The 57671-nt window shown below is 60.4% G+C and carries 53 protein-coding genes, 1 tRNA gene and 1 pseudogene (2 of these 55 cut by a window edge); 33 read left to right on the forward strand and 22 right to left on the reverse strand.

The annotated features are described in order from the left end of the window. The 3 genes and pseudogenes from rpoD to AC07RO_RS19590 all read left to right on the forward strand — a co-directional run. Positions 1 to 360 carry the 3' end of an RNA polymerase sigma factor RpoD gene (gene rpoD, locus AC07RO_RS19580; protein WP_192173115.1) on the forward strand. 1485 nt of this gene lie to the left of the window's left edge, so only the last 360 of its 1845 coding nucleotides appear in the window; the start codon falls outside the window, past its left edge; the stop codon is at positions 358 to 360. A gap of 440 nt (positions 361 to 800) precedes the next feature. Then, positions 801 to 3743 (forward strand): annotated as a pseudogene (locus AC07RO_RS19585) (sensor domain-containing protein); the annotation flags it as partial. A 15-nt stretch (positions 3744 to 3758) separates the two neighbouring features. Next, positions 3759 to 3835: transfer RNA gene (locus tag AC07RO_RS19590), tRNA-Ile, on the forward strand. 70 nt (positions 3836 to 3905) lie between these two features. On the opposite strand, the gene AC07RO_RS19595 is transcribed toward AC07RO_RS19590, so the two are convergent. The 7 genes from AC07RO_RS19595 to AC07RO_RS19625 all read right to left on the reverse strand — a co-directional run bounded on the left by AC07RO_RS19595 (position 3906) and on the right by AC07RO_RS19625 (position 8964). Beyond that, positions 3906 to 5063, reverse strand: a complete 1158-nt coding sequence (locus AC07RO_RS19595; RefSeq protein ID WP_495086848.1) for a glutathionylspermidine synthase family protein — start codon at positions 5061 to 5063, stop codon at positions 3906 to 3908. 14 nt (positions 5064 to 5077) lie between these two features. Then, positions 5078 to 5803 carry a DUF1190 domain-containing protein gene (locus AC07RO_RS19600; protein ID WP_133775475.1) on the reverse strand — a complete coding sequence of 242 codons (726 nt, stop codon included), beginning with the start codon at positions 5801 to 5803 and terminating at the stop codon, positions 5078 to 5080. 28 nt (positions 5804 to 5831) lie between these two features. After that, the gene (locus tag AC07RO_RS19605; RefSeq protein WP_074886933.1) at positions 5832 to 6257 is read right to left on the reverse strand and encodes a DUF350 domain-containing protein; all 426 of its coding nucleotides are present in this window, start codon (positions 6255 to 6257) and stop codon (positions 5832 to 5834) included. Positions 6258 to 6270: 13 nt separating this feature from the next. After that, on the reverse strand, positions 6271 to 6930 hold the full coding sequence (locus tag AC07RO_RS19610; protein WP_192173117.1) for a DUF2491 family protein: 660 nt from the start codon (positions 6928 to 6930) through the stop codon (positions 6271 to 6273). Positions 6931 to 6979: 49 nt separating this feature from the next. Then, positions 6980 to 7543 (reverse strand): rhomboid family intramembrane serine protease, encoded by a 564-nt coding sequence (locus AC07RO_RS19615; RefSeq protein WP_495086849.1) that lies wholly within the window; start codon positions 7541 to 7543, stop codon positions 6980 to 6982. A gap of 77 nt (positions 7544 to 7620) precedes the next feature. Then, positions 7621 to 8328, reverse strand: coding sequence for a PspA/IM30 family protein (locus tag AC07RO_RS19620; protein WP_495086850.1), 708 nt, complete (start codon positions 8326 to 8328; stop codon positions 7621 to 7623). 15 nt (positions 8329 to 8343) lie between these two features. Beyond that, on the reverse strand, positions 8344 to 8964 hold the full coding sequence (locus AC07RO_RS19625; RefSeq protein ID WP_192173120.1) for a YjfI family protein: 621 nt from the start codon (positions 8962 to 8964) through the stop codon (positions 8344 to 8346). A 168-nt stretch (positions 8965 to 9132) separates the two neighbouring features. Here AC07RO_RS19625 and AC07RO_RS19630 point away from each other — a divergent pair, with 168 nt between their 5' ends. Next, complete coding sequence (locus tag AC07RO_RS19630) at positions 9133 to 10179, forward strand: FUSC family protein (RefSeq protein ID WP_495086851.1); 1047 nt, start codon at positions 9133 to 9135, stop codon at positions 10177 to 10179. A 36-nt stretch (positions 10180 to 10215) separates the two neighbouring features. On the opposite strand, the gene ppk2 is transcribed toward AC07RO_RS19630, so the two are convergent. Beyond that, entirely contained in the window at positions 10216 to 11127 is a 912-nt protein-coding gene (ppk2, locus tag AC07RO_RS19635) for a polyphosphate kinase 2 (protein ID WP_192173122.1), read from the reverse strand. A 248-nt stretch (positions 11128 to 11375) separates the two neighbouring features. On the opposite strand from ppk2, the gene AC07RO_RS19640 reads away from it, so the two are divergent. The 10 genes from AC07RO_RS19640 (at position 11376) to AC07RO_RS19685 (ending at position 22326) form a co-directional block, all read left to right on the forward strand. Then, positions 11376 to 11837 carry an Lrp/AsnC family transcriptional regulator gene (locus AC07RO_RS19640; RefSeq protein ID WP_237251543.1) on the forward strand — a complete coding sequence of 154 codons (462 nt, stop codon included), beginning with the start codon at positions 11376 to 11378 and terminating at the stop codon, positions 11835 to 11837. 142 nt (positions 11838 to 11979) lie between these two features. Next, positions 11980 to 13674 carry a flavin monoamine oxidase family protein gene (locus AC07RO_RS19645; protein ID WP_495086852.1) on the forward strand — a complete coding sequence of 565 codons (1695 nt, stop codon included), beginning with the start codon at positions 11980 to 11982 and terminating at the stop codon, positions 13672 to 13674. A 10-nt stretch (positions 13675 to 13684) separates the two neighbouring features. Next, positions 13685 to 14485: a carbon-nitrogen hydrolase family protein gene (locus AC07RO_RS19650; protein WP_495086853.1), complete on the forward strand. Its 801-nt coding sequence runs from the start codon at positions 13685 to 13687 to the stop codon at positions 14483 to 14485. A gap of 94 nt (positions 14486 to 14579) precedes the next feature. Beyond that, positions 14580 to 16943, forward strand: a complete 2364-nt coding sequence (gene pqqF / locus AC07RO_RS19655) for a pyrroloquinoline quinone biosynthesis protein PqqF (RefSeq protein ID WP_495086854.1) — start codon at positions 14580 to 14582, stop codon at positions 16941 to 16943. Positions 16944 to 17131: 188 nt separating this feature from the next. After that, on the forward strand, positions 17132 to 17203 hold the full coding sequence (gene pqqA, locus AC07RO_RS19660; RefSeq protein ID WP_008365141.1) for a pyrroloquinoline quinone precursor peptide PqqA: 72 nt from the start codon (positions 17132 to 17134) through the stop codon (positions 17201 to 17203). Between the two features lie 93 nt (positions 17204 to 17296). Further along, positions 17297 to 18208 carry a pyrroloquinoline quinone biosynthesis protein PqqB gene (gene pqqB, locus AC07RO_RS19665; RefSeq protein ID WP_495086855.1) on the forward strand — a complete coding sequence of 304 codons (912 nt, stop codon included), beginning with the start codon at positions 17297 to 17299 and terminating at the stop codon, positions 18206 to 18208. A gap of 139 nt (positions 18209 to 18347) precedes the next feature. Next, entirely contained in the window at positions 18348 to 19103 is a 756-nt protein-coding gene (pqqC, locus tag AC07RO_RS19670; protein WP_495086856.1) for a pyrroloquinoline-quinone synthase PqqC, read from the forward strand. Beyond that, the gene (gene pqqD / locus AC07RO_RS19675) at positions 19100 to 19375 is read left to right on the forward strand and encodes a pyrroloquinoline quinone biosynthesis peptide chaperone PqqD (protein ID WP_463584490.1); all 276 of its coding nucleotides are present in this window, start codon (positions 19100 to 19102) and stop codon (positions 19373 to 19375) included. Before pqqC ends, pqqD begins: the two co-directional genes overlap by 4 nt. Further along, positions 19347 to 20534: a pyrroloquinoline quinone biosynthesis protein PqqE gene (pqqE, locus tag AC07RO_RS19680; RefSeq protein ID WP_495086857.1), complete on the forward strand. Its 1188-nt coding sequence runs from the start codon at positions 19347 to 19349 to the stop codon at positions 20532 to 20534. The genes pqqD and pqqE overlap by 29 nt, the downstream gene beginning before the upstream one ends. Further along, positions 20500 to 22326 carry a S9 family peptidase gene (locus AC07RO_RS19685; RefSeq protein WP_495086858.1) on the forward strand — a complete coding sequence of 609 codons (1827 nt, stop codon included), beginning with the start codon at positions 20500 to 20502 and terminating at the stop codon, positions 22324 to 22326. The genes pqqE and AC07RO_RS19685 overlap by 35 nt, the downstream gene beginning before the upstream one ends. Positions 22327 to 22533: 207 nt before the next feature. Here the strand turns inward: AC07RO_RS19685 and AC07RO_RS19690 are convergent, their stop codons facing one another. The 11 genes from AC07RO_RS19690 to bioB all read right to left on the reverse strand — a co-directional run bounded on the left by AC07RO_RS19690 (position 22534) and on the right by bioB (position 34692). After that, complete coding sequence (locus AC07RO_RS19690; RefSeq protein ID WP_495086859.1) at positions 22534 to 23400, reverse strand: DMT family transporter; 867 nt, start codon at positions 23398 to 23400, stop codon at positions 22534 to 22536. An 85-nt stretch (positions 23401 to 23485) separates the two neighbouring features. Further along, a complete protein-coding gene (locus AC07RO_RS19695; protein WP_037019089.1) occupies positions 23486 to 23647 on the reverse strand; it encodes a YqaE/Pmp3 family membrane protein in 162 nt (53 codons plus the stop codon). 373 nt (positions 23648 to 24020) lie between these two features. Further along, complete coding sequence (locus tag AC07RO_RS19700) at positions 24021 to 25799, reverse strand: acyl-CoA dehydrogenase C-terminal domain-containing protein (RefSeq protein WP_495086860.1); 1779 nt, start codon at positions 25797 to 25799, stop codon at positions 24021 to 24023. A 222-nt stretch (positions 25800 to 26021) separates the two neighbouring features. Further along, complete coding sequence (locus AC07RO_RS19705) at positions 26022 to 27317, reverse strand: GGDEF domain-containing protein (RefSeq protein WP_282368271.1); 1296 nt, start codon at positions 27315 to 27317, stop codon at positions 26022 to 26024. A gap of 177 nt (positions 27318 to 27494) precedes the next feature. After that, entirely contained in the window at positions 27495 to 29300 is a 1806-nt protein-coding gene (locus tag AC07RO_RS19710; protein ID WP_495086861.1) for a phenylacyl-CoA dehydrogenase, read from the reverse strand. Between the two features lie 348 nt (positions 29301 to 29648). Then, positions 29649 to 29945, reverse strand: a complete 297-nt coding sequence (locus AC07RO_RS19715; protein WP_192173135.1) for a pyrroloquinoline quinone biosynthesis protein PqqE — start codon at positions 29943 to 29945, stop codon at positions 29649 to 29651. A gap of 124 nt (positions 29946 to 30069) precedes the next feature. Continuing rightward, positions 30070 to 30750, reverse strand: coding sequence for a dethiobiotin synthase (bioD, locus tag AC07RO_RS19720; protein WP_346630982.1), 681 nt, complete (start codon positions 30748 to 30750; stop codon positions 30070 to 30072). 87 nt (positions 30751 to 30837) lie between these two features. Next, a complete protein-coding gene (gene bioC / locus AC07RO_RS19725; RefSeq protein WP_495086862.1) occupies positions 30838 to 31698 on the reverse strand; it encodes a malonyl-ACP O-methyltransferase BioC in 861 nt (286 codons plus the stop codon). Further along, entirely contained in the window at positions 31691 to 32422 is a 732-nt protein-coding gene (locus AC07RO_RS19730) for an alpha/beta fold hydrolase (protein ID WP_282368280.1), read from the reverse strand. Before AC07RO_RS19730 ends, bioC begins: the two co-directional genes overlap by 8 nt. Then, positions 32415 to 33605 carry an 8-amino-7-oxononanoate synthase gene (gene bioF, locus AC07RO_RS19735; RefSeq protein ID WP_282368282.1) on the reverse strand — a complete coding sequence of 397 codons (1191 nt, stop codon included), beginning with the start codon at positions 33603 to 33605 and terminating at the stop codon, positions 32415 to 32417. Before bioF ends, AC07RO_RS19730 begins: the two co-directional genes overlap by 8 nt. A gap of 31 nt (positions 33606 to 33636) precedes the next feature. Next, positions 33637 to 34692, reverse strand: a complete 1056-nt coding sequence (bioB, locus tag AC07RO_RS19740) for a biotin synthase BioB (protein WP_192173140.1) — start codon at positions 34690 to 34692, stop codon at positions 33637 to 33639. 109 nt (positions 34693 to 34801) lie between these two features. Here bioB and AC07RO_RS19745 point away from each other — a divergent pair, with 109 nt between their 5' ends. The 5 genes from AC07RO_RS19745 to rarD all read left to right on the forward strand — a co-directional run bounded on the left by AC07RO_RS19745 (position 34802) and on the right by rarD (position 40679). Next, positions 34802 to 35536, forward strand: a complete 735-nt coding sequence (locus AC07RO_RS19745) for a ComF family protein (protein ID WP_282368284.1) — start codon at positions 34802 to 34804, stop codon at positions 35534 to 35536. Positions 35537 to 35627: 91 nt separating this feature from the next. Beyond that, positions 35628 to 36392 carry a TOBE domain-containing protein gene (locus AC07RO_RS19750; RefSeq protein ID WP_495086863.1) on the forward strand — a complete coding sequence of 255 codons (765 nt, stop codon included), beginning with the start codon at positions 35628 to 35630 and terminating at the stop codon, positions 36390 to 36392. A 103-nt stretch (positions 36393 to 36495) separates the two neighbouring features. Then, positions 36496 to 38409: a PhoX family protein gene (locus AC07RO_RS19755; protein ID WP_495086864.1), complete on the forward strand. Its 1914-nt coding sequence runs from the start codon at positions 36496 to 36498 to the stop codon at positions 38407 to 38409. A 346-nt stretch (positions 38410 to 38755) separates the two neighbouring features. Further along, a complete protein-coding gene (locus tag AC07RO_RS19760) occupies positions 38756 to 39730 on the forward strand; it encodes a serine/threonine protein kinase (RefSeq protein WP_192173144.1) in 975 nt (324 codons plus the stop codon). A gap of 55 nt (positions 39731 to 39785) precedes the next feature. Continuing rightward, on the forward strand, positions 39786 to 40679 hold the full coding sequence (rarD, locus tag AC07RO_RS19765) for an EamA family transporter RarD (RefSeq protein ID WP_495086865.1): 894 nt from the start codon (positions 39786 to 39788) through the stop codon (positions 40677 to 40679). A gap of 59 nt (positions 40680 to 40738) precedes the next feature. On the opposite strand, the gene AC07RO_RS19770 is transcribed toward rarD, so the two are convergent. After that, positions 40739 to 41257, reverse strand: a complete 519-nt coding sequence (locus AC07RO_RS19770; protein WP_495086866.1) for a glycine cleavage system transcriptional repressor — start codon at positions 41255 to 41257, stop codon at positions 40739 to 40741. Between the two features lie 190 nt (positions 41258 to 41447). Here AC07RO_RS19770 and AC07RO_RS19775 point away from each other — a divergent pair, with 190 nt between their 5' ends. Both AC07RO_RS19775 and AC07RO_RS19780 read left to right on the forward strand, forming a co-directional pair. Then, positions 41448 to 41735, forward strand: a complete 288-nt coding sequence (locus tag AC07RO_RS19775) for a hypothetical protein (protein ID WP_282368292.1) — start codon at positions 41448 to 41450, stop codon at positions 41733 to 41735. Then, positions 41728 to 43905 (forward strand): malate synthase G, encoded by a 2178-nt coding sequence (locus AC07RO_RS19780; RefSeq protein ID WP_192173148.1) that lies wholly within the window; start codon positions 41728 to 41730, stop codon positions 43903 to 43905. Before AC07RO_RS19775 ends, AC07RO_RS19780 begins: the two co-directional genes overlap by 8 nt. A gap of 97 nt (positions 43906 to 44002) precedes the next feature. Here AC07RO_RS19780 and AC07RO_RS19785 read toward each other — a convergent pair whose 3' ends face one another. After that, entirely contained in the window at positions 44003 to 44449 is a 447-nt protein-coding gene (locus AC07RO_RS19785) for a response regulator (protein WP_163022123.1), read from the reverse strand. A gap of 233 nt (positions 44450 to 44682) precedes the next feature. Between AC07RO_RS19785 and AC07RO_RS19790 the strand changes: the two genes are divergently transcribed. From AC07RO_RS19790 to AC07RO_RS19845, 12 genes are all read left to right on the forward strand, one after another. Then, positions 44683 to 46617 (forward strand): putative nucleotidyltransferase substrate binding domain-containing protein, encoded by a 1935-nt coding sequence (locus AC07RO_RS19790; protein ID WP_346630973.1) that lies wholly within the window; start codon positions 44683 to 44685, stop codon positions 46615 to 46617. 10 nt (positions 46618 to 46627) lie between these two features. Continuing rightward, complete coding sequence (locus AC07RO_RS19795; RefSeq protein WP_346627187.1) at positions 46628 to 47347, forward strand: 3'-5' exonuclease; 720 nt, start codon at positions 46628 to 46630, stop codon at positions 47345 to 47347. Positions 47348 to 47506: 159 nt separating this feature from the next. Then, positions 47507 to 48025, forward strand: a complete 519-nt coding sequence (locus AC07RO_RS19800) for an RNA polymerase sigma factor (RefSeq protein ID WP_346630972.1) — start codon at positions 47507 to 47509, stop codon at positions 48023 to 48025. Further along, on the forward strand, positions 48022 to 49014 hold the full coding sequence (locus tag AC07RO_RS19805) for a FecR family protein (protein WP_346627189.1): 993 nt from the start codon (positions 48022 to 48024) through the stop codon (positions 49012 to 49014). The genes AC07RO_RS19800 and AC07RO_RS19805 overlap by 4 nt, the downstream gene beginning before the upstream one ends. A 311-nt stretch (positions 49015 to 49325) precedes the next feature. Then, a complete protein-coding gene (locus AC07RO_RS19810; protein WP_346630971.1) occupies positions 49326 to 51761 on the forward strand; it encodes a TonB-dependent siderophore receptor in 2436 nt (811 codons plus the stop codon). A gap of 81 nt (positions 51762 to 51842) precedes the next feature. Further along, on the forward strand, positions 51843 to 52982 hold the full coding sequence (locus AC07RO_RS19815; protein WP_192173154.1) for a PepSY-associated TM helix domain-containing protein: 1140 nt from the start codon (positions 51843 to 51845) through the stop codon (positions 52980 to 52982). After that, positions 52979 to 53170, forward strand: a complete 192-nt coding sequence (locus AC07RO_RS19820; RefSeq protein ID WP_074886829.1) for a hypothetical protein — start codon at positions 52979 to 52981, stop codon at positions 53168 to 53170. The genes AC07RO_RS19815 and AC07RO_RS19820 overlap by 4 nt, the downstream gene beginning before the upstream one ends. 281 nt (positions 53171 to 53451) lie before the next feature. Continuing rightward, a complete protein-coding gene (locus AC07RO_RS19825) occupies positions 53452 to 53940 on the forward strand; it encodes an Hcp family type VI secretion system effector (RefSeq protein ID WP_192173155.1) in 489 nt (162 codons plus the stop codon). A 14-nt stretch (positions 53941 to 53954) separates the two neighbouring features. Beyond that, positions 53955 to 54443: a hypothetical protein gene (locus AC07RO_RS19830; protein WP_192173156.1), complete on the forward strand. Its 489-nt coding sequence runs from the start codon at positions 53955 to 53957 to the stop codon at positions 54441 to 54443. Next, positions 54444 to 54704 carry a hypothetical protein gene (locus AC07RO_RS19835; RefSeq protein ID WP_192173157.1) on the forward strand — a complete coding sequence of 87 codons (261 nt, stop codon included), beginning with the start codon at positions 54444 to 54446 and terminating at the stop codon, positions 54702 to 54704. 327 nt (positions 54705 to 55031) lie between these two features. Further along, entirely contained in the window at positions 55032 to 56345 is a 1314-nt protein-coding gene (locus tag AC07RO_RS19840) for an MFS transporter (RefSeq protein WP_282368314.1), read from the forward strand. Positions 56346 to 56451: 106 nt separating this feature from the next. Next, a complete protein-coding gene (locus AC07RO_RS19845) occupies positions 56452 to 57081 on the forward strand; it encodes a glutathione S-transferase family protein (RefSeq protein WP_192173159.1) in 630 nt (209 codons plus the stop codon). Between the two features lie 182 nt (positions 57082 to 57263). Here AC07RO_RS19845 and creD read toward each other — a convergent pair whose 3' ends face one another. After that, positions 57264 to 57671: the final stretch of a cell envelope integrity protein CreD gene (gene creD, locus AC07RO_RS19850; RefSeq protein ID WP_495086867.1), read on the reverse strand. 969 nt of this gene lie beyond the right edge of the window; only the last 408 of its 1377 coding nucleotides appear in the window; the start codon falls outside the window, past its right edge; the stop codon is at positions 57264 to 57266.

Genomic DNA, 57671 nt, shown 5'->3' on the forward strand with positions numbered 1-57671 from the left:
CGCAAGGTGTTGAAGATCGCGAAAGAGCCGATCTCCATGGAAACGCCGATCGGTGACGACGAAGATTCCCACCTGGGTGACTTCATTGAAGATTCGACCATGCAGTCGCCAATCGATGTCGCCACGGTAGAGAGCTTGAAAGAAGCGACGCGCGAAGTGCTGTCGGGCCTCACCGCCCGTGAAGCCAAGGTCCTGCGTATGCGTTTCGGTATCGACATGAATACTGACCACACCCTTGAGGAAGTCGGTAAGCAGTTCGATGTAACCCGTGAGCGTATCCGTCAGATCGAAGCCAAGGCGTTGCGCAAGCTGCGTCACCCGACGCGAAGCGAACACCTGCGTTCGTTCCTCGACGAGTAAGCGACGCGTCATACCAAAACCCCCGGCATTGCTGGGGGTTTTGCGTTTTAAGGAATAAATTTTCGGCACAGTGCCACTGTTGTCCAGCCCGGCTACACTCGTTTGATTCTTACCAATGAATCACCGAGGCTGCCATGATTTGGATGCCGGCCATTGCTCTCTTATGCTTGCTTACCTCCTCTGCAGTCTCCGCCCAGGCATTGCTTCACAACGAAGATGAAGGGCAAGCGATGCGGCAAGGGTTACAGTCCACCGAAGACGCCCAATCTAGAAATCCAGTCGATATAAACCAAAACTTATCCACTCCCCTGCTCAGCGACCGATTTTTCGGTGTCAATCAGGCGCGCCCATCAGAACGACACAACGACCTGACGGATTCGTCAGCCGCATTGCCGGCAGGTTTCCATGCCAGCGAACGCAGCAAGCTCTGGCACGAGTTCTTGCTGATCGGACTGCCCGGGCTGCTGGTGCTGACAACGGTGCTAGCCATTGTGGTGCGGGTCAACCGTCGCCTCAGCTCGGAAATTTCCCGCCGGATCGCGCTGGAACAAGAGCTGCGCAGCAGCGAGTACCACTATCGCGGGATGATCGAGAGCCTTTCGGCCATCGCGTGGGAAGCCAACACTCACGACTACTCCTACAACTACGTCTCGCCCCATGCGCAGGAATTGCTGGGGTATCCGCTGCACCAGTGGCGACGGCCCGGATTCTGGCGCAGCATCGTTCATCCCGAGGACATCGACTACGCCCAAGCCTACTGCGACCGTGAGGTTGCGGAAGGCAACGATCACAGCGTCGATTACCGAGTCCTGAGCGCCGACGGCAGGGTGGTCTGGATTCGCGATATCGTGAGCATGATCGGCTGTGGCCGAGAGCCCGTGATGCGCGGGCTGATGATCGACATCAGCGAAGCCAAGCAGACCGAAGAAGCGCTGCGCCTGTCGGAAGGGAAGTTCGCCTCGGTGTTCGCGCAATGCCCTGACATGCTGGTGATCGCGCGCCTTTCCGATGGCTGTTTTCTGGAGGCCAATCCGGCATTTGCCGAGCAAATTGGCGTCAGCCCGGCCGACGTTGTAGGACGCCTGCCCTCCGAGTTGAATATCTGGGGCATTCCCGACATCGGCCACAGTCTGCTGCAACGCCTTCAAAGGGGCAGCATACGCAATCTGGAAATGCCGTTTCGGCGCAGTGATGGCCGCTTGTTCACCGGGCTTCTGTCAGCCGAGCCCTTTGATCTGGACTCCACGGCCGCAGTGGTTCTGGTGGTGAGGGACATCACGCCGCTCAAGGAAGCCCAGCAACAGCTGCAAATGTCCGAAGAGAAATTTGCCAAGGCCTTCCATTCTTCGCCAGACGGACTGCTGATTACACGGCAAAACGACGGGTTGCTGGTGGAGGTCAACGACGGCTTCAGCCGGATCACCGGTTATCACAGCTCGCTGTCCGTAGACCGTACCACCCTCGACCTGGGCATCTGGGTAGACCTGAACGAGCGACAGCAACTGCTTGAGCAATTGAACCGCGACGGCTTCGTGAAGGACTTCACCAGCCACATTCGTCGAAGGGATGGTCAGATCCGCCTGTGCGAGATTTCCGCACGACCGCTGCCGATTGCCGGTGAGGATTACATGCTTACCATCGCGCGCGACATCACCGACCGCCACCAGATGCAGGAGAAACTGCAACTGGCCGCGACGGTATTTGAGAGCACGGCGGAGGGTGTGTTGATCACCGACACCCGACAGCGGATCAATGCCGTCAACCGCGCCTTCAGCGAGATCACCGGCTACAGCGAGCAGGAAGCCCTCGGCGAGACACCGCGTCTCCTGGCGTCCGGATTCCATGACAGCGCGTTCTACGCCGCCATGTGGTACCAACTGACGGCCGAAGGTCACTGGCAGGGCGAGATCAGCAACCGGCGCAAAAATGGCGAGATCTACCCGAGCTGGCTGACCATCAGTGCCGTGCGCAATCGCGATAAATTCATCACCCATTTTGTCGCGGTGTTCGCTGATATTTCCAGCCTGAAGCAGGCTCAGGCACGGCTGGATTATCAGGCGCACCACGACCCGCTGACCGGCCTGCCCAATCGGACGCTGTTCGAAAGCCGACTGCACGCCGCGCTGATTCACTCAAGAGCGGCTTACAGCCTCGGCGCGGTGTTGTTCCTCGACCTGGATCGCTTCAAGCACATCAATGACAGTCTCGGTCACCCGGTCGGCGATCTGCTGCTGAAGAGCATTGCGGTGCGCCTGAAGGAGAACCTGCGTGACATCGACACCGTCGCGCGACTCGGAGGCGACGAGTTCATTATCCTGTTGCCGGGCCTGCAAAATCCGACTGACGCCGAAGTGGTCGCCACCAAGCTGCTCAACAGCTTTTCAGCGCCGTTTCAGGCGGGCGAACACGAGTTCTTCATGAGCACCAGCATTGGCAGCGCGCTGTTTCCCACAGACGGCGCAGACGTCGCCACGTTGATCAAGAACGCCGACGCGGCGATGTATCGTTCGAAGGCCAAAGGTCGTAACCGCGTCGAGCACTACACACGCGATCTGACCGCTCAGGCCAGCGAGCGAGTCGCCCTGGAGCACGAACTGCGGCGCGCCATCGAGCGTAACGAGTTCACCCTGTCCTACCAGCCCAAGATCAGCCTGCTGACACACCGACTGGTCGGCGCCGAAGCGCTGATACGCTGGTTTCACCCCACATTCGGCGATGTCCCACCTGAGCGGTTCATCCCGCTGGCAGAAGAAAACGGCATGATCCTGCAGATCGGGGAATGGGTGCTCGATACGGCCTGCCAGCAATTGCATGCGTGGAACCAGCGCTACGACATGTCCGGCCCATTGTCAGTGAACCTTGCCGGCGCCCAGTTACGTCAGACCGATCTCGTCAACAAGATCGAACGACTGCTGCTCCAGCACCAGCTTCAGCCAGGGTGTCTGCAACTGGAGATCACCGAGAACTTCATCATGTCGCAGACCGAGGAAGCGCTTTCAGTCCTGCATCGCCTGAAGACACTCGGCGTACAGCTGGCGATCGACGACTTCGGTACCGGCTACTCTTCGCTCAGTTACCTCAAGCGCCTGCCGCTGGACATCCTCAAGATCGACCAATCCTTTGTGCGCGGTTTGCCTGATGACCCCCACGATGCGGCGATTGTCCGCGCCATCATTGCGCTGGGCCGCAGCATGCAGCTGACAGTCATCGCAGAAGGCGTCGAAACCCTCGAACAGCAGCAATTCCTGGCGGACGAGGGCTGCGAACAAATCCAGGGCTACCTCGTCAGCCTCCCCCTGCGCGCGGAGGAATTCTGCACGACATTTCTTCGTACAACCGTTTCAGACGTTTCGGATAGCACAGCGCGTAAACCGTCGTTATAATCCGCGGCCTACTGAGGGCCTATAGCTCAGTTGGTTAGAGCAGGGGACTCATAATCCCTTGGTCCACGGTTCGAGTCCGTGTGGGCCCACCAAATAAAAAGCCGCGCATTGCGCGGCTTTTTTCGTTCTTTCGCGATACCCACCGCCGGCCTCATCACAACCTCAATCAATCACCACATGCGGCAAAAACCGGCTGCTGTCCTTGGTGATCAAACTGTCATCTTCACGAATCCCGATCCCTGAAGCCGTATCACCCACCACCCAAGACCCGATCAGCGTGTAGCTGTCGCCAAAACGAGGCAGTGGCGCGAACTCTTGAAGGATGTAGGGAGCATCGTTATAAGGGCCGTCTTCGAAAATGACCTGGTCAGTTGGGGTGCGGATTTCGATGTTGGCGCCTTCGCGGGAAAAGTACGGCTTGCGGACCCAACCCTTTGGCACCGCAGATTGTGGGTGCTTATCAACGAAGGACGGCAACAGATTGGGATGCCCTTCGTTGAATTCCCAAAGCAGCGGCAGGATGCCTTTGTTCGAAATAATCGCCTTCCAGGCAGGTTCGATGAACTGCGTATCGCACTGGGGGATGGCCTGGCCGTGGGGCTCATGAAAGACATGCTCCCAAGCGTGCAGCTTGAAGATGCGTTCGATCCAGCGACCTTCAAGGTCGACGAATCTACCTTGGGTATTAAGGCCGATGTCTTCGATGTCGATGTGGCGGGTTTCGATGCCGACATGTTCAGCCATTTTGCGCAGGAATTCCGTCGTACCCCGGTCTTCGATGGAGCCTGACATACACGAAAAGTAGAACGGCCCGCCTTCCTTGATCGCCGCAAAAGCCCGGACCAGATCCTCCGCTATCGAGTTGAATTGCGAAGCGTGGGCCGGCAATACGCCGCGCTGGATCTGCTCTTCAAGCCAGATGAGCTGAAACGCGCCCGCTTCATACGCTGACGTAGGCGTGTCCATGTTGGCTTCCAGCAGCTTGGCCGGGTTTATGCCGTCATAGCTGAAGTCAAAGCGGCCATACAGATGCGGGTGGCCTTCCTTCCACGAGGTGCGAACCAGATCGAAGAACGCCTGCGGAATGGCCAGCCGGGTCAGCAGCTCTTCGCTCTCGACGACCCTTTCCACAACGTCCAGGCACATGGCATGAAGCTCCTGGGTCGGCGCTTCAATGTCGCGTGTGATCTGCGCTTCGGTGAACTGGTAGTAGGCCCGCTCATCCCAGTAGCGCTCGCCGTCGATGGTGTGAAAGTTGAAGCCTTCACGCTCGGCCGTCTGTCGCCAGTCAGGACGTTCCTGGATGCTGATCCTTTTCATGGGTAACGTCCCTGTTATCCGCCGAAGCTTGAGCCGCTGCTTTTGCCACCCCAACCGCTGCGAGCGGTGGCCTGGCTGCCGAAACCGCCACGGGAAACAGAAGACGAGACGGAGGAGTTACGACCGAGGGTGCTTTTGCTGTAAGTGCCGGTCGAGCTGCTTCGCGCCTGGGTGGAGTTGCCGAAGGTTTTGCCCTGCTCGATCTGGCGCGACAGTGTGGAGTAGCCATACCCACCCCGCGAGTCCCGCTCTTGGTAAATGGGCTGAGCGTAGTAACGACCGCCACCGCCTGTGAATCCGTTGACCATGTTGCTGACGAGCATGCCCATCAGGAACCCGTTCACCCCGGAACCGAAGCCACCGCCACCGCCACCCGACTGGTTAGCCTGAGCCTTCGCTGCGTCGACCTGTGACTTGGGAAGCTCACCGGAAACTTCCAGCTGAAAACCGCCGAGCTTGGGCGTGAACTTGCCATCGGCATTCTGCTGGCAGTAATCGGGGACGAAATCTGCTTCGCAAGCCGTCTTGTCGTCGTAGGTCGGGGCAATGCGGCGGTGCTCCGCCAGCGCGCTCATGTAAGCGTCCGAGCAGATGTCGACCGGTACTTTCTGGTCAACGCAGGACTGGACCGACGGATAGGTCTGCTGCGCGGAAACCTCGACGGTATCGGACTTGCTGCATGCGCTGATCGCCAACGGCAGGGTGCTGGCCAGGACCAGCTTGAGGGAACTACGTCTCATCGATAACTCCTTTTTCGATAACGGGCGATCAGGTCGACGGCGTCATGCAGGCCGAGTTGAGAAAACCGACACTGATCGAGACGCTGGCGGCGTAGATGGCCGCGGCAAGCTCGCCTCGGGTGATGCGTGCGGACAGATCCTTGAGCACCATGCTGGTCGCGGTGAAGGCCAGCAGCTGTACGACTGCTGCGATTACTGCCCAGATCACCACATCCAGAACGCTGATGCTGTAGGTGATCACGTTGCTGGCAGGAAGAGCGAAACCGATCAGCGCACCGCCGAGGGCGACGGCGGCGGCAACATTGCCCTCACGAATCTGGGCAAATTCCTTGTGCGGCGTCAGACGCGTGTAGGCCATCTGAAACAACGAGAACAATCCGCCGGCCACAATGATGTAGACCACAAAACTCAGCAACGACTGGAAGCTGACAGACATACGAAGCGCTTCAAGCATTTTTTACTTCCTTTTAAATGACGGTGAAATCAGTGGACTGCAGGGTCACGCCGACCGACGTGGTGAAGGAGACAACGCCCTCCTCGTCCTCTTCAACGGACAGCAACAGAAACTCGCGACGATCCACCAGTCCGGTGTCCCGCGCGTACAACATGCTCAGGTGCTTGATGCGGTAGGCACCGTCAGGACTGACGACGTGCTCGTCCATGGGCGTGAGCTCGGTCTGGCCTTGTTCCGTGCCCCACTGACGACCGTACTCCCAGCCGTCATGCTCGAATACCGGCAGACCGACTTTGGACGCAGGCCCCACAAGACGCTTGAGCTCCGCCTCGCTGTTGATCGTGACGGCGCTGCTGTAACCGAACAGGATGATGTCCTGAACATCTTCAGCGGCAGGCCCGTTCATCATGACCTGCAGCCAGTAATCTTCGTCCTCGAAGTAGAAGCGCACCAGACGGACCGATTGCCCGAGGTCAACCTGACCCACCGCCCAGACCACTTCTTCGTCGGGGACCACCAGCTCCGAATGGCCGTCGAGCATCAGCTTGAGCGAGTCGTCGAGGTCGAGCATACGACCGGTCGCCAGCCCGAACGGATTAGCCAGGCTTGGATTGCCGAGACCGCCCGGTGGAGTGGGGGACTCCAGGCCTAACGCGCGTTTGATCCAGCTCATGTTTCATCTCCTTTGAATTCGCGCCGAGGCGATGTAAAAAATTTTAAATTCACTGCGCCGGATCTCGCTCGAGAAGCCGCCGCGAGTGCATCAGCCAGGCCGTCACAATACCGGCAAGCGCGCCACACAGGTGTGACTCAATCGATACGCCCGGCACCGGAATGAACCCAAAAATCAATCCGCTGTAGCCCAGCAGGGTCACCAGTGCAATCGCGAAACTCGCCAGGCTGCGCTGGTACCACGCCCGGGCCAGCAGATACGCCCACAAGCCAAAGATCAGACCGCTGGCGCCCACATGGATGACCGGCCGGCCGACTACCCAGACCATCAGCCCGCCGAGGACAACGATGAGCAGCACCACGCGGACGTAACGTTGAAGCCCCTCGGTCGCAACCAGCCAGCTCAGCACCACAAAAGGCAGCAGATTGCTCAGCAGGTGACGGACAGAGCCATGGAGAAACGGGGAGAAAACGACGCCTTGGAGTCCGGATACCGTTCTGGGCACCAGGCCGTGGGACAGCAGGCTGTTGGCGGTCACGGAGTTAACCATCTGCACAGCAATCATCACAGCGGCAAGGCAGAGTATCGTTCGTAGTCCATTTCCGATATTCATCTGTACACCGCTGGAGCCCAAAAAACTGAAACCGAAAAAAGGCAGACGGAAATCCGGCTGCCTATTTTTAACGGTGCTTATTGCCCAGCGTTACCGCTCTGGTTTTGCGCTTTCAAGCGGGCCAGCACGTCAGCCGCGCCGCCTGTTTTTGCGCCGATCCCGGCATCCTGAAGACGCCGCTCCAGATCGCTGCCATTGGCAGCCTCGGTCAGCTCGTCGGCCGCTTCAAGCCTCGCGTCCTGCTCATCCTGACGCTGCTTGATACGGGCCAGCGAACCCACTGCGGTTTCGAGTCGGCCGTTGGCACCACCGGTTGCGGCAGCGGCGTTGATCTGCGCCTTTTGCACGCTGTCGCGGGCCTTGGCCATATCGGTTTGCTGACGCAAGCCTTTGATCTGGCTTTCAGCCTTGATGACCTGTGCGGTCAACTTGGCCACATGGACGCCAAACTGATCGGCGGCAAGCTTCTCCTGATCACGCAGGGCCGTCAGCTCGGCCACTTTCTCGGCACACTCGAGGGCGAGGGCTTCTTCGCCTTTATTCATCGCTGCGAGGGCTTTCTGCTCCCAGTTGGCGATGTTCTTGTCGTGCTCTTCGACGCGTTGCAGCGAGAGCTTGTGCTTGGCTTTGATCTGAATCAGCTGGTTGCGCGCCGCAAGCATAGAGGCGTCGGCGTCACGGATTTCCTGGTCGAGGATTCGCAGTGCCTGAGCATCGACGATGGCTTCACCCACCTCGGAAGCCCCACCACGCAACGCTGTGACCATTTTTTTCCAAAGGCTCATTGATGTGTCTCCCGATTACTGTGAATCAACTGTTAGAAGGTCTTCGTAGGCATCAGCCGCACGAATCACGTTGTCTGCCAGCGTGAGGACTTCGTGGACGATGACCGTCAGCGAAGAGGCGGCACTCAGGGCGCCGAACATGCTGTAGACGGTTTCGCCGTTTGGCATGGTCTCGATGCCGATCGAAGACAGCGGGAAGAGGTCCCGACTGCGCAACACTGTCTCGTTGAAAGACGTTGGGTCTTTGACCTGAGAGGCGTAGACCAGGACGGAATCAACCAGGATCTGGTCGCCCGCAATGGCAATGATGATGGGCAAGCCGCCGAACTGGTTCATCACCAGGCTCAGACTCGGCTCGGCACCGTGAATAAGGGTTAGTTTGATGTCTTCGTTCTTCACCACGTCCAGTTCGGCGAAGGCCGAGTGAAGCGTGTCGATGGTCCAATTGGTGTTCTCAGTCATGAATCCCTCCAGTTTGATCCGGTTACCCAAGTAGGGCTGGCGCAGCACTTTTTCGATGTCTCTCAGCACTTCCGCGTTTTCTGGAAGTACGTACAGCTCTCGTTTCACGTACCCGGCAGCCGTCAGCCGAGCGCGCATTTCGCGCATGTAGTCGGTTGAAGTTTTCCGAGCCATTGAGGTTTTTCCTGAACATCACATGTGATAGCAACGCACCCTACGCGCAAGCATCCCGATACGCAACATCTCACATGTGATGATTTGGTGAATGAGGCAATGCCGGTGGTGACGCGCCGCGTTTGCCGGGCTTCGGATATATTCATCATCCCCATGGTCTGTAACCCCATGAACTCAGCCTCTCTCCCCTCCTGGCTTCGCCGCGCCCTGCGTCCACTGCTGGACCCATACCGCCGCTATCGCCATGCCCGCTACATTCACGCCGGTCGCATCGTGGTCGGACTACTGGTGTCGATTCTTCTGACGACCGGCATTAATTTGCCCCACGGTGAGTGGGCGTCGGTGACGATGCTGATCGTGATTGGCGGGTTGCAGCACCACGGCAACATCGGCAAGAAGTCGGTAGAGCGGGCTTACGGGACGTTGATAGGGGCGGCCCTGGGCCTGGCGATTGTGGCGCAGGAAAGCTATCTGGGCATGCCGTTGCTGACGTACGTGATCATGTCGCTGATCTGCGGCTTCTTCGCGTATCACGCCATCGGCAAGGGCGGCTACACGGCGCTGCTATCGGCGATCACCCTGTTTATCGTGGCGGGCCACGGTGATAACCCGATCACGGACGGGTTGTGGCGGACGGTGGATATCCTGATCGGCATCGCCCTCGCCCTGGCGTTCTCATTCGCGCTGCCGCTGTACGCCGTGTATTCGTGGCGCTACAACCTGGCAAGTGGCCTGCGGGACTGTGCGCTGGCTTACGATCGCATCGCCAGCGGGCAGTCGATCACTGCAGATGAGCACGTGAAGCTGACGGCACGGATGGGCGCGACATTGTTGCAGCTGCGTTCGCTGATGCCTTCGGTGTCCAAGGAAGTGAAGATTTCGATCGTTGAGCTGGACGCTATTCAGAGCCACTACCGCATGTGCCTGAGCATTCTCGAAATTCTGTCGAACCTGCGTCCGGGAGACGCTGGCAGCACGGGCGTGACGGCGGAGCAACGGCGCATTCGTCGCATGCTGATCGGCATGGCCCGCGCGCTGCAGACCGGTGCGACCGAGCGTTTGCAGCGGCCAACCGAGAGTTTGACCGTCGGGCCCGACGTTCCAACCGCCTCGACCGAGGTGCTCGGTTATCAACTGATGACCCGCCAGTTCACGCAGAATCTCGAAAGCCTGCAACAGCGACTGGCGAAAACAGCGCCGGCATGGAAGATCTGAACCCTGCCAGCGCTGTGATCACATATCGGCGGAGGATCAATAAACCGGCGGAACAACCATCTCACGCGGTACCGGTGCCCGTAGGTAATTGGCGTTGTACTCGCGCTCCGGCAGCACCACTTGCGGCGTTTCGGTATCGCCGCGCGGGATTTGCTCCAGCAGGTGGTGAATGCAATTCAAGCGCGCGCGTTTCTTGTCGTCGGCCTCGACAATCCACCACGGCGCGACGTCAGTGTGGGAACGCGTGAGCATTTCTTCCTTCGCGTTGGTGTAGGCCTCCCAGCGACGACGGGATTCGAGGTCCATCGGCGAGAGCTTCCACTGTTTCAGCGGGTCATGGATGCGCATCAGAAAGCGCCGGTATTGCTCGTCATCGGTGATGGAGAACCAGTACTTGATCAGGATGATGCCCGAGCGCACCAGCATTTTTTCGAACTCGGGCACGGTGCGGAAAAACTCTTCGTACTCCTCGTCATTGCAGAAGCCCATGACCCGCTCGACCCCGGCCCGGTTGTACCAACTGCGGTCGAACAGCACCATTTCGCCAGCCGCAGGAAGGTGCGCGACGTAGCGCTGGAAGTACCACTGCGTGCGCTCGCGTTCACTCGGCGCGGTCAGTGCAGCCACACGGCAGACCCGCGGGTTGAGCCGCTGAGTGATGCGCTTGATCGCACCGCCCTTGCCTGCCGCATCCCGGCCTTCGAACAGCACGACCACCTTGAGCTTCTGGCTCACCACCCAGTCCTGCAGTTTCACCAGCTCGCCCTGCAGGCGCAGCAGCTCACGGAAATACAGGCGGCGATCAATCCCTTTGGGCACCTCCTCACCTAAGTCAGCCAACAGGCCATCCAGGCGCGCGTCGTCGTACTCCATTTCCAGTTCTTCGTCGAAGCTGTCGAGGATATCGGCCTGGATGTAGCGGGCGGTTTCGGAGAAATCCAGAGTCATGACGAGGCTCCCGGCGTGGATTCAAAGGGGGTGGGGGAGAATTTAGGCACGCCAGGGGTGACAGAAGAATGACAAAAGCCTTACAGCGTGTAAAAGTCCTACATGACCGACGCAGGTTCTCTGACGCCCATCTCTGGTGGACGATCAACGCAGAATGCTTGGGCTTTCGCGTCGCCTTGCCATTCGAATATCACCCAAACCCCTACGGAATCTCCTAACATGCCCCGCTTGCCGAAGGAGATCCGCCCTTGCCTGACACCCGCCCACCAGCGCTCGACGACATCGACCGCAAACTGATCGCCGCGCTGCAAATCAATGCCCGGGAACCGGTCGCCAATCTGGCTCGGCAATTAGGCATCGCGCGCACCACCGTGACCTCGCGACTGGCACGCCTGGAAAAAGCCAAAGTCATCACCGGCTACGGCGTGCGACTGGGTCAGCGGCTGGTGGATGGAGGTCTGCAGGCTTACGTCGGCATCACCGTGCAGCCTCGCTCCGGCAAGGAAGTGCTGCGGCGGCTGAGTGCGCTCGCCCAGGTGCAACAGTTGTGCGCAGTGAGTGGCGAATTCGATTACGTGGCGTGGCTGCGCACGGACTCGCCGGAGCAGCTGGATCAGATGCTTGATCTGATCGGCAGCGTCGACGGGGTGGAGAAGACCACCACGTCGATCATCCTCAGCAGCAAGATTGATCGCGGCCAGCCGTCCTGACGCGCCATTTCCGACAATATGACGAAAAGCTCCGTCACTTTGCTGAGGTTCTCGACACAACGACGGCACTCTGCGTCTTATTAACGTCCCAACTGTTATCTAGACTTGTTCACTTTCGCGCCCCAGTCGAACAAGGTCAGTCATGAAGAACAATCGCCACCCCGCCAACGGAAAGAAACCGATCACGATTTTCGGCCCGGACTTCCCGTTTGCCTTCGACGACTGGATTGAACACCCAGCTGGCCTTGGTAGCATTCCTACGGAAAACCTCGGCAAAGAGGTGGCGATTGTCGGCGCAGGCATCGCCGGGCTGGTCGCGGCTTATGAGCTGATGAAGCTGGGTCTCAAACCCGTCGTTTATGAAGCCTCCAAAATGGGCGGCCGCCTGCGTTCGCAACAATTCGAAGGCGCTGAAGGCATCATCGCCGAGCTGGGCGGCATGCGCTTCCCGGTGTCCTCCACCGCTTTTTATCACTACGTCGACAAGCTCGGCCTGGAGTCCAAGCCCTTCCCCAACCCGCTGACGGCCGCGTCGGGCAGCACAGTGATTGATCTGGAAGGCAGCACTCACTACGCACAGAAACTGTCGGACTTGCCTGCGCTGTTTCAGGAAGTGGCTGACGCCTGGGCGGACGCGCTGGAGGACGGCTCGCAGTTCGCCGACATCCAGCAAGCCATCCGCGACCGCGATGTGCCTCGGCTCAAGGATCTATGGAACAAATTGGTGCCGTTGTGGGACGACCGCACGTTCTATGATTTCGTTGCCACGTCCAAGGCCTTCGCCAAGCTGTCGTTCTATCACCGCGAAGTGTTTGGGCAGGTCGGTTTCGGCACCGGTGGCTGGGACTCGGACTTCCCGAACTCGATGCTGGAGATCTTCCGCGTGGTCATGACCAACTGCGACGATCACCAGCACCTGATCGTCGGCGGCGTCGCGCAAGTCCCTATCGGCATCTGGCGCCACGCCCCTGAACGTTGCGCCCATTGGCCAGAAGGCACCAGCCTGTCGACGCTGCACCGAGGCGCCCCGCGCACGGGCCTCAAAGGCATCAGCCGCGCCGCCAACGGCCAGTTCGCGGTCACGGACAATCTGGGTGACGTTCGCCATTACGATGCGGTTTTGGCGACGTGCCAGACTTGGTTGCTGACCACCCAGATCGAGTGCGAAGAGTCGCTGTTTTCCCAGAAGATGTGGATGGCACTGGACCGCACGCGTTACATGCAGGCGTCGAAAACCTTCGTCATGGTGGACCGGCCGTTCTGGAAGGACAAAGACCCGGAGACCGGCCGCGACTTGATGAGCATGACCCTGACCGACCGCCTGACCCGTGGCACCTATCTATTCGACAACGGCACCTATTCCAACGGCGTCGAGAAGCCGGGGGTGATTTGCCTGTCTTACTCGTGGATGAGTGACGCGCTGAAAATGCTGCCCCACCCCGTTGAAAAACGCGTCAGCCTGGCGCTCGGCGCGCTGAAAAAGATCTACCCGAAGGTCGATATCGCCGCACGCGTCATCGGAGACCCGATCACCGTGTCGTGGGAATCCGACCCACACTTCCTCGGTGCTTTCAAAGGCGCGCTGCCGGGCCACTACCGCTACAACCAACGGATGTACGCGCACTTCATGCAGAAGGACATGCCTGACGAGCAACGCGGCATTTTCATCGCCGGCGACGACGTGTCCTGGACGCCCGCCTGGGTCGAGGGCGCCGTGCAGACGTCGCTGAACGCGGTGTGGGGCATCATGACCCACTTCGGCGGCAAGACTCACGCCGAGAACCCGGGCCCGGGTGACGTGTTCCACGAGATCGGCCCGATCGTTTTGCCGGAATAAGGAAGCCACTATGCGCGTCGCCTTCTACCAATGCCCGCCGCTGCCGCTGGATGTCAGCGCCAACCTCATGCGCCTGGAAGCTCAGGCGATCGAAGCATCGGCGCAGGGGGCGAAGCTGCTGGTCTTCCCGGAGATGTTTCTCAGCGGGTACAACATTGGCGCCCAGGCCGCGCGGGAGCTGGCGCAAGCAAGCAACGGCCCGGCTGCGCTGAAGATTGCCGAGATCGCTCAGGCCACGGGCGTCGCGATTCTGTACGGCTACCCGGAGTTGAGCACCGACGGCCAGGTTTACAACGCGGTGCAGCTGATCGACGCGCAAGGTGTGCAGCTCTGCAATTACCGTAAGACCCATCTGTACGGCGACTTGGACAACGCGATGTTCAGTGCGGGCGATGAGCACTTTCCGGTGGTGGAATTCGGAGGCTGGAAACTCGGCTTTTTGATCTGCTACGACGTCGAGTTTCCCGAGAACACGCGGCGTCTGGCCCTGGCCGGCGCCGACCTGATTCTGGTACCGACCGCGAACATGGCGCCGTACGATTTCGTCGCGGAAGTCACCGTGCGGGCCCGCGCCTTCGAGAACCAGTGCTACCTGATTTACGCCAATTACTGCGGCAGTGAGGGCGAGATCCATTACTGCGGTTTGAGCAGCATCTGCGCGCCGGACGGCCGGCAAATCGGTCTTGCTGGACAGGATGAGGCGCTGGTGATTGCGGATCTGGACCGTGAATCGATGAGCGAATCTCAGGCGATCAATACGTATTTCAAGGATCGCCGACCGGGGTTTTATTCCGGCCTGAGTAAACCGTAAGGTAATTCTCCTGCGCCGCCCCTGCGCACGTCCCACACCTGCACGCCCGTAATCCGCTAGCATGGCCGCTCAGTCATCTAACCTCACAAGCGCCATGCCCAACCCCATCAGCCAGCGATCCCTGACCCTGCCCAACGGCCTGAACGTGGTGCTTGTTTCGGCCCCACGCTTGAAGCGTTGCGCGGCGGCATTGCGGGTGGCGGCAGGCAATCATGATGTCTCGGCCCGCTGGCCGGGGCTGGCGCATTTTCTTGAGCACTTGTTTTTTCTCGGTACCGAGCGCTTTAAGGATGACGAAAAGCTGATGGCGTTCGTGCAGCGTCATGGCGGGCAAGTGAACGCCAGCACACGCGAGCGCACCACCGACTTTTTCTTCGAACTGCCGCGCGCCGTGTTCCCCGGCGGTCTCGAGCGGCTGTGCGAAATGCTCGCACATCCCCGTATGACGATTGCCGATCAGCTGCGAGAACGGGAGGTGCTGCACGCGGAATTCATCGCCTGGTCGCGGGACGATGCCTCTTGTGAGCTGCTGAAGCGCCTGCAGCCCTTGTCGGCCTTGCATCCGATTCGATGGTTTCATGCCGGCAATCGCTTCAGTCTTCCGGTTCCCCGTCAGGCATTCCAGCATGCGCTGCAGGATTTCTACCGACGGTTCTATCAGGCCGGACAGATGACGTTGAGCCTCGCGGGGCCTCAGTCGCTGGATGAACTGGAACAATTGGCCACGCAGTCTGGCGGGTGTTTCGCTCAAGGTCTTCGGGTTGAGCAACAGCAAGCGCCTGCGCTGCTCACTGATGCACCGAAGCCAATCGGCGAGGCTGATCAGCGTCGGATGCATCTGACGTTCGCATGCGAAGGCTTACCGGCAGGGCAAGAACAGGCCGCGGCGTTTCTCTGCACCTGGATGAATGAAGCGCAAGGGGGCGGGCTGGTGGCGGAGCTGCGTGACCGAGGCTTGATTGAGTCGCTGAAGGCCGAGGTCATGTATGAGTTTGGCGGCCAGGCAGTCATCGACATTGAGGTCGCATTGGCCGCGAAGACACCCGACGCGTCATCGCACGTATCAGCAACGGTGTTCGGCTGGCTCGCCTTTTTCAAATCCCATTACCGCCCGTTGCTCGGAGAATACGCGCGACTGGAACAGCGGCTTCTGGCCGTCAGCGGCGCACTTTCGCTGGCGCGGTATTTCAGCGCGGAAGCTAATGCGGCGGGCCTGTCGGTAGATGCGGTCGACGCACTGCTCAGCCAGCTCACACCAGACGCGCTGTTGCAGGCGCAAGCCGAATCTCCGGCGTACGACGCCTCAACCGTCCATTGGCGGCTGCCCGACCCCAATCCATTTTTGAACCAGACAACGCCGGCCACGGCGCCGACCGTGCCGCTGCCCGCGCTGACATTCAGCGACGCGCTGCCAGAAAACGGCGAAGCCGCACTGTACCTGCGATGGGCGTTTGCCACGGCGCAACCAACGCTTGCACGGATGTTGGGTGAAAGCCTGAAACCGCTAACGGCCCAAGCCTGTCAAGCGGGGGTCACGCTGGCATTCAGTGCCTACGGCAGATTCTGGCAGTTGAAAGTCTCAGGCCTGGCGCAACCGCTGCCCGCCGTGCTGGAGCAGGCTCTGCTTTTGCTCGGCAAGCCGGATGCTCAGACCTTGGCGCGCTACGGTGCGCCAGCTAATGAACCGGCCGTTATCCCGATCCGTCAGCTGTTAAAGACGTTGCCTGATCATTATTTGAACAACCCAATCACACATCAGACCGACAATCTGCAGCGCGCGTGGGCTGAGGCTGGTTGGACAGGGTTTGCCACGGGTTTCACACCCTCAGCGCAACAGTTGTTGAGTCACGCCGCTCGGCTCATCCCCGGTCTCCCGGAGCATTCAGCACTCACAGCACCTCGGGCCACAGGCACACGGTGGGCAATCGAACCGTCAGAATCTTCCGAAACTGCGCTGCTGATCTTCTACCCAACGCCCTCCCACTCCCTTGACGACGAAGCCACGTGGCGACTCTTCGCACAGCTGATGCAGGCTCCGTTCTACCAGCGCCTAAGGGTCGAGTTGCAGTTGGGTTACGCCGTTTTCAGTGGTTTCCGACAGATCGCTGGCCAGGGCGGTCTGCTGTTCGGCGTGCAATCGCCCGGCGCGAGCGCGGAGCAACTCGTTGCGCACATTGAGACGTTCATCAAGAGTCTGCCGACAATGATTAACGCCGCAGACTTACCCGGGCAGGTAAAAATCCTGCGGGATCAACTCGAAACGGCTGACATGGAGCATCTGCAAGCCGCCGATCTGCTCTGGCAAGCGCATCTGGCAGGGCACGGCAGCGACTACAACGCCTGCCTGCAACATTCCCTTGCACATCTTCAGCAAGCCGCTCTGCTCGAAACCGCTCATCGGCTGGCCCAGCCCGACAGCCCCAGACTCTGCCTATCGAACCGCCCTAACGCCCTCTAGCCCGCCCCGACCGCAGGCCACAACCAGCTGATCATTGCCCATTGTGCAAGGATCTTTATCGGATATTTCATCATTGGCTGTTCGATAATTTTAGTAACATAGCCCCCTAAGCATTTGAACGTCTCCGCTCGCAGGAGCACTAACGAATGTACTCACCCACCGCTGCACTAACCCAGAAGGAGTCAATTATGTGGACTAAACCTGCTTACACTGATCTGCGTATCGGCTTTGAAGTCACCATGTACTTCGCAAGCCGTTGATTGTTGCGCGGTGAGAAGCCTCGGTTCGCCGGGGCTTTTTTATTAACGCGATTCTGATTCAGGGCCGGCCTGGCCCGTCGCTACGGGGTTTACATGCACATCCAGATTCTCGGTTCCGCCGCCGGCGGCGGTTTCCCTCAGTGGAACTGCAACTGCGTCAATTGCGCAGGCTTTCGCGACGGCAGCTTGCGGGCGCACGCGCGCACCCAGTCGTCCATCGCGCTGTCGGACGACGGTGTGAACTGGATCTTGTGCAACGCCTCTCCCGACATCCGCGCCCAGCTCCAGGGTTTTGCCCCGATGCAACCCAATCGTGGCCTGCGCGATACCGGGATCAGCGCGATCATTCTGATGGACAGCCAGATCGACCACACCACAGGTTTGCTGAGCCTGCGTGAGGGCTGCCCGCATCAAGTCTGGTGCACGGACATGGTTCATGAGGATCTGAGCACGGGTTTCCCGCTGTTCAACATGCTCACCCACTGGAATGGCGGCTTGACTTGGAATCGCATCGAGCTGGAAGGCAGCTTTGTCATTCCGGCCTGCCCGAACCTGCGCTTCACGCCATTTCCACTGCGTAGCGCGGCACCGCCCTACTCGCCACACCGATTCGACCCGCACCCGGGCGACAACATCGGCTTGATGGTCGAGGACCTGAGCACGGGCGGCAAACTGTTCTACGCGCCGGGCCTGGGCAAAGTCGATGACGCCCTCATGGAGAAGATGAGGGCCGCCGACTGCCTGTTGGTCGACGGCACGATGTGGGATGACGATGAAATGCAGCGCCGTGGCGTCGGCACCCGCACCGGGACAGAGATGGGTCATCTTGCGCAAAACGGCCCCGGCGGCATGCTCGAAGTGCTGGAAAAGCTGCCGCAACAGCGCAAGGTGCTTATCCACATCAACAACACCAACCCTATCCTCGACGAAGACTCGCCCGAGCGCGCCGAACTGGCGCGGCGGAACGTCGAAGTGGCATTCGACGGGATGAGCATCGAGCTTTAAGAATGCTGAATAACCGACTGTAGGGTGAGTTTGCTCATGAAGGTGTCAGGTCAGCCAGCCGATGAGGCACAGGTAGATCGCCTTCGTGAGCAGCTCACGCCCACGGGATCTGCGGAAATTCTTGACGAGAACTGCCGACATGAACGATGCAACGCCGCTGTCCCCCGCTGAATTCGAACAGGCCCTGCGCGCCAAGGGCGCGTATTACCACATCTATCACCCTTTCCATGTGGGGATGTACGAAGGGCGCGCGACCCGCGGGCAGATTCAGGGCTGGGTCGCCAACCGGTTCTACTATCAGGTGAATATCCCGCTGAAGGACGCTGCGATCCTGGCCAACTGCCCGGACCGGGAAATCCGCCGCGAGTGGATACAGCGCTTGCTGGATCATGACGGCGCCCCCGGTGAAGACGGTGGCATTGAAGCCTGGCTGCGTCTGGGTCAGGCCGTGGGACTGGACCCTGACCAGTTGCGCTCGCAGGAACTCGTCCTGCCCGGCGTACGATTTGCCGTCGACGCCTACGTGAACTTCGCCCGCCGCGCCAACTGGCAGGAAGCAGCGAGCAGTTCGCTGACCGAGCTGTTTGCGCCGCAGATCCATCAGTCGCGCCTGGACAGCTGGCCGCAGCACTACCCGTGGATCGACCCGACCGGCTACGAATACTTCCGCACCCGCCTGGGTCAGGCCCGCCGCGACGTCGAGCATGGTCTGGCGATCACGCTGCAGCACTACACCACGCGGGAAGGCCAGCAGCGCATGCTGGAAATTCTGCAGTTCAAACTCGACATTTTGTGGAGCATGCTCGATGCCATGAGCATGGCGTATGAGCTGAACCGCCCGCCCTATCACAGCGTGACCGACCAACGCGTCTGGCACAAAGGAATCGCCCTATGAGCTTCAATCGCGAACAGGTGCCCAGCTGGCGCCGCGGTTATCGTTTCCAGTTCGAGCCGGCGCAAAACGGTTACGTGCTGCTCTACCCCGAGGGCATGATCAAGCTCAATGAAAGCGCGAGCGCGATCGGTGGCCTGATTGACGGTCAGCGCAGCGTCGACGCCATCATTGCGTTGCTCGACGAAAAATTCCCCGGCGTCCCCGAACTCGGCACCGACGTCGAGCAATTCATGGAGGTCGCCCGTGCAGAGCTCTGGATCGAATTTGCCTGACTCAGTGAATACTCAGTCCGATGTCTACATTCCGCCCACGCCCCCGGTCGGGCTGCCATTGTGGCTGCTCGCCGAGCTGACCTATCGCTGCCCGTTGCAATGCCCGTATTGCTCCAACCCGCTGGATTTTGCCAAGCAGGGCGAAGAGTTGAGCACCGAGCAGTGGTTCAAAGTCATGGCTGAAGCCCGGCAAATGGGCGCAGCCCAGATCGGCTTCTCGGGCGGCGAGCCGCTGGTGCGTCAGGACCTGGCCGAGCTGATCGCCGAAGCGCGGCGGCTGGGCTTCTACACCAACCTGATCACCTCCGGCATCGGCCTGACCGAGCAGAAGATCATCGACTTCAAGGAAGCCGGGCTGGACCACATCCAGATCAGCTTCCAGGCCAGCGACGAGCAAGTGAACAACATGCTCGCCGGCTCGAAGAAAGCCTTTGCGCAGAAGCTGGAAATGGCCCGCGCCGTGAAAAAGCATGGCTATCCGATGGTCCTCAACTTCGTGACCCACCGGCATAACATCGACAAGATCGACAAGATCATCGAGCTTTGTGTGGCGCTGGAAGCTGACTTCGTGGAGCTGGCGACCTGTCAGTTCTACGGCTGGGCGCACCTGAATCGTGTGGGCTTGCTGCCGACCAAAGATCAACTTGTGCGCGCCGAACGCATCACCAACGAATACCGGGTCAAGCTCGCCGCGGAAAACCACCCGGTGAAGCTGATCTTCGTCACCCCCGATTACTACGAAGAGCGCCCAAAAGCGTGCATGAACGGCTGGGGCAATCTGTTCCTGACCGTGACGCCGGATGGCACTGCCCTGCCGTGCCATGGCGCACGGCAGATGCCGATCCAGTTTCCCAACGTGCGCGATCACACCATGCAGCACATCTGGTACGAGTCGTTCGGCTTCAATCGCTTTCGCGGTTACGAGTGGATGCCAGAGCCTTGCCGCTCCTGCGACGAGAAGGAAAAGGACTTCGGCGGCTGCCGTTGTCAGGCATTCATGCTCACCGGCGATGCGAGCAACACGGACCCGGTGTGCAGCAAGTCGCCGCAGCATCACTTGATCACCCAGGCCCGTGATGAAGCCGAGTATGCTAGCCAGACCATCGAGCAACTGGCCTTCCGCAATGAACGAAACTCACGCCTCATCGCCAAGTCCTGACCTTCTTTCTGCCGCCCAGGCTGTGGCGGCAGGCACCGATTTCGCCGAACTCAGCGTCAGCCCTGCGGGGCTTTTCTGGAGTGAATTCCGCCCGCAGGATGCCGCGACGCGCATCTGGCGCTGGCACGACGGCGCGACTGCTTGCCTGACCCCCGAGGGTTTCAGCGTGCGCAGCCGGGTGTATGAATACGGCGGCGGTTCGTTCTGCCTGACTGACGATGCCGTGGTGTTCGTCAACGAAGCGGACCAGCAGATTTACCTCCAGCCCTTCGATTCCCAAACGCCTCAACCCCTGACCCAAGGCGACAAGCTCTTCGGAGATGTCCGCTATGCGCGTGGGCAGATTCTGGCGGTTGAGGAGGATAAGGATACTCATCGGTTGGTCGGATTCGACGTCTCCGACGGCCGCCGCCACGTACTGGCCGAAGGTGCCGACTTTTATGCGTCGCCCTCCGTCAGCCCGGATGGCAATCGTCTGGTGTGGATCGAGTGGTGGCGGCCCCATCAGCCCTGGACGTCCTCGCGACTGATGAGCGTCGAACGCCAGCCCGACTTCTCATGGGGCAGGCCGCACTGCCTCGCGGGCGGGTTGGGGCTGGAATCCCTGCAGCAACCCCGCTTTGATGAAACTGGCCGCTTGTATTGCCTGACCGACCGCGCCGGCTTCTGGCAGCCGTGGGTTGAGACGCTGGATGGTTTTGAAGCACTTCCTGCCGCCCCTGCCGACCACGCGTCGGCGCCGTGGCAACTGGGCGCGTCAACTTGGGCGCCGCTTGGCGACGGTGCGTACCTCGCCGCCTGGTTCGAAGACGGCAAAGGCCTGCTCGGCGTGCGCTCGGCGCAGGGTTCAGTTGACGATTTCAGCGGCGATTACAGCCGTTTCAGAAGCCTCGCGGTGGACTCGGACTATGTCTATTGCATCGCCGCGTCCCCCGTCAGCCCTTCTGCTGTCATTGTCATCAGTCGTGCTGACAAGCGCGTTCAGGTGCTGGCCGGCGGCATGAGCCCGCTCCCCATTGAGCGCATCAGCCAGCCGCAAACCCTGCGTTATCCGAGCGGCTCCAGCGAAGCGCACGGGTATTTCTATCCGGCCATGAATGGCGACGACAAGCCGCCGCTGGTGGTGTTTATCCACGGCGGCCCGACCTCCGCGTGCTACCCCGCACTGGACCCGCGCATTCAGTTCTGGACGCAGCGGGGCTTCGCCGTCGCCGACCTCAACTATCGCGGCAGCACCGGTTACGGCCGCGCCTATCGCCAGGCACTGTTTCTGGAATGGGGCGTTGTCGATGTCGAAGACGCCTGCGCAGTGGTTGAATACCTGGGCAATCAGGGCCTGATCGATCCGGAAAACGCATTCATTCGCGGGGGCAGTGCAGGTGGCTATACGACGCTGTGCGCACTGGCGTTCAAGGATGTGTTCCGCGCAGGGGCAAGCCTGTATGGGGTGAGCGATCCGCTGGCACTGGCGGAGGCCACGCACAAGTTCGAAGCGGATTACCTGGACTGGCTGATCGGCGACCCCGATGTCGACATGGGGCGCTACCGGAAACGCACGCCGCTGCTGCATGCCAATCAGATCAAAGTCCCGGTGATCTTCTTCCAGGGCGAACTCGACGCCGTGGTCGTCCCCGCCCAGACCCGCGACATGCTCAATGCGTTACTGGAAAACGGCATACCGGCGGAGGGGCACTTCTACCCCGACGAACGCCACGGCTTCCGCAAAGCCGCCAACCTGGCCCATGCACTGGAAACCGAATGGGCGTTTTACCGGAAGGTGATTGATGGGTGAGGTGTCAGACGTTTTGCGCGTCAGCCACTGACGCACCTGGCCAACGCGATCATGTGGGAGTGAGCTTGCTCACGAAGAAGGCATTTCAACCGCTGGAATTTTAACGGTTGTACCGGCCCCTTCGCGAGCAAGCTCGCTCCCACAGGTTGTGCGTAAACTGTCAAACCCGCGACATCGCCATGTGTAACGCGCGAATCCGTGATTGGCTCATCCATAAACGTGCAGCGCCACGGCACCGATCAATACCAGCCCCACCCCGCAGACCTGAATGGCGCTGAGCCGCTCTTTAAAGAACAGGAAGCCAAGCACGGCGGCGATACCCCCTGACAGGGTACTGATGACGGTGACCACGGAAATCGATCCCACCATCGCGCCATACGAGAACGCAGAAAACCCACCCAGGTTGAGCAGGCTTGCCGCCACAAGGGTTACCCCGGCGCGTGCAGGCGGCAACTTCAGGGCGTCTTTCATCCGCAAAATCATCGGCGACAAAACGGCGAGCCCGACCAGATACCCCAGCCAGAGCATCGTGACCGGGCCCAGTGCTGGCAACGCGTAACGGCCCTGCATCCAGAAGCTCGATCCGTACAGCAAGGCGGCGCCCAGTGCGTAGACAATCGCTTGCTGGTTGTGCTTTTTCGCCGTGGAATCGTTACCTGACGTGATGCTCGACAGAACGACTCCCAGCATGCACAACGCGATCAACAACAGCTGCGTCATCGAGATGTGCTCGCCGCTCGCCCACGAGAGCAGCGTGGTGAAGACGCCGTACGACGTCACCAGTGGAGCCACAATCGAAGCTTTGCCGAGCGAGAACGCTTTGGATAACGCCAGCGCACCACTGACCGTGAAAACCGAAGCGAGTACACCCAGAAGCCACGTGTGCCAAGGCGCAGAGAATGATTGGGAGATGAAAGCCGGGAAGCACAGCAACAGAATGCACATGATCAGAAAGCCAAGCGCCTGACCGAAGTAAACCGCTCGCTTGACCCCAACGGCACGGGCATTGAGCCCTACCAGAAAATCTGTGCCGCCCCAGAACAGAGCGGCGAGTAATCCCAAAACAACGTCCATCCCTGACCTTCCTGATCATAAAGTCCGACGTCGGACTCTATGTCAGCTGACCTGAGACAGGAAGCGCGGTGTTTAGCGGATTGGGTTACTTGCGACTGACAATGATGTAGATCGCGTGGATGATCCCCGGGATGTAGCCCAACAGGGTCAGCAGGATGTTCAGCCAGAATGCGCCGGCGAAGCCGACTTGCAGGAACACGCCCAGGGGTGGCAGCAGGATGGCGATGATGATGCGAATGATGTCCATGGGTGAAGCTCCTGATTAATGGCCCAATGGGGGCCGCACAGCTAATCGACCTTGGGCCGTAACAGGGGTTCCGCAGCGCAATCATCAAGCCACTACCTTCTCGCGCAGGCGCGCCAACCGAAGCAGTCGAAGACGTAGGACTTTTCCAGGACGCAGAAAAAAGAAAACCCCGCCTAAGCGAGGTTTTCCAGACTGTTTCCCATGACTTCCATTTCTTCCCGCCGTCCTGGCAGGCAATCCCTTACGTGTCCCTGTTATCTGTTGCGCGTCCTGCGCTACGTCCATGTGAGTAGATTAAACTTGGATCCACTGGAGCGATAGAGCCGAATGCCACCACGTCATGTAAGCAAATGCTTACACGATTTTCGTGGTGTCAGAACTGTGACGCCTCCAATAGGTACAGCGACTCACTGCCAGCCCTCACTGATGCTGAGAGGGACTGAATTCGAGGGAGCAGACGCGCGAAGTAGAAACGCGCAGTGCCCAGCTTACTGGCGTAGAAATCTTCCTGAGTTTCCTTGCCCCACGCCGCTTTTGCCATCATCGCCCACATGTAGGCGTACGCCGTGTATCCGAATGCATGCAGATACTCGACGGAAGCGGCACCGATTTCATTCGGGTTGCTACGCGCCCGGTCCAGCACCCAGTCGGTCAATTCGTCCAGCGTGGTCAAGGCAGAGGCCAACGGCTTGGTGAACTCGGCCTGCGAGCTGTCAGACGACGCAATGAATTCACGGACTTCGTCAGAGAACAGCTTGTAGTACGCCCCGCCACTGGCGACAACCTTACGACCCATCAGGTCCAGTGCCTGAATGCCGTTGGTGCCTTCGTAGATCTGGGTAATGCGCACGTCACGCACCAGTTGTTCCTGGCCCCATTCGCGAATGTAGCCATGACCGCCGAACACCTGCTGACCGTGCACGGTGGTGTCCAGGCCCATGTCGGTGAGAAAGGCCTTGGCAACAGGCGTCAGCAGTGCAACCAATGCATCGGCGCGCTGACGCACGTCGGCGTTTTCGCTGTACTTGGCGGTGTCCAGTTGCATGGCCACGTACGTCGAGAACGCGCGACCGCCTTCGTTCAGCGCCTTCATGGTCAACAGCATGCGGCGCACATCGGGGTGAACGATGATCGGGTCGGCAATGGTTTCTTTGGACTGCGCGCCTGTCGGAGCCCGGCTCTGCAGACGGTCGCGGGCGTACTCGATCGCGTTCTGATACGAACGCTCGCCGGACGCCAGGCCCTGAATGCCAACGCCCAGGCGCTCGTAATTCATCATGGTGAACATCGCCGCGAGGCCTTTATTCGGCTCCCCGATCAGGTAGCCCTTGGCCTGATCAAAATTCAGCACGCAGGTGGCCGATGCCTGAATGCCCATTTTGTGCTCAATGGACCCGCAGAACACCGTGTTGCGCTCACCCAGGCTGCCGTCGTCGTTGACCATGATTTTCGGCACCAGGAACAGCGAAATGCCTTTCGGCCCTGCCGGTGCGTCGGGCAGTTTGGCCAGCACCAGATGGATGATGTTCTCGGTGAGGTCGTGTTCGCCGCCGGTGATGAAGATTTTAGTACCGCTGACCTTGTAGGACCCATCGGTCTGCGGCTCCGCTTTCGTGCGGATAATCCCGAGATCCGTGCCGGCGTGGGCTTCGGTCAGGCACATCGAACCGGCCCATATGCCGGCGTACATGTTCGGCAGGTATTTGGTTTTCAGCGCTTCGCTGGCGTGGTTATTGATCGAGACGCAGGCGCCGGACGTCAACATCGGGTACAGCCCGAACGCCAGGCTGGCGGAGTTGACCATCTCTTCGACTTGAGCAGAGACCGCCTTGGGCATGCCCATGCCGCCGAATTCCGGATTGCCGCCGACGCCGACCCATCCCCCTTCCGCATACGTTTTGTACGCTTGAACGAAACCTGCAGGTGTGGTGACAACGGTGTCTTTCCAGTGGCAGCCTTCCTCATCGGCCGCGCGGCTCAGCGGTGCGACGGATCTGCCAGTGACTTTGCCCGCCTCTTCGAGAATCGCCTCGACGGTCTCGGCGTCCACGGTTTCAGACAGTTCGGGAAGCGTGGCCCAAAGTCGGGAGACTTCGAACACTTCATTGAGGACGAAGCGCATATCGCGCAAGGGCGCTTTGTAGTCAGCCATGGCAAACCTCGTTTCAGCGGCAAAGAACTCGGGGGAGGAGCGGCACAGCACTGAGATTGCGGCGCCGATGTGTCAGTGGAACGAGTGTACCTGAACACCATTTGCGACACATAGGGTCAACGCGTGACTATTAACAAGGATCCGGTCACGATCGAGCGACAGTCGAGTTCTTACCGCACATGGCTGCGTATGCGTTCGTTGAGTGATGAAAAGCAGTAGGTTTTAGCCGGCCGCGGCCATGCGAACAGCGCCGCGCTTGCTGGTTTGCGCATGGCTGATGACGCAGTTACGGCCAGCGCCTTTGGCGGCATACAGCGCCTGATCGGCGGATTTGAGGACTTCTTCCGGATTGCGGTGCTCGGGCAGACGCTCGGCCACGCCGATGCTGACGGTCACCGAAACTGTTGATGCCTGGGAACCCGCCCGACGCTGGCGCCCCTGTAAGTCATCGTTTGGACGATTGTCCTGATTGCGCAGGTGAATCTGATAGCTGGCGATGGTTTCACGAATGACTTCAAGGTGCGGCATGCACTCTTCCAGGGTTTTGCCGGCAAACACGATGGCGAACTCTTCACCGCCATATCGATAGGCGCGCCCGCCGCCGTTGGTGATCTTCGACAATTTGCTCGCCACCAGACGCAGCACCTGATCGCCGACATCATGACCGTGTGTGTCGTTGAATTTCTTGAAGTGATCGACGTCGCTCATCGCCAGCACGTAATTGCGGCCCAGTCGCTGCATCCGCTCATTGAGTGCGCGTCGGCCTGGCAGCCCGGTCAGTTCGTCGCGGAACGCCATTTGATAGGCCTCGTGCGCGACCGCTGCGGCAATCATCAACATCACCTGGCTGCACATGATGTTCAGGGTGAACGGCAGGATGAAGGTTTTCGGCAACGCCCAGAACATTCCGAGCAACCCCACCAGTTGAGCGGCATGCAGGGGGCGCGGCTTATAGAGGTACTGGGTGATCAACACGGCGAACGCGATGAAAAACGTCACGTAGGACAACTGGATGAGGCTCATCCAGTCTCCGTGCAGCGCCGGCCAGCGGATGTCGGCGAGCCAGGCGAGCAGCACGGCGGGGAAGCTCTGTTCGAGTCCCAGCGCGACGCTGCCGACGGCGACCAGTACCGCCAGCCGAGCGACAAGGTCTTGAAACAGATGGGTCCGCTCTTCCCACGCGGCAAACAGGCCGAACATGACCGGGAGCAACAGGCAGCACAGATGAAACACCACGGCGGCGTCCTCTCGGACTTTTCCGTTATCGCGGTAATAGTCGGTCTGTGTGTCGAGCAGGAAATAGGCGATGTACACCGTGATCATCAGGAACAGTTCACGCTGCCGCTTGTAAACCCCGCAATACGCGCCGCCCAGCAAGAGCACCAGGGTGGGCAGCACGTTGAAGAGTGAGGTGAAGAAGACGTTGAGGTCTTTCACGTACGCGGCCGCCAGTCCGGCAATCAGCAAGGCCAGAGAGGGTAAAAAATGACTGAGCCGTGCGGCAGAGGGGCGCAGCAAAAGGACTATCTCCTCACCGAAAGATGCGAGCGCTGATTAAATGGCATTGTGCCTGTATCGGCCGCGTCATGCATAGGATGAGGAAGAATGTGCATGGCCTTGGGGCAAAGATCGGCAGGCACAAAAAAGCCGCTTGTCCCTGAGGACAAGCGGCTGGAGGGAAACGCTCGCGGTGACTTAGTAAGCCAGGCCGAAGTGTTCTTCGTTCATGTCCATCAGGTTGCTCGCGCCCGACAGCATGGTTGCCACGTGAGTGCGGGTGCGCGGCAGGATACGCTGGAAGTAGAAGCGCGCTGTCTGCAGCTTGGCGGTGTAGAAGGCTTCTTCGCTGGTGCCGGCCGCCAGTTTTTCGGCTGCCACACGAGCCATGTCAGCCCAGAAAAACGCCAGGCAGGCATAACCGGAGAACATCAGGTAATCCACCGAAGCGGCACCGACTTCTTCACGGTCTTTCATCGCGGCCATGCCGACCTTCATGGTCAGTTCGCCCCATTCTTTGTTCAGCGCAGCGAGCGGCGCCACGAACTCGCTGATCGCTTCGTTGCCTTCCTGGGACTGGCAGAACTTGTGGACGATCTTGGTGAAGCCCTTGAGCGCCTCGCCCTGAGTCATCAGCACTTTACGACCCAGCAGGTCGAGCGCCTGAATACCGGTGGTGCCTTCGTACAGCATGGCAATACGGGCGTCGCGAACGTTCTGCTCCATGCCCCACTCGGCGATGAAGCCGTGGCCGCCATAGATCTGCACGCCGTGGTTGGCGGCTTCGAAACCGACTTCGGTCATGAACGCCTTGGCGATCGGTGTCATGAATGCCAGCAGGCCGTCAGCTTGCTTCTTGGCTTCGGCGTCGTCGCTGTACTTGGCGATGTCGACCTGCTTGGCGGTGAAGTACACCATCGCACGAGTCCCCTCGGCGAAGGCCTTCATGGTCAGCAGCATGCGACGCACGTCAGGGTGAACGATGATCGGGTCAGCGGCTTTTTCCGGCGCTTTCGGGCCAGTCAGCGAACGCATCTGCAGACGCTCACGGGCGTATTTCAGGCCGCCCTGGAAACCGATCTCGGCGTGGGCGAGGCCTTGCAGCGCAGTGCCCAGACGTGCGGTGTTCATGAAGGTGAACATGCAGTTCAGGCCCTTGTTCGGCGGGCCGATCAGGAAACCCGTGGCGCCGTCGAAGTTCATCACGCAGGTGGCATTGCCGTGAATGCCCATCTTGTGTTCCAGCGAACCGCAGGTCACAGCATTGCGCTCGCCGACGCTGCCGTCAGCAGCCGGCACGAATTTCGGCACGATGAACAGGGAAATGCCCTTGGTGCCAGCTGGTGCGTCGGGCAGGCGGGCCAGCACGATGTGGACGATGTTATCGGCCATGTCGTGTTCGCCAGCAGAAATGAAGATCTTGGTGCCGGACACTTTGTACGAGCCGTCAGCCTGAGGCTCGGCCTTGGTGCGCAGCATGCCCAGGTCAGTGCCGCAATGAGGTTCGGTCAGGCACATGGTGCCGGTCCACTCGCCCGAGACCAGTTTGGTCAGGTAAGCGTCCTGCTGCTCAGGGGTACCGTGCTCGGAGATGGTGTTCATCGCACCATGGGAAAGGCCCGGGTACATGCCCCATGACCAGTTGGCTTCGCCGACCATTTCACTGACCGCCAGACCCAACGACTCGGGCAGACCCTGGCCACCATGGGCGACGTCGTGGGCCAGGCTCGGCCAGCCGCCTTCGACGAACTGTTTGTAGGCTTCCTTGAAACCGGTCGGCGTTTTTACGCCGGACTCGCTCCAGGTGCAGCCTTCGGTGTCACCGACACGGTTCAGCGGGGCCAGGACCTGCTCACAAAACTTGGCGCCTTCCTCGAGAATGGCGTCAACCATGTCAGGCGTGGCGTCCTGGCATGCTGGCAGACTCTGATAGTGCGCTTCGTAGCCGAGCAGCTCGTCACGGACGAAGCGAATATCACGCAAGGGGGCCTTGTAGTCAGGCATAGCGATAAACCTCTGCTGGTGAATCCTGGAATTGGATGACCGTGTGGTCACTGTGGGGCATTGCCCCGGCGCCGGCGTTTGGGATCACGCGGCGATCAAACAGGTGTTTGAAACATACGTTTACGCCTATACCTTGTCAAGGGACGCCCTGCACCTTTCATCACCTCCCGGTGTGCGAGATGCAGGCGCGCGCGTACGCCGCCATGCGGTTCAGACCGGTGCGTTGAGTCTAGAGAGCGTGAGGGAAATACAGGCCACAGCGCTCGGAGGATGGGCGCGTGAATGAGGCATTATTCAGGAAAGGGGGAGCGAACAGCGACGTGCGCCGCAGCGCACGAAGAGAGGGGATCAGGCGAAGGTATCGATCAGCGTGCCGAGTGCTTCATCGCTGGCTTTTTCAACTTTGACGCCAGCCTGGACTTGAATCCGGCCTTGGGTCAGTTCAACCACATTGGTAGCCATGTCGGAGCGTTGCGGGCGATCAACGGAGCGCAGACGCTCAAGCTGGAAATCCGAAGACTGACTGCGTCCGGACACTTCGGTCGCAGGGCTGGCCAACTGCGTTGCAGCCTGATCGACACGGCTCTGCCCGACCTGCATTGCACTAAGCCCGGGGTACAGCGTGTTGTTCAGTGAGATTTGCATGAGCACGGTCCTCTGTTCGGAGCGAACACAGCGATTAAAGCAGCAATGCGCCCGGATTACTCGGCGACGCGACTAGTGGCATTGCGCCTTGTGACGCACCTCACACTCGGCGACGCCCTGACCGTTAATCCAGCAACTCCAGATGCAGATGCTCGGCGATCATTTCCGCGGTTGCCTTCTTCATGAAAGGCACGCGCCCCAGGCACGGCGCCGGCAAACGCTCAGCCAAGGTGGCGAGGTTCTCTTCAAGCCGAGAGGTTTTGGGATCGATGATATTCGCCACCCAGCCCGCCAGTTGCAGACCGTCGTTGGCGATGGCTTCGGCTGACAGCAACGCATGGCTGATGCAGCCCAGGCGCACGCCCACCACCAGAATCACCGGCAGTTTGAGCGCGATGGCCAGGTCAGACAGATTGGCCTGATCGGCCAGTGGAACGCGCCAGCCGCCAGCCCCTTCGATCAGGGTGAAATCAGCCTGCTTATCGAGGATATGCCGCATAGGGCCGAGCAAGGACTGCACGGTCAGCGCGACTCCCGCTTCCCGCGCGGCCAGATGGGGCGCGATGGCAGGCTCGAAGGCCACCGGGTTGACCTCGTTGTAGGTCAGCTGGATCGAACATTCGGCACGCAAGGCGACGGCGTCCGAGTTGCGCAACCCCTTGGGTTTGACGTCGCAGCCGGAGGCGACCGGCTTGCCCGCCGCCGTGCTCAACCCTGACTGCCGCGCCGCGTAGAGAAGCCCCGTGGCGATGGTGGTCTTGCCGACGTCGGTATCGGTTCCCGTGATGAAATACGCAGCGCTCATCGTGGCGACCATCCGTTCAGATATTTCAAACTATTCCCTGCTTACTATAGCGCCCGTCTAACAGACGCCGACAAAATAGATCATTCTTTAATCAATGCCGGATTTCGCCAGAATGCCGTACACCACCTGATACGTGGCGGGCAGGCCGTCTTTCTGACGAAACCTTTCGTACGCCTCCATCAACGCCTGGATTCGCGCTCGGCCAGTCAGGCCTCCCGGACGACCCGGATTGATGTTGTGCGCGCCCAGTGCCTTGAGTTCATGGGTCAGGCTGCGCACGTCGGGATAGTGCAACACGTGGGGCAACACTTCGAGGCTGCGCACGTTTAAACCGCTGGCAGTGCAGAGGCGTTGATACTCCTCGCGCTCGCGGAAGCGATTGACGTGGACCATGCCATCCACCGCCTGCCAGCTGTCGCGCAGTTCGAACAACGTCCCGACGCAGAGGCTGGCGAAGGCGAATACGCCACCCGGTTTGAGCACGCGACGCGCTTCGCTCAGCACCGCGGAGAAATCCGGGCACCATTGCACCGCCAGGCTGGAGAACATCAGGTCAACGCTCGCGTCGCGCAGCGGCAGGTTCTCGGCGTCGCCAGCCACGTAATGAACCGCGCCACCCAATGGCCGTGCATAGCGCAGCATGCCTTCGGCGAGGTCCAGCGCAACCCCTTCGCTTTGGGGAAACTGCTGCGCCAGCGCGCGGCTGAAACACCCTGTTCCGCTGCCCAGGTCCAGCCACCGGGATGGCGCTGTCTTCGGCATCTGAGCCGGCAGCCGTGTCATCAGCTCGATGCCGACGGCGCGCTGCAAATCGGCCACGCTGTCGTAGCTGGTCGCGGCCTTCGAGAAGGACGCTGCCACCTGACGCTTGTCAGGTAGTGCCTGTTGCCCATTAACCTGTTGCTGTTTCACGGCCTTTAGCACCGCGCAGTGGGAAAGATCAGTCATCACCGGACTCGTGTAAAAACGCATGAACTGCAGCGGCGACGCCGTGCGGGTTTTCCAGAATGAAAGCGTGACTGGCCTGCTCGATCACGCCGACTTCGATGTCAGGCTGGAAGGTCAGAACATCCGCCGATGCTTCTGCCGGCACCAACGCATCAAGGCCGCCAAACAGGTGCAATTGAGGGCCGCGAAACGCTTGCAGCGCTTTGCGCGTGTCCATTTGCTCGAGCAGCTTCAGGCCTTCGATCAAGCCGGCGCTGGTGCCGTGGGGCGCGCAGGCTTTCAACTGTCTCGACAGCGCCCGTGGCTCTTCGGCGCCTTGCACGCACAAAAGACTGAAACGCTTGAGCGTTCCGTCCAGATCGGCTTTGCAACCGGCGATAAAGGCGTCGAAATCAGTTTGCGGCATCGCGTTGGGCCACTCGCTGCGGGCCACAAAGCAGACGTTGCTGGCGAACGTCGCCAGACCACAGCAGCGCTCGCCCCTGCGCGCGGCCAGTTCGGTCGCCAGCATGCCGCCCAGCGACCAACCGCCCAGCCAGACGTTGTCGGGCAATGTCGAATCCAGTTCATCGAGCCAGTCGTCGAGATTGTCGGTGTCCATGTCAGGCAACGGCTCGATCACCACCCGCAAATGTTCGTCGAGCCCTCGCAGCGCTGCAGCCAGCGGTTCAAGGGGCGAGACGCCAAGGCCCCAGCCCGGCAACAGGATCAACTGATCACGCATGGTCCAGCTCCGAAGATTCGTCTACGCCCAGCAGCGGATAACACTGCTCCAGTGCCTGCAACAATAGCTGCACCTGCGCCTCACTGTGGGCGGCGGACAATGTCACGCGTAAACGCGCGCTGCCCGCAGGCACTGTCGGCGGTCGAATGGCGGTGACCATCACGCCGCGCTCGCGCAGCAACTGCGACAGCCGCAACGCGCGACCGCTGTCGCCGATCAGGATCGGCTGGATGGGCGTGAAACTGTCCATCAGCTCCAGGCCGAGGGCTTGAGCGCCGGCGCGAAACTGTTTAATCAGTGCCGCGAGGTGCTCACGCCGCCAGTGTTCAGTGCGCAGCAGTTCGAGGCTTTTCAGCGTCGCGCACGCCAGCGCCGGCGGCTGGCTGGTGGTGTAGATGTAGGGACGGGCGAACTGGATCAGCGTTTCGATCAACTCTTCGCTGCCCGCAACGAACGCGCCCGCGGTGCCGAAGGACTTACCCAGCGTGCCGATCAGCACCGGGACGTCATCGATGCCAAGGCCGAAGTGCTCGACGATACCCGCACCGTTTGCACCCAGCGGGCCAAAGCCGTGTGCATCGTCGACCATCAGCCATGCGTTTTTGGCTTTCGCCGCCTTGGCCAGCGCGGGGAGGTCAGCGACGTCGCCGTCCATGCTGAACACACCGTCGGTGACTACCAGCGTGTCGCCCACCGCTTTGTCCAACCGGCTGGCGAGGCTGTCGCAATCGTTGTGCAGGTAGCGGGCGAAACGGGCGCCGCTAAGCAGGCCGGCGTCGAGCAACGAAGCATGATTGAGGCGGTCTTCCAGCACGGTGTCACCCTGGCCCACCAACGCAGTAACGGTGCCGAGGTTGGCCATGTAACCGTTGGAAAACAACAGCGCGCGGGGCCGACCGGTGAACTCGGCGAGGGCTTCTTCGAGCGCGTGATGGGGCGTGCTGTGGCCGATCACCAAATGCGAGGCACCACCGCCTACGCCCCAACGTTCGGCGCCGGCCTGCCAGGCCGCGATGACCTCGGGGTGATTGGCCAGGCCCATGTAATCGTTGTTGCAGAACGCCAGCAGCGGCTTGCCGTCGACAATGACTTCAGGGCCCTGCGGGCTTTGCAGCAAGGGCCGCTGACGATAAAGGTGCTCGGCACGACGGGCAGCGAGACGTGCGTTCAGATCAAAAGACATGCAGGCCTCGGGTCAAGCCACTGATGAAGGATCAAACAGCCGCGTCGTAAAACAGCTCGCTGCTTTTCTGCTCGATCAGCGCTTGTTCGATGGCTGCCTGATGCACCTCGTCCGAGTGCTCTTCGCGCGCTTCGGGCTGAATGCCCAGACGCGAGAACAGCTGCATGTCCTTGTCGGACTGCGGGTTGGCGGTGGTCAGCAGTTTGTCGCCGTAGAAGATCGAGTTGGCGCCGGCGAAGAACGCCAGGGCCTGCATCTGGTCATTCATGGCTTCGCGGCCTGCGGACAGGCGCACGTGGGATTGCGGCATCAGGATGCGCGCGACGGCCAGCATGCGGATGAAATCGAACGGGTCGATATCCTCGGCGTTTTCCAGCGGGGTGCCGGCCACTTTCACCAGCATGTTGATGGGCACGGATTCCGGATGCTCTGGCAGGTTCGCCAGCTGGATCAGCAGATTGGCGCGGTCGTCCAGGGATTCACCCATGCCCAGAATGCCGCCGGAGCAGATCTTCATTCCAGAATCACGCACGTACGCCAGAGTCTGCAGGCGCTCGCTGTAGGTACGGGTGGTAATGATGCTGGTGTAGAAATCCGGCGACGTGTCGAGGTTGTGGTTGTAGTAATCGAGGCCAGCGTCAGCCAGCGCCTGGGTCTGGTCCTGATCCAGCTTGCCGAGGGTCATGCAGGTTTCCAGGCCCATGGCTTTGACGCCTTTGACCATCTCCAGCACGTAGGGCATGTCTTTGGCCGACGGATGTTTCCACGCCGCGCCCATGCAGAAACGGGTCGAACCAATGGCCTTGGCGCGTGCGGCTTCTTCCAGCACTTGCTGGACTTGCATCAGCTTTTCTTTTTCCAGACCGGTGTTGTAGTGGCCCGATTGCGGGCAGTACTTGCAATCTTCCGGGCAGGCGCCGGTTTTGATCGACAGCAGGGTCGAGACTTGCACGCGGTTGGCGTCGAAGTGAGCGCGGTGCACGGTTTGCGCCTGAAACAGCAGGTCATTGAATGGCTGTGTGAACAGCGCCTTGACCTCGGCTAGATTCCAGTCGTGACGCAGGTTGGCATTGATGCTGGCGCTCATGGGCGGCTCCTTGATGTTTTCTGGACGATGACCCGGGCGGCTTTGCCCAGCGGCAAAACCGGAAGCCCACAGGCGCAACACGGATGTTCGGCATATTTAAGGAAGCGACATGCGCTGTCAACCATATAACGGGCACGAGGTTTACATCTGGTTAAAAAACGCACAAACGTGTTTGTTGTGCGATGAAGCGACTGATTCAAGCACCCCGATCTGCATGCCCTGTGAGCGCGAACTCCCGTGGCTGATTGACCAGTGCGACCGTTGCGCGCTGCCCATGCCGATGTCCGGCCTGACCTGCGGCGCCTGCAATCGCAACCCTCCCGCCTTTAATGACGTCGTCGCTCCGTGGCTGTACGACTTCCCGATCGACGCGCTGGTCACACGCTTCAAGCATCAGCGGAAATGGCCGCTCGGCCGACTGCTGGCGGAGCTGTTAGGCGAAACCCTGCAGCATCGCTTCAACGATGGCATGCGCCGACCCGATTGTCTTATCCCGGTGCCGCTCGCCAAAAAACGACTGCGCCAGCGAGGCTTCAATCAGGCAGCGATGTTGGCGAACTGGCTCGGCGCTCGACTGGGACTGCCTGTTGATGAGCGCGTGATCCGCCGCGTGAAAGAAACACCTTCGCAGCAGGGTCTGGATGCAAAAGCCAGAAAGCGCAATCTGGCGTCTGCCTTTTCGCTGAGGGACGCCACCCCGATTATCGGCAAGCACCTTGCACTGATTGACGACGTCCTCACCACCGGCTCGACGGCGAATGCGCTGGCAGCACTGTTGATCAAGGCCGGCGCCAGATCGGTAGACGTGTATTGCCTGGCGAGAACGCCGAAGCCGGGAGATTGACCCGCCAAGAGATCAGGAAATCCGCAGCATTCGGGTGCAAGGCGTTTTGGCTTACACTCCGGCGTCATCACTTCCAGCGCATCCGACCCCTATGTCACTACCGCCTTCCCTCACCCAGCACATGGTCCGTCGCCCGCATCGCATCGCGCTCTTGCAGCACATTGCCGAGCAGGGTTCGATCACTCGAGCGGCGAAAAGCGCCGGGCTGAGTTACAAGGCGACGTGGGACGCCATCGATGAGCTGAACAATCTGGCCCAGAAACCGCTGGTCGAGCGCAGCGTCGGCGGTCGAGGGGGTGGCGGCGCGAAATTGTCGGCCGAAGGCGAGCGGGTGCTGCGGCTTTATCAGCGCCTGCAGGCGTTACAGACTCAGCTGCTGGAAACCTCGGAGGAATCTGACGACCTCGCTCTGCTCAGCCGCTTGATGCTGCGGACCAGCGCTCGCAATCAGCTGCATGGTCAGGTCAGCGGCGTTCGTGCTCAGGGCCGCAACGACATGGTCACGTTGCAGCTCGCGGGCGGCTTGTCGATCGAGGCGCAGATCACCCACGACAGCACCTTGCGACTGGGGCTTGAGATCGGCACGGATGTGTTCGCCCTGATCAAGGCCGGCTGGCTGGAATTAATAGCGCCTGACCAGGCTGAAACAACCGGACACAATTGCCTCACCGGTCAAATCGAGGAAATTCTCGACGCCGAGGATGGCCCGAGTGAAGTCAGAATTGTCCTCCCCAGCCACCAGATTCTCTGTGCGGTGGTCGACGCGGACCGGCTGCACGCCTTGCAGCTCAAGGTCGGCGGTGAGATTAAGGTTCAATTTGCGCCCTCAAACATTCTGCTCGGCACGCCGCTTTAAGCGCCGCTTGCACGCAAGACCGACGCCCGACTCGTCATTTGACCGACACAATAACGTCATGAGCACTGCATAGGGTTTTGCCCTAAACCGCAGGGAGCCCGTGATGACGCTATTAAAAGATAACCAATCCACCGACCTCGAAAACATGGTTGGCCTGACCCGACGCGGATTCATCAGCGCGGGCGCCCTGTGCGGCGCGGCGATGTTTCTCGGGGGCAATCTGCTCAGCCGCAGCGTCATGGCCGCCAGTGTCAGCGCAGCCAACGGGACGCTGCTCGGCTTCGACAGCATCCCCTCCTCCACCGCCGACAGCATCAGTCTGCCGCCGGGCTATCGTTCCTCGGTCCTGATCAGTTGGGGCCAGCCGCTGCACACCAACGGCCCGGCTTTCGACCCCAGTGGCAAGGGCACGGCGAAGATGCAGGAGCTGCAGTTCGGCGACAACAATGACGGCATGAGTCTGTTTACCTTCCCCGGCGACAAGCCGGACACCGCCAGCCGCGCGCTGATGGCGATCAACAACGAATACACCAATTACCGATACCTGTTTGATCACGGCAAAGACCCGCAATCGGCCGAAGACGTGCACAAGGCCCAGGCCAGCGAAGGCGTTTCGGTGATCGAGGTCAAGCGCGAAGGCCAGCAGTGGGCGTTCGTGCAGGGCTCCAAATACAACCGGCGCATCCACGGCAACACGCCGATTCGCCTGAGCGGCCCGGCAGCCGGCCATGAGTGGTTGAAAACCGCCGCCGACAAGACCGGCAAGAACGTCCTCGGGACCTTCCAGAACTGCGCCAACGGCAAGACGCCGTGGGGCACCTATCTGACCTGCGAAGAGAACTTCACCGACTGCTTCGGCAGCAGCGATCCGGCACAGACCTTCGACGCCGCAACCAAACGCTATGGTGTGACGGCCGCAAGCAAGGAAGTGAACTGGCACCTGCACGATCCGCGCTTTGACGTCGCGAAAAACCCCAACGAACCCAATCGCCATGGCTGGGTGGTGGAGATCGACCCGTTCGATCCGAAATCCACGCCGGTCAAACGCACCGCCCTGGGCCGTTTCAAACACGAAAACGCCGCGCTGACCGAAACCAAAGATGGCCACGTCGTGGTGTACATGGGCGACGATGAGCGCGGCGAATTCATCTACAAATTCATCAGCCGGGACAAGGTCGACCACAAGAACCGTAAGGCCAACCGCGACATCCTCGACCACGGCACGCTGTATGTGGCGCAGTTCGACGCTGGCGACAGCAACCCCGATCACCCGAAAGGCCAAGGCAAATGGATTGAGTTGAGCCACGGCAAGAACGGCATCGACGCGGGCAGCGGTTTTGCCAATCAGGCCGAAGTGCTGATCCATGCGCGCCTGGCGGCAAGCCAGGTGAAAGCGACGCGCATGGACCGCCCTGAGTGGATCGTTGTCAGCCCCAAGGACGGCCAGGTCTATTGCACGCTGACCAACAACATCAAGCGTGGCGATGAAGGGCAGCCAGTGGGCGGGCCAAATCCCCGGGCGAAAAACCAGTACGGGCAGATTCTGCGCTGGCAGGAAACCGGGTCAGATGCAGCCGCCATGGATTTCGCATGGGACTTGTTCGTCGTCGCCGGCAACCCAAGTGTGCATGCAGGAACGCCGCAGGGCGGATCAACCAATATCAATCCGCAGAACATGTTCAACAGCCCGGATGGCCTGGGTTTCGATGCTGCCGGGCGGCTGTGGATTCTGACGGATGGCGACGCCACCAATGCGGGCGACTTCGCCGGCATGGGCAATAACCAGATGCTGTGCGCTGACCCGGCCAGCGGCGAGATCCGCCGGTTCATGGTCGGGCCGGTGGGGTGTGAAGTGACCGGCATCAGCTTCGCGCCCGACCAGAAAGCGCTGTTCGTCGGCATTCAGCACCCTGGCGAAAACGGCGGTTCGACCTTCCCGGAGCACTTGCCGAACGGCAAGCCGAGGTCCTCGGTGATGGTGATCACGCGGGAAGATGGCGGCGTGATCGGCGCCTAATTTTTGGGAGATCTCCCGTTGTCCAGGCGAGGCGCTATCTCGCTGCAAACACAGCCTCTGTGGGAGTGAGCTTGCTCACGAAGACGGCGATTCAGGCGCTAAAGATGCAGCGGGTGTCCTGGCCTCTTCGCGAGCAAGCTCGACTCCCACATGGACGGTGTTTGCTGCGCGACAGCGCGGCGTTTGGTCGCCGGCATATCTCCCACAAGGATCGCGGTCGTCTGCTGATGCAGCTTTCCAAGCTGCACCGCACTTGCGGAAGTAAGCTTGCCACTGTGTCAGGTGTAACACGCCTGAGTTACCATGACTGGCCCGACGCGGCAGCCTGCTGCGCGCAGGAGTTAGCATGGCCCACCCGTTCGCAACACTTACACCTGACCTGGTGCTGGACGCCGTCGAGAGCATCGGCTTTGTCACCGACGCCCGTATTCTCGCGCTCAACAGCTACGAGAACCGCGTCTATCAGGTCGGCATCGACGAGCAGCAGCCGCTGATTGCCAAGTTCTACCGGCCCGATCGCTGGACCAACGACGCCATTCTCGAAGAACACAGCTTCACCGCCGAACTGGCCGACGTTGAAATCCCGGTCGTCGCGCCCCTCGTGCACAACGGCGAGACCTTGTTCGAGCACGCCGGTTTTCGTTTCACCCTCTTCCCCCGTCGTGGCGGCCGCGCGCCAGAGCCCGGCAACCTTGATCAGCTGTACCGTCTAGGCCAGTTGCTCGGGCGCATTCACGCTGTCGGCGCCACGCGCCCGTTCCAGCACCGCGAAGCCCTCGGCGTGCAGAACTTCGGCCACAACTCGCTGAACTACCTGCTGGACAACAACGTGATTCCCCGCAGCCTGCTGCCGGCCTATGAATCCGTTGCCAAAGACCTGCTCAAGCGCGTGGAAGACGTCTACGCCGCCACGCCCCATCAGAACATCCGCATGCACGGCGATTGCCACCCCGGCAACATGATGACCCGCGACGACATCTTCCACATCGTCGACCTCGACGACTGCCGCATGGGCCCGGCGGTGCAGGATGTCTGGATGATGCTCGCGGGTGATCGTCAGGATTGTCTGAGTCAGTTATCGGAATTGATGGACGGCTACAACGAGTTTCACGACTTCGATCCGCGGGAACTGGCGCTCATCGAACCGCTGCGCGCACTGCGCCTGTTGCATTACAGCGCCTGGTTGGCCCGTCGTTGGGATGATCCGGCGTTCCCCCACAGCTTTTCCTGGTTCGGCACCGAACGCTATTGGGGCGACCAGGTACTGGCCCTGCGCGAGCAATTGTCCGCGCTGAACGAGGAACCGCTGAAGCTGTTCTGAAAACGCTGAACACCCTGCAGGACACCACAACAAGAAACTTGCCGAAGGACCACTCATGCAAGCTGCCAACCCGCGTCGCGGGTACATTCTGGGCCTGAGCGCCTACATCATCTGGGGACTGTTTCCGATCTACTTCAAGGTGCTTGCCAGCGTTCCCTCGCTGGAAATCATCGTTAACCGAGCGATCTGGTCAGCCATTTTTGGCTCGCTTCTGCTGCTGGTCTGGAAGCATCCCGGCTGGTGGCAAGCGCTGCGGGATAATCCCAAACGCCTCGCCATTCTCGCCTGCAGCGGTACGCTGATCGCCGCCAACTGGCTGATCTACGTCTGGGCCGTGAACAACAACCACATGGTCGAAGCCAGCCTGGGTTACTTCATCAACCCGCTGATCAACGTGATGCTCGGCATGGTGCTGCTGCGGGAAAGATTGCGCCCCTTGCAATGGGTGGCGGTGATGCTGGCGTTGATCGGCGTGCTTCAGCAGGTCTGGCAAGTGGGCAGTCTGCCGTGGGTGTCGCTCGCGCTGGCATTCACCTTTGGGTTCTACGGCCTGATTCGCAAAAAAGCGCCGGTGGCGGCGTTGCCCGGGCTGGTGGTGGAAACCTGCATTCTGGTGCCGCTGGCCGCGGGCTGGCTGATTTTCAACCCGCTGGCCCACAGCGCACAGCCGGGGTTCTGGACCACATCGCAGGCGCTCTGGCTGGCGGCGGCCGGACCGGTGACCCTCGTGCCGCTGGTGTGTTTCAACGCTGCAGCAAGGCATTTGCCCTACGCGACGCTGGGCTTTTTGCAGTACATCGCACCGACCCTCGTGCTGGCTTTGGCGGTTGTGCTGTACGACGAACACATGCCCTCGGCCACCTTGGTGACCTTCGCCTTCATCTGGGCCGGGTTGATCATTTACAGCGTCGACGCCTGGGGCTCGCTACGCAAACGCGCCCAGGCCTGAGCAGGCAAGAGGAATCGCTGCAGGCCCGCCAAAACCGGAGCCTGCAGCGGTGACATCAATTACTCGTCTGTGGGCAGATGTAATTCCACCATCAGGTCATCCGCCAGGGTTTCCAGCCGCTGCTGCAGCACATCCAGTGAAAGATCCATTGGCAATCCCAACTCGGCATGGGCGCGAAACAGCGTTTCGCTGCTCATGGGTGCTGGCTCGACGCTGGTCACCAGATGCTCCAGGTTGACGCCTTGCTCGGTCAGCACGCGAGTGACGTCGCGCACGATCCCGGATCGATCATTGCCCACCAGATCCATGGTGATGGGCCTCCACTCCGGCAAGGATTCCGGAAGGACTTCGGCGAACAGGACGCGGATGCCTTTTGCCGAGAGCCCTTCCAGCGCGCTGCGCAGGGGCTGATGCGCGTCGACCGGTGCGCTGACCCGCAGGATACCGGCGAACTGCCCGGCCATGTGTGACATACGGCTTTCCAGCCAATTGCCACCGTGATCGGCAATGCAGGCCGCGAGCTGCTCGACCACGCCTGGCTTGTCTGGCGCAGACACCGTGACGATAAGATGATCCACAAACGACTCCTTTTATCCGCAGCGAGTGAGGCCTGTTTAATACCACGCCCCATGGGTTGTGGGGGAGTATAGGCACGTCTACCCGGCGCGCAGTGGCGTGACCACCTCAGGAATTTTGTGTACGATCCCGATAATTACCTGGAACAATCTGCACGTTCTTTGAGAACATCCGACACCGCCGCGTGACCGAATGCCCAAGTCCGGTCGCTCGGTGCACATTCAGTCTGATTTTCATGCCGCAACTCATCATGTAGTATCGCTTCGCGTTCACTACATAGATGTCGAATCCAGGCCTGATCCGATGTTCCTGCAAGGCCAAAACCTGTTTCAGTGCTTTACCTCAGGTGCCCGCCGCCCCGCCCAGCCGCCCGCAACGGCATGTTCTGGAAGGGCACGCAGCGACGTCGACGGCTTTAACAAGAAAGCGCTCATGATTGAAGCGCAGATAGCTGAGCAGAGTGAGGCAAGCAATGACTGAACACGTTCAAGTCGGTGGCCTGCGGGTCGCCAACGTCCTGCTGGATTTTGTGAACAACGAAGCCATTCCCGGAACCGGCCTCGACGCCGCTGCATTCTGGGCCGGTGCCGATGCGCTCATCCACGAGCTGGCACCTAAGAACAAAGCCCTGCTCGCCAAACGAGACGAATTCCAGGCGCGTATCGACGCCTGGCATCAGTCCAATGCCGGCAACGCCCACGACGCAGCCGCCTACAAGGCGTTCCTGCTGGAAATCGGCTATCTGCTGCCAGAAGCGGCGGACTTCCAGATCACCACGCAAAACGTCGACGAAGAAATCGCCCGCATGGCCGGCCCGCAGTTGGTGGTGCCGGTAATGAACGCGCGTTTCGCGCTCAATGCCTCGAATGCCCGCTGGGGCTCGCTGTATGACGCGCTGTACGGCACCGACGCCATCAGCGAAGCCGGCGGCGCGGAAAAGGGCAAAACCTATAACCGGGTCCGCGGCGACAAAGTCATCGCCTTCGCCCGAGCGTTTCTGGACGAAGCGGCTCCTCTGGCGGCGGGCTCCCACGTCGACTCCACCGGCTACAAGCTGGTCGATGGCATGTTGATCGTCAGCCTCAAGGGCGGCAGTAACACCGGCCTGCACGATGATGCCCAACTGATCGGTTTTCAGGGCGACGCATCGGCGCCGACTGCTTTGCTGTTCAAGCATAACGGCCTGCACTTTGAACTCCAGATCGACGCGGCGAGCCCGGTCGGCCAGACCGACCCGGCCGGTGTCAAAGACGTGCTGATGGAAGCGGCGCTGACCACCATCATGGATTGCGAAGACTCCATCGCGGCCGTGGACGCTGATGACAAGGTCGTGGTGTACCGCAACTGGCTGGGGCTGATGAAGGGCGATCTGTCCGAAGAAGTCTCCAAAGGCGGCACCCGTTTTACCCGTACGATGAACGCCGACCGCGTCTACACCTCGCCCACCGGCGAACCCGTCACGCTGCATGGCCGCTCGCTATTGTTCGTGCGCAACGTCGGCCACCTGATGACCATTGATGCGATCCTCGACAATCAGGGCAACGAAGTGCCGGAGGGCATTCTCGACGGCCTGCTGACCAGCCTCGCGGCCACTCACAACCTCAAGGGCAATACCTCCCGCGCCAACAGCCGCACGGGCTCGATGTACATCGTCAAACCGAAGATGCATGGCCCTGAGGAAGTGGCGTTCACCAACGAATTGTTCGGGCGCATCGAAGCGGTGCTGAACCTGCCGCGCAATACGCTTAAAGTCGGGATCATGGACGAAGAGCGTCGCACCACGATCAACCTCAAGGCCTGCATTCAGGCGGCGAGCGAACGTGTTGTGTTCATCAACACGGGTTTCCTGGACCGCACCGGCGACGAGATTCACACGTCCATGGAAGCAGGGCCTGTTGTACGCAAGGCACAGATGAAAGCGGAAAAGTGGATCGGCGCGTACGAAAATTCCAACGTGGATATCGGCTTGAAATGCGGCCTGCAAGGGCGCGCGCAGATCGGCAAAGGGATGTGGGCGATGCCTGACTTGATGGCCGCGATGCTCGAACAGAAAATCGCCCATCCACTGGCCGGCGCCAATACCGCGTGGGTGCCATCGCCCACTGCCGCTGCGCTGCACGCGTTGCACTACCACAAGGTCGATGTGTTCGCGCGTCAGGCTGAACTCGCCCAGCGCGCGCCGGCCTCGGTCGACGACATTTTGACCATCCCGCTGGCACCGAACACCGACTGGACGGCGGAAGAGATTCAGAACGAGCTGGACAACAACTCACAGGGCATCCTCGGGTATGTGGTGCGCTGGATCGATCAGGGCGTCGGCTGCTCGAAGGTGCCGGACATCAACGACATCGGCCTGATGGAGGACCGTGCCACGCTGCGGATTTCCAGCCAGCACATCGCCAACTGGCTGCGCCACGGCGTGGTCAGCGAGCAGCAGGTGCTGGAAAGTCTGAAGCGCATGGCGCCAGTAGTGGACCGTCAGAACGCAGGCGATGTGCTGTATCGCCCGCTCGCGCCGGACTTCGACAGCAACATCGCGTTTCAGGCAGCGGTTGAGCTGGTGATTGAGGGCACGCGGCAGCCCAATGGCTACACCGAGCCGGTGCTGCATCGTCGCCGTCGGGAGTTCAAGGCGAAACACGGGGCGTAACCAGCACCCAAACAAAAAGGCGGTGTCCACGTAAATGGACACCGCCTTTTTTATTGCACAACTTTCATTGCTTCAACGCAGCCCGAAGGCGGCGTTATCAGGCCATTTCCAGTTCCCGCTTCACCAGTCGCAACAGCTGCTTGGTGTTGATCGGCTTGAGCAGAAAATCCACCACGCTCAGGTGCATGGCATCGATGGCGTCGCGTACGTTGGCGTCGCCGGACACGATAATGATCGGCAACTCCGCACGGTCCGATTCGCGAACCCGACGGATCAGATCCAGCCCGTCGCACGGCGCCATGCGCAGATCGGTGATCAGCAGCGCAATGGACGGCCGGGTCTGCAGCAAGTGCATGGCGCTGGTGCCGCCGGCGGCGGTGATGCAGCTGATGTCATTGAGACTGAGAATTTCGGCCAGAACTTCCCGAGCATCCTTGTCGTCATCGACGATCAACACCCGTTGTGGCGATTGGGACGCAGGCGCGAGCATCACCTCATTGAGGGCTTCGCGCTCTTCATCACTCAAAATACTGTGATCGAACATACCCGTCTCATCTTCCTGTCGACTCCAATTCTGACAGCGCAAGCGATAGATACGCTGCACATCCTGTCGGCTTCATGCCGGGCCCTTGAGCCTCGCGCTAACTGCATCGCTGCGGTATTACACCTTGGTTCGATGCGATTCAACGCCTTCGCAGTCACCTAAGACTTACGTCCAATGGGCACTGCCCGATAAGCGGTCGACCATGGGGTCAATAAAAACAAGCGGTATCGGTCATGAGCAAAGCGGACGCTTTTACCCAGGCAGGCAAAACGGCCGTTCTGCAGAACATCCACGGCACGATGCAGTTCCTGCAAAAATTCCCGCCATTCAACCAGATGGAAAACGCCCACTTGGCCTACCTTGTGGAACAGTGTCACCTGCGTTTCTACGCTACAGACGAGAGCATCATCAAGCCTAGCGATGGGCCAGTAGAACATTTTTACATCGTCAAACAAGGCCGCGTAGTAGGCGAGCGCCCCCATTCGGCAAAAGGCGGCACCGAGACCACGTTCGAAATCACCACCGGCGAGTGCTTTCCCCTCGCAGCGCTGCTCGGCGAACGCGCCACGCGAACCGAGCATCTGGCGGCCGAAGACACCTTCTGCCTGCAGCTGAACAAGCAAGCCTTCATCAAGCTGTTCGGGCTCTCCAATGAGTTCCGCGACTTCGCTCTGCGCGGTGTCAGCAGCCTGCTCGATCAGGTGAATCAGCAAGTAAAGCAGAAGGCGGTGGAAACACTCGGCACGCAATACTCACTGAATACGCGACTGGGTGAACTGGCGATGCGTCACCCGGTGACCTGCTCCCCCGACACGCCGCTGCGGGAGGCCGTGCGCCAGATGGACGAGCAGCAGGTCGGCAGTATTGTCATCGTGGACGAGGCCAAGGCGCCGCTGGGGATTTTCACGCTGCGCGATCTGCGCCAGGTCGTCGCAAACGTCGATGCCGACTTCGGCGCGCCCATCGAGCGCAGCATGATTCAGGCGCCTTTTTACCTGACCCCGGACGCCAGCGCCTTCGATGCCGCCATTGCCATGACCCAGCGGCATATCGCCCACGTTTGTCTGGTCAAGGATCAGCGCCTGTGTGGCGTGGTCTCCGAGCGCGACCTGTTCTCGCTGCAGCGCGTGGACCTGGTGCATCTGGCGCGCACCATCCGCAGCGCGCCGCGCATCGATTCGCTGGCCAACCTGCGCGGCGACATCGTTCAACTGGTGGACCGCATGCTCGCCCACGGTGCCTCGTCCACGCAGATCACTCAGATCATCACGCTGCTCAACGACCACATGGTCTGTCGCGTCATCGAACTTACGCTGGAAGACAAAGGCGATCCCGGCATCGCTTTCAGCTGGCTTTGCTTTGGCAGCGAGGGCCGCCGCGAGCAGACGCTGTACACCGATCAGGACAACGGCATTCTGTTCGAAGCCAGGGACGCCGCCGAGGCCGCCGAGATTCGCGGCCGGTTGCTGCCCCTCGCCGAGCGGATCAATCAAAGCCTGGCCGTATGCGGATTCGCGCTGTGCAAGGGCGGGATCATGGCGAGCAATCCGCAGCTGTGCCTGTCGCGCATCGAGTGGGCGCGGCGCTTCGGCTCGTTCATCCGCGAAGCCACGCCGGAGAACCTGCTGTCGTCTTCCATCTATTTCGATCTACGCGTGGTCTGGGGCGATGAAAGCGGCGGCGATCAATTGCGGCAGAGCATTCTTGCCCAGGTGGCAGACAACGCGTTGTTTCAGCGCATGATGGCCGACAACGCCCTGCGTCAACGGCCGCCGGTGGGCCGTTTCAAGGATTTCGTGGTCGCCCGCAAAGGCAGTGAAAAAGATACGCTGGATCTGAAAACCCAAGGCCTGACGCCATTCGTCGACGGGGCGAGATTGCTGGCGCTGGCCAACGGCGTCGAAGCCTGCAACACCCTGGAAAGGCTGCGTCAGCTGGTGGCCAAAGAGGTTATCGACCCGCTGGACGGTGCGGCGTATGAAGAGGCCTACCACTTCATTCAGCAAACCCGCATGCAACAGCATCAGCAGCAGAACCGGCAAAACCTGCCCTACTCCAATCGCATCGACCCGGATGTGCTCAATCATTTGGACCGACGCATTCTGCGTGAGTCGTTCCGTCAGGCGCAGCGGCTGCAGACCAGCCTCACCGTGCGCTACCAACTGTAAGCGACTGATCATGAATTTGTTCCAATGGCTCAAGCGACCCAAACGCACCGTTGCTCCTGAGCTCACGCCTGAACAGCAACAGCGCCTGCGCGCCCTGCCCGGCCCGGGCGCGTTGGATCAGAACACGCTGCGCCAGCAACGCTGGGTGGTGGTGGATCTTGAAACAAGTGGGCTGAATCTGCAGCGGGACGAGGTGCTGTCGATCGGCGCAGTGGTCATCGAAGACGGTGCGATCGATCTGGGGCAGCAATTCGAGCGCACGCTGATGCGCAGCGATCACAAACTCAGCCCGAGCGTGTTGATTCACGGGCTGGGGCCCAGCGCGATCGCCGCAGGGAGCGAGCCGGTGGACGCACTGCTGGATTTCATGGCGTTCGTGGGCGACAGCCCGCTGCTGGCGTTCCATGCGGCGTTCGACGAGCACATGCTGGGCCGCGCATTAAAGGAAAGCCTCGGCTATCGCCTGCTGCACCCTTTTATTGATGTCGCTCACATTGCGCCTTTCGTCTGCCCGAACGCGAATTTGCGTCAGGCAGGCCTGGACGACTGGACTCGATTCTTCGGGCTCCACGCCGAAGAGCGCCATCACGCCAGCGCCGATGCCTTGGTAACCGCCGAACTCGCGATGATCCTGTTCAGTCACGCCAAGCGACAAGGGATCGAAACCCCGGCACAGCTGGAGCAAGGCGTGGCGAAATGGCGACGGCAGCAGCAATCGCATTCGTTTTAGCGTTTCACCTCTAGATCCCGTCTCGCCTCACAAATCCAATGGTCGATTCGTACATCAACCGTTCGGCTTCTTCCTACAAGGACCAATTGCCAGCATTGGGCGGCTCTGACACAATCGCGAACAATTCTCGTTAGCCCCTTTGTTCTCCTTGGTGCGCTTGTGTCGTCACTTCAAAGTCCCCAGCAGCAGCTCGTCGGAACGCTCTATCGCGACCATCGCGGCTGGCTGCTGGGCTGGCTGAGACGCAACGTGGCCTGCCCCCATCGCGCCGAAGACCTTAGCCAGGACACGTTCATTCGCCTGCTCGGCCGCGAGCAATTGCTTGAACCCCGCGAGCCCCGGGCCTTTCTGGTCTCGATCGCGAAGGGCTTGTTGTTCGACCACTTTCGTCGGGCCGCGCTGGAACAAGCGTATCTGGACGAGCTGATGCTGATTCCCGAAGGCGAACAACCTTCGCTTGAAGAACAGCAGCTGATTCTCGAAGACCTCAAAGCCATCGATCGCCTGTTGGGCAAGCTGTCCAGCAAGGCGCGCGCTGCCTTTTTGTACAACCGCCTGGACGGCATGCCCCACGCGGAGATCGCCACAAAGCTCGGCGTCTCGGTGCCCCGCGTGCGTCAGTATCTGGCCCAGGGTTTGCGCCAGTGCTACATCGCGTTGTATGGCGAGCCAACATGAGCCGCCTGTCCACCCGACCTGTTTCGTCCCATGTGCTGGACGCCGCCATCGCCTGGCAACTGTGCCTGGACTGCGGCCGGGGCAGTGAGGTCGAGCGCGAAGAGTTCGCCAAGTGGTACGCCGCCAGCGACGAACATGCCCGCGCCTGGATGCAGTTGGGCATGGTCGATCAGCGTTTCGCCGGGACCACTGGCCCGGCACGTTCAGCGCTTTTGCGTTCCCGTGATGGCATGGGCTTGCGGTTGCGCAAGCTGGGCCGCGGGGTGGCAGGGGTCGCGCTGGCGCTGGGCTTGACGGTTTTTCTGGGAAATCGACTGCTGCCGGTGGATTACTGGCTGGCGGATCTGCGCACCGCCACCGGCGAGCAGCGCACCATTCGCCTGTCGGATAACACCCTGATCCGGCTCAACACTCACACCGCGCTGGACGTGCGATTCGACGCCACACAGCGACGGATCGTGCTTCAGGAAGGCGAAATCTTTGTGGAAACCGGGAGCCACAACGACACGCGTCCGTTCATCGTCGAAACCCCCGAAGGACAGATGCGTGCCTTGGGCACGCAGTTTCTGGTCAAGCGGCAGACTGACGGCACGCTGTTGAGCGTGCTGCAGTCAGCCGTCGCCGCTCATCCGCAGGCTTCCAGCCACGAATTAGTGCTGCGCGAAGGGCAGCAGATGTTGATTCATCGCAACAGCCTCGGTCCCATGCTTGCCCTTGCGCCCGGCACCGGCGCCTGGATGCGCGGCATGCTGGTGGTCGACAACGCCCGCCTGGGAGACGTGGTCGCGGAGCTTGCCCGTTATCGTCAGGGCCATCTCGGCGTGGCGAAGGACGTCGCCGACCTGCGCATTACCGGCAGCTTCCCGCTGACCAACACGGATCTGGCGCTCAAGGCACTGACGCCCACGCTGCCGGTGCAGATCGAGGCGCGGACGCAGTGGTGGGTGACGGTGGTCGGCAGCGACAAGAAGCCGGCGACGGCGCTGTAAATCGGCTGCCCTCTTGGATGCATGCGATCGCCAGGCCACAGAACTTGTGGGAGTGAGCTTGCTCGCGAAGAAGTCAGTACATCCGCTAAATCTTCCGTAGCTGAAACACCGTCTTCGCGAGCAAGCTCGCTCCCACATGGACCATATTTGATGCGCGAAAGCGCCGCTGTCTGGCAAAGGGTAACTTTCACCCAGGGTCATTGATCACGGCCTACTTAGCGCCTGCGCAATTATTTTCGCCCGGCCCTATCACTTTCCAGATCTCGTTCGGCACATAGGCATTGAGAACCATTTCCATCGAGGTGCCGTTCATGTCCCGCACGCTTCAAACCCTCCTGCGACCGAGCCTGCTGGCTATCGCCGTCGCCATTGCCGCACCGATGCTCAGTGCGCCGCTGATGGCCGCTTCTCAGGCTTCCAGCGTTCGCGCCTACGATCTGCCGGCCGCGCCGTTGTCCACGACGCTGACGCAGATCGCCAGTCAGGCAGGCCTGGCCCTGTCGCTGGATCCGGCACTGGCCGCGGGCCGCACGTCGGCGCCGGTTCAGGGTCAATTCGACGCATCAGGCGCGATGGGCCAGGCGCTGCGTGGCACCGGCTTGCAGTTGAATCTGACCACGGCGGGGACCTACACGCTGGTGGCTGCGCCTGAAGGGGCGATGGCGTTACCGGCGACCAGCATTCAAGGCAGTCAGGAAAGTTTCGAAAGCGCGTGGGGGCCGGCGCAGGGATACGCCGCGAGTCGCACCGCAGCGGGCACCAAAACCGATACTGCACTGGTCGAAGCACCGCGCTCGATCTCGGTCGCGACCCGGCAGCAGATGCAGGATCGCGCGGTACAGAACATCGACGACGCCGTTCGCTACATGCCAGGCGTGGTCGCCAGCAGTTACGGCAGCGACAGCCGGGCCGAGTGGCTGAAAGTCCGCGGCTTCGAACCCACCCAGTTCCTCGACGGCCTGCCGCTGCCAAAAGGCGCCTACGTCATGCCGAAGATGGAGACGTGGGACCTGGAGCGCATCGCCCTCCTGCGTGGCCCGGCCTCTTCGGTTTACGGTCAGACCCCGCCGGGCGGCATGCTCGACATGGTCAGTCGTCGCCCCGAAGCGGAAGCCAGCCACGAAGTGCAGGTTCAGGTCGGTACTTACAACCGCAAGCAGATCAGCTTCGACAGCACCGGCAAGATCGACGACGCCGACAATTTCGAGTACCGCGTCAGCGGCGTCGTGCGTGACAGCGGCACCTCGGTGGACCACATCGACGACAAGCGTTACAACATCGCGCCGAGCCTGACCTGGAACATCGACCCGGACACCAAGCTGACTTTCCTCAGCCAGTTCAACCGCGACGATACCGGCATCACCAGCCAGTTCCTGCCGATTCAGGGCACCAAATACCCGTCGGCCGTGGGGCGCGTGAAGTACCACGAAAACCTCGGTGATCCGGACTGGGAGTTCTACGACAAAACCTATTACGCGCTGGGCTATGCGTTCGAGCACCGTCTGAATGACGTGTGGCAGTTCAAGCAGAACGTCCGCTACACCAAGAGTGACCTGTCCTTTCAGGGGATCACGGCAGGCGGTTACTTCGGCTCGGTGTCCGACGATGGCACCGTTGCTCGCGGCGCCAACGTCGTGAACGAGGACATTTCCCAGTTCGCGCTGGACAACAATCTGCAAGCCGACTTCGACACGGGCGCACTCAAACACACCGTGTTGCTGGGGCTCGACTACCAGCGCGTGAACCACAACTACAAGTGGCAGTACGGCAACGCGCCGACCAGCAACATCGCCAAGCCGATTTACGGGCAGGACTTCAGCAACGTCGATTACACCGCGTTTCAGGACTACAACCAGAAAACCCAGGACGTCGGCGTCTACATTCAGGACCAACTGGCCCTGGATAACTGGCGTCTGACCCTGGGCGGCCGCCAGGACCTGCTCAAGACCGAATCGAAGTTCTACAACAGTGACCAGTCCGACGACCGCACCGACAGCGCGTTCACCGGCAACGCCGCGCTCAGCTACGTCTTCGATTCCGGCTTCACGCCGTACATTTCCTACGCCGAGTCTTTCCAGGCCGAACAAGGCGGCGCCAATGGCGTGGCGTTCCAGCCGGGGACGGGCAAGCAGTATGAAGTGGGCCTCAAATACCAGCCGCCGGGCAGCAACATCATCTTCACCGCAGCCGCTTACGACCTGACCCGCCGCGACATCGTGCTCAGTGACACACTCGGCGTGCAGCGTCCTCTGGGCGAGGCAAAAGTGCGCGGCTTCGAGCTTGAAGCGGTAGGCGATGTCACCGACAACCTGAAAGTGACGGCGTCCTACACATACGCCAACAGCAAGATGACCAAGGTCACCGACCCGCTGGACAAGAATCGTCCGCTGCCACTGACGCCGGAAAACCAGGCGGCGATCTGGGGTGATTACACCTGGCACAACGGCGTGCTCGACGGTTTCGGCCTGGGCTTCGGCGCGCGCTACATTGGCGAGACCGACAATATTGCAATCGGCAGTTACGGTTTCGTCGCCGATTCCAACTACGGCCACAGCAACGCTTACACCGTCTACGACGCCGCCGTGCATTACGACCTTGGCCGCATGACCAACTCGCTCAAGGGTGTGAGCGTGTCGGTCAACGCCAACAACGTCTTCGACAAGGAATACATTTCCACCTGCGACGGCTTCTATTGCTACTACGGTGACCGTCGTACGGTGCTCGCGAGCGTAGACTACAAATGGTAATCGTTTAAACTCTCATTACCTGAAACAAGGGCCGCTCCCACACAGCGGCCTTTGTTGCTTTCGCTGACTCCGGATTTCCACATGAAAAGCCAAACCATCCGCCGCTGGTCTTTCATCCATACGTGGACCAGCCTGATCTGTACGGCATTCCTGCTGATGCTGGCGATCACTGGCTTGCCGCTGATCTTCAGTCACGAGATCGCTCACCTGACGGGCGACGCGCCGGAATTCAAGGAAATGCCCGCCGGCACGCCGCATCTGGACCTTGAACAACTGGTCCGCTCAGCCGAGGCCCATCGCCCCGGCGACGTGATGCAGTATTTCGGCTGGGACGACGATGACCCCAACGGCGTGTACGCCATCATGGGCAAGACTGCGGGCGGCGACCCGAACGAATCCCACAGTTTCATGCTCGACGCGCGCACCGGCGAGGCGATGGAAACGCCGAGCGCCAATGGCGGTTTCATGATGATCATGCTGCGCCTGCACGTGGACATGTACGCGGGGCTGCCGGGCAAGCTGTTGCTGGCATTCATGGGACTGCTGTTTGTCATGGCGATCGTGTCCGGCGTCGTGTTGTATGCGCCCTTCATGCGCCGGCTGGATTTCGCCACAGTGCGCCCGAATAAATCCAAGCGGGTGCGTTGGCTGGACCTGCACAACCTGATCGGCGTCGTCACGCTGACCTGGGCCGTGGTCGTCGGCCTGACTGGCGTGCTCAACGCCTGCGCCGATCTGGTGATCGCGCAATGGCGCACCGACGCGTTGATGACCATGATCGCGCCGTACAAGGACGCCCCGCCCCTGGCCGAACGCGCACCGGCGACCCGATTGATCGACATTTCCAAAGCCACTGTCCCCGGCGCCGAGCCGAGCTTCATTGCCTTTCCCGGCTCGCGCTTTTCCAGCGAGCATCACTACGCGGTCTTCATGAAAGGCGACACGCACCTGACGTCCCACCTGCTGACCCCTGTCCTGATCGACGCTCAGGACCTGCACGTCACCGCAACACTGGGACGCCCGTGGTACATGGACGCCCTGCTGCTGTCGCAACCGCTGCACTTCGGCGACTACGGCGGCATGCCGATGAAAATCCTCTGGGCCGCGCTGGATGTGCTGACGATCATCGTCCTCGGCAGTGGCTTGTACCTGTGGTGGGTTCGACGTCGCGCCACAGTCGCTGCGGCCAAGAACGTCGCAGTCGAGGCAGAAGTCGCATGACCCGGCACAAGAAGCATTCGGCGTTCTGGAAGACCTTCGGCACGCCCGGCTGGATCGCCCTGCTGACCGCAGTCGGCCTGTTCGCCGCGCTGCTCGGCGACGGCGCGTGGGATGTACTCGCCTGGGTGGGCATGGCCATTCCGACCTGGTACAGCTGCAAAGGATTGATGGCGCGCAAGCGGGTTTGATCCGCCGAACCCCGCTTCTGCATGATTGACATCGAACCGTACCCAATGAACCGGTTTGCTTTGACGATGGCAGGGGCGCGCGCATCCGCAGTAAAACATTGCATCCTGCCTGGCCTCCCTTGGTTATAAGTCGAACAAGTCCGTAAGAAACTTCCCTCGCAACAACACTAAGCGTCCTACACGCTCCGACTCCCACGCTGGCCTCCCCTGCGAGTCACCCTCCCGATAATCGATATTCCGCCCTGGCAGGGCATCCACACTATCCATCGGGAAGACCCACCATGGCGCTCGACGCATTTTTGAAGATTGAAGGCATTGCTGGCGAAGCACTGGATGAGCAGTGCAAAGACTGGATTGAAATCACCGGATATTCGTTCGGCACCTACCAGAGCGCGTCCGTTACAGCCAGCACGGCAGGCGGCGCGACTTCCGGGCGTACCACGCTCAGCAACCTGACGCTGACCAAGATGCTCGACAAGTCGAGCTGCAAACTGATGGCAGCCAACTGCGCCGGAGAGCACTTCAAGGAAGTGAAGCTTTCCGTACACCGTGCAGGGGGCGACAAAATGAAGTTCTACGAAATCATCCTTGAAGAAGTGATCATTGCCGAATACAACCAACTCGCCAACGACGGCATTCCCACCGAACTCATCCAGCTCAATTACGGCCGTATCCGCTCGACCTACACCCTGCAAAACAGAAACGACGGGCGCGCGGCCGGCAGCGTAACCGGCGGATGGGACAGGATCGGCAATAAGCAATATTGCTGAGCGAGGGACATGTCATGGACTTCGAACGTACCCAACATGTCGGCCATTACGGTGTCGTGTTTACGCTTATTCACTTCACCGTGCAGCCGGACGATGCCGCATCGTTGAGAACGATCAACCTACCGGAAATAACCAAGGGTCATTTTGAGGTCATCCGGTTGATTGAAGAAACCTACGAGCGAATGCTTGCACAGGGGCGGCCTTGCCGGATGGTGCTTGCGGTGTCTAATCGCCTGAGCCGGAATACTGCCGATCTATTAAATGATCAACGAGTGAGAGTGGGTGGCGCCATATCCTCGCTGAGCGGCAAAGCTGTTACAGAGGTGTTCGGTCCGATAGTAGGAGGGATGGCGGGTATGTTCTCAGGAGGGAAGGCCAAACAAGGAATTCCGACCTACCACGTCGGTGATGTAATAGTCAGTATCGACGCACAAGTTGCGGGAGGTATTGGCCCTCAGAGATCCTCGTCAGCATTGCTGCTTAAAAACAACGGTGATGGCTAGATGGCGTTTTATATCTCGTTAGTCATCGTCGCGGCTGCCATCTGGAGCGCCTGTCGAGTCACAAGACGATGGCGCTATCAGTGGGTGCTTGGCCTCGCCATCATCGTCTTTTGGTTTGCTTACGTCGTCCCTTGGGTCGTGAGAGCGGAAGCAATTGAAGATGAGCAGTTTCTTGATTATGAAATATTGCTCGAAGGCCTGCTCTATGTAGGGTTGGGATTACTGGGCGACAACTGGTGGCGTGACGACGAGCCAAAGTAGCGAATCGCATTGCCTCACCCACCAACTGGCTCGTCCCACGCTCCTCCTCGCGCGGGGCAAGCACGTTCCGCCATCCTAGTCATCACATGACCTCCCGCCATTTACACATCCGGCTGGCCCGCGTTCTGCCTCCGAATCTCACGCCTCCATAGGCAATCGATCACCCCAAAACCCAGCCCCGCCGGTGACAATCCAGTTACATAAAGAAATACAATCGCGATTTACGGGTATTTCAATTGACAACAAAACGTGCGTTTGACTAAATCCAGTCATACGACGACGTATAACGATCGCCGCTAAATAAAAACAATACCCAGAGTGGACTCGATGAAAATCAAAGGCATCCGTTGGTGGATGGTCGCGCTGATAACCGGCGGACTGATCGTCAACTACCTCGCGCGCAACACCCTCTCCGTCGCCGCTCCCACCATGATGAGCGAGCTGAACATTTCCACCGAACAGTACTCGCACGTCGTCATCGCGTGGCAGATGGGCTATGCCTTCATGCAGCCGGTTGCCGGCTACGTGATCGACGCCATCGGGACCAAAATCGGCTTCGCGGTTTTCGCCATTGCCTGGTCGGTGGCGTGCGCATCGGCGGCCATGGCCACCGGCTGGCAGAGTCTGGCGTTCCTGCGCAGCTTGCTGGGCATCACTGAAGCGGCGGGTTTTCCTGCGGCGATCAAAGCGACCACTGAATGGTTTCCGGCCAAAGAACGCTCGGTCGCCATCGGCTGGTTCAACATCGGTTCGTCGATCGGCGCGTTGCTGGCCCCTCCCCTCGTGGTCTGGGCGATCCTGCACAGCGGCTGGCAGATCGCGTTCGTCATCGTCGGCGGGCTGGGTCTGCTGTGGAGCGCAGGCTGGCTGTTCTTCTACAAGCACCCGCGCAATCAGCGTCTGCTGGGCGATGAGGAACGCGATTACATTCTTGCCGGTCAGGAATCCCACCTGAAGGACGCGCCGACCAAGCACGCCAGCTGGAAGAAGATCGTCGGCACCCGCAATTTCTACGCAATCGCTTCGGCACGCATGCTGTCGGAGCCGGCCTGGCAGACGTTCAACGCGTGGATTCCGCTGTACCTGATGACCGAACGCCACATGAACATCAAGGAAATCGCGATGTTTGCCTGGCTGCCGTTTCTAGCCGCCGACATTGGCTGCGTGTTGGGCGGTTACCTGAGCCCGTTCTTTTACAAGCACTTCAACGTCTCGCTGCTGACGTCGCGCAAGATGGTGATGGTGTTCGGTTCGCTGTGCATGATCGGCCCTGGCTGCATCGGTCTGGTGGACAGCCCTTACGTCGCCATCGCGCTGCTGTGCGCTGGCGGTTTTGCGCACCAGACGCTGTCAGGCGCGTTGTACGCCATCACGTCGGACTCTTTCGGCAAGAACGAAGTGGGTACGGCAACCGGCCTGGGTGGCATGTTCGGGTTTCTGGGCGCGGCTCTGTTCACGCTGGTGCTCGGGATCATGGTCACCAAGGTTGGCTACAGCCCGCTGTTTGTGGCCCTGGCCGCTTTCGATCTCGTCGCCGCCACGATCATCTGGTTTGTCGCCAAGCCGCTGTTGACCGGCACACCTTCGGCGCAATCCGGAACGGCATCGGCAGACTCGGCAGACGGGGTCCCGACGGTCTGACATTCAGGTCCGGGCCGTCGCAAATCGGCCCGGCATATCATCCGGATATTGCACAGCGTCCTTGCCCTCACTAGTCTGGAGGGCCAGGTCGATCAGAGGAATATCCATGTCTGCGCCCAGCATGACGCTGCATTACAACGCCGCTTCACCCTTCGCGCGCAAGGTGCTGATCCTGCTTCATGAAACCGGACAGGCAAGCCGGGTCAGTCTCAAAGCGGTTGCGCTCACCCCCGTCAGCCCCGACGCCGAAGTCTGCCGCGACAATCCGTGCGGGAAGATTCCGGCGCTGTGCCTGGCTGACGACAACGTGATCCATGACAGCCGGGTCATTCTCGAATACCTGGATCAACAGCACGTCGGCAACCCTCTCATTCCCAAAGAAGGCTCGGCGCGCTGGCGGCGATTGACGCTCGCGTCACTGGCCGATGCCCTCATGGACGCTGCGCTGCTCATCCGGTACGAGACCTTCCTGCGGCCCGAGGAGAAACACTGGGCGGAATGGCTCGACGCCCAGCAAGAGAAAATCGCTCGCACGCTGGCCTACTTCGAAGCCGAAGCCGTCACTGAACTGAGTACGCATTTCGACGTGGCGTCGATCAGCGTGGCCTGTGCGCTGGGCTATCTGGATTTCCGCCAGCCAAATCTGGGCTGGCGCAGCAGCTACCCGCGATTGGCGAACTGGTATTACGAAGTCAGTCAGCGGCCATCGATGCTGGAAACCCAGCCGCCCGCCTGATTGCTTTCAAATCACAGGTATCAACGAGGTCGGATTCATTCGCGCGACGCGAATCGGTCCGCCTCGGTGAGGGCTGCGCCGTCGGACCGCGAAGGAATCGGCCTTCGTCGGTCCGCAGCCAGTTCGCTATCTCCACTGCAAGCCCGTGCCCGATCTGCTGGTCTTCGCGCAGTCCCACCCGACTACTCATGACTCGCCTCGACCACCAGCGCGGCAGGTTTTGCGGGACGTTGCGCCAGCGCATACCAGTCCAGCTTGCGCGTCAGCACCATGAACACGCCGAGCACTCCGAACAGTAACAACGCGCCCATCAGCAAGGCGTAGTCTTCGGCACCGAGCAGGCCGTAAAGCAATGCATACAGGATTCCCAGCGCCACGCCGAATGACAGTCCGTGACGAACGCTGCCCAGCACATGGCAGACGTAGAACCCGATTAGCCCCACACAGGCACTGGCCGACACCAGGTACGCGAGCGTGAAGCCCACATGTTCGGACAGCGACAACAGCAGCAGATAGAACAACGCCAGCGACGCACCGACCAGAGCGTATTGCACCGGGTGGACCGCCAGCCCTTTGAGCACTTCGAACAG

The organism is Pseudomonas sp. GW821-FHT07F05, assembly GCF_059418765.1.

Excerpts from the sequence above, each read along its gene's own strand:
- AC07RO_RS19830 (WP_192173156.1), top strand. The coding sequence starts at position 53,955 with ATGGACTTCGAACGTACCCAACATGTCGGCCATTACGGTGTCGTGTTT.
- AC07RO_RS19845 (WP_192173159.1), top strand. The coding sequence starts at position 56,452 with ATGTCTGCGCCCAGCATGACGCTGCATTACAACGCCGCTTCACCCTTC.
- AC07RO_RS19760 (WP_192173144.1), top strand. The coding sequence starts at position 38,756 with ATGGCCCACCCGTTCGCAACACTTACACCTGACCTGGTGCTGGACGCC.
- AC07RO_RS19650 (WP_495086853.1), top strand. The coding sequence starts at position 13,685 with ATGCGCGTCGCCTTCTACCAATGCCCGCCGCTGCCGCTGGATGTCAGC.
- AC07RO_RS19645 (WP_495086852.1), top strand. The coding sequence starts at position 11,980 with ATGAAGAACAATCGCCACCCCGCCAACGGAAAGAAACCGATCACGATT.
- pqqC (WP_495086856.1), top strand. The coding sequence starts at position 18,348 with ATGAACGATGCAACGCCGCTGTCCCCCGCTGAATTCGAACAGGCCCTG.
- AC07RO_RS19615 (WP_495086849.1), bottom strand. The coding sequence starts at position 7,543 with ATGAATATCGGAAATGGACTACGAACGATACTCTGCCTTGCCGCTGTG.
- AC07RO_RS19810 (WP_346630971.1), top strand. The coding sequence starts at position 49,326 with ATGTCCCGCACGCTTCAAACCCTCCTGCGACCGAGCCTGCTGGCTATC.
- AC07RO_RS19690 (WP_495086859.1), bottom strand. The coding sequence starts at position 23,400 with ATGGACGTTGTTTTGGGATTACTCGCCGCTCTGTTCTGGGGCGGCACA.
- AC07RO_RS19790 (WP_346630973.1), top strand. The coding sequence starts at position 44,683 with ATGAGCAAAGCGGACGCTTTTACCCAGGCAGGCAAAACGGCCGTTCTG.
- AC07RO_RS19715 (WP_192173135.1), bottom strand. The coding sequence starts at position 29,945 with ATGCAAATCTCACTGAACAACACGCTGTACCCCGGGCTTAGTGCAATG.
- AC07RO_RS19815 (WP_192173154.1), top strand. The coding sequence starts at position 51,843 with ATGAAAAGCCAAACCATCCGCCGCTGGTCTTTCATCCATACGTGGACC.
- AC07RO_RS19755 (WP_495086864.1), top strand. The coding sequence starts at position 36,496 with ATGACGCTATTAAAAGATAACCAATCCACCGACCTCGAAAACATGGTT.
- AC07RO_RS19730 (WP_282368280.1), bottom strand. The coding sequence starts at position 32,422 with ATGCGTGATCAGTTGATCCTGTTGCCGGGCTGGGGCCTTGGCGTCTCG.
- AC07RO_RS19835 (WP_192173157.1), top strand. The coding sequence starts at position 54,444 with ATGGCGTTTTATATCTCGTTAGTCATCGTCGCGGCTGCCATCTGGAGC.
- AC07RO_RS19610 (WP_192173117.1), bottom strand. The coding sequence starts at position 6,930 with ATGAGCTGGATCAAACGCGCGTTAGGCCTGGAGTCCCCCACTCCACCG.
- AC07RO_RS19695 (WP_037019089.1), bottom strand. The coding sequence starts at position 23,647 with ATGGACATCATTCGCATCATCATCGCCATCCTGCTGCCACCCCTGGGC.
- AC07RO_RS19750 (WP_495086863.1), top strand. The coding sequence starts at position 35,628 with ATGTCACTACCGCCTTCCCTCACCCAGCACATGGTCCGTCGCCCGCAT.
- AC07RO_RS19600 (WP_133775475.1), bottom strand. The coding sequence starts at position 5,803 with ATGAGACGTAGTTCCCTCAAGCTGGTCCTGGCCAGCACCCTGCCGTTG.
- pqqF (WP_495086854.1), top strand. The coding sequence starts at position 14,580 with ATGCCCAACCCCATCAGCCAGCGATCCCTGACCCTGCCCAACGGCCTG.
- AC07RO_RS19630 (WP_495086851.1), top strand. The coding sequence starts at position 9,133 with ATGAACTCAGCCTCTCTCCCCTCCTGGCTTCGCCGCGCCCTGCGTCCA.
- ppk2 (WP_192173122.1), bottom strand. The coding sequence starts at position 11,127 with ATGACTCTGGATTTCTCCGAAACCGCCCGCTACATCCAGGCCGATATC.
- AC07RO_RS19595 (WP_495086848.1), bottom strand. The coding sequence starts at position 5,063 with ATGAAAAGGATCAGCATCCAGGAACGTCCTGACTGGCGACAGACGGCC.
- AC07RO_RS19780 (WP_192173148.1), top strand. The coding sequence starts at position 41,728 with ATGACTGAACACGTTCAAGTCGGTGGCCTGCGGGTCGCCAACGTCCTG.
- AC07RO_RS19745 (WP_282368284.1), top strand. The coding sequence starts at position 34,802 with ATGCGCTGTCAACCATATAACGGGCACGAGGTTTACATCTGGTTAAAA.
- AC07RO_RS19605 (WP_074886933.1), bottom strand. The coding sequence starts at position 6,257 with ATGCTTGAAGCGCTTCGTATGTCTGTCAGCTTCCAGTCGTTGCTGAGT.
- bioC (WP_495086862.1), bottom strand. The coding sequence starts at position 31,698 with ATGACTGATCTTTCCCACTGCGCGGTGCTAAAGGCCGTGAAACAGCAA.
- bioF (WP_282368282.1), bottom strand. The coding sequence starts at position 33,605 with ATGTCTTTTGATCTGAACGCACGTCTCGCTGCCCGTCGTGCCGAGCAC.
- bioD (WP_346630982.1), bottom strand. The coding sequence starts at position 30,750 with ATGAGCGCTGCGTATTTCATCACGGGAACCGATACCGACGTCGGCAAG.
- AC07RO_RS19805 (WP_346627189.1), top strand. The coding sequence starts at position 48,022 with ATGAGCCGCCTGTCCACCCGACCTGTTTCGTCCCATGTGCTGGACGCC.
- AC07RO_RS19620 (WP_495086850.1), bottom strand. The coding sequence starts at position 8,328 with ATGAGCCTTTGGAAAAAAATGGTCACAGCGTTGCGTGGTGGGGCTTCC.
- AC07RO_RS19785 (WP_163022123.1), bottom strand. The coding sequence starts at position 44,449 with ATGTTCGATCACAGTATTTTGAGTGATGAAGAGCGCGAAGCCCTCAAT.
- AC07RO_RS19820 (WP_074886829.1), top strand. The coding sequence starts at position 52,979 with ATGACCCGGCACAAGAAGCATTCGGCGTTCTGGAAGACCTTCGGCACG.
- pqqB (WP_495086855.1), top strand. The coding sequence starts at position 17,297 with ATGCACATCCAGATTCTCGGTTCCGCCGCCGGCGGCGGTTTCCCTCAG.
- AC07RO_RS19710 (WP_495086861.1), bottom strand. The coding sequence starts at position 29,300 with ATGCCTGACTACAAGGCCCCCTTGCGTGATATTCGCTTCGTCCGTGAC.
- AC07RO_RS19700 (WP_495086860.1), bottom strand. The coding sequence starts at position 25,799 with ATGGCTGACTACAAAGCGCCCTTGCGCGATATGCGCTTCGTCCTCAAT.
- AC07RO_RS19625 (WP_192173120.1), bottom strand. The coding sequence starts at position 8,964 with ATGGCTCGGAAAACTTCAACCGACTACATGCGCGAAATGCGCGCTCGG.
- bioB (WP_192173140.1), bottom strand. The coding sequence starts at position 34,692 with ATGAGCGCCAGCATCAATGCCAACCTGCGTCACGACTGGAATCTAGCC.
- AC07RO_RS19825 (WP_192173155.1), top strand. The coding sequence starts at position 53,452 with ATGGCGCTCGACGCATTTTTGAAGATTGAAGGCATTGCTGGCGAAGCA.
- AC07RO_RS19775 (WP_282368292.1), top strand. The coding sequence starts at position 41,448 with ATGCCCAAGTCCGGTCGCTCGGTGCACATTCAGTCTGATTTTCATGCC.
- AC07RO_RS19795 (WP_346627187.1), top strand. The coding sequence starts at position 46,628 with ATGAATTTGTTCCAATGGCTCAAGCGACCCAAACGCACCGTTGCTCCT.
- AC07RO_RS19840 (WP_282368314.1), top strand. The coding sequence starts at position 55,032 with ATGAAAATCAAAGGCATCCGTTGGTGGATGGTCGCGCTGATAACCGGC.
- pqqD (WP_463584490.1), top strand. The coding sequence starts at position 19,100 with ATGAGCTTCAATCGCGAACAGGTGCCCAGCTGGCGCCGCGGTTATCGT.
- rarD (WP_495086865.1), top strand. The coding sequence starts at position 39,786 with ATGCAAGCTGCCAACCCGCGTCGCGGGTACATTCTGGGCCTGAGCGCC.
- AC07RO_RS19685 (WP_495086858.1), top strand. The coding sequence starts at position 20,500 with ATGAACGAAACTCACGCCTCATCGCCAAGTCCTGACCTTCTTTCTGCC.